This is a genomic window from Archangium sp. (assembly GCF_045802675.1).
GTDB lineage: Bacteria > Myxococcota > Myxococcia > Myxococcales > Myxococcaceae > Archangium.
This window is the reverse complement of record NZ_JBJMQO010000020.1, coordinates 56,580-114,250: the sequence shown is the minus strand read 5'-3', so window position 1 is coordinate 114,250 and position 57,671 is coordinate 56,580. Positions and strand designations below refer to the sequence as shown.

Here is a 57,671-nt window from a genome sequence, read left to right as displayed (position 1 = left end):
CACCCGCGGAATGGCGTTCACCGTCAGCGACAGCCCGGTGTAGTCCGGCACGCCCGTGTGCCAGCTGAGCCGCGCGGTGGCGATGCCCCAGCGCTCGCGGGGACGCTCCGGCTCGCTGGCCCGGGCCTCCGGAAGGCCCAGGCCGAGCAAGGCGCCCACGAGGGTGAACCGGCACAGAGGGTTTCTCATCGTTCCTGGCTTGCGCATGCGGTGTTCCTCGCCGTGCTCGCGGGCGCGCGTCACTCGGTCATGTAGAGGTAGGCCAGACACATCTCGTCATCCGTGCCCTCGCCCCATTCCACGGTGCGGGACGTGGGGTTGTCCCAGACGCAGGTGAGCTTCATCTGGCTGAAGAGCGGCACGTCGAGGGGCTGCCGGTAGAAGTACATCTGCTGCCAGTGGAAGTCCCACGCGGGAAGCTCGACGAGGGGCTCGTCCCCCTTCTCCACCACGATGCGCCTGCCCTTGGTGTGCATGTGCGGCAGCACGCCCCAGAGGGTGCCCGAGGGCACGTACTGCTTCGTGTGGTGGGCATAGCCCGTCGCGCCCGGGGGAATGGAGAACGCGCCATCCGCCAGGAGATAGAGCGATGCGGGTTTCGCGATGGGCTCGCGCGAGAACTGCAACGCCATGCGCGTGAGGTCCGGCTGGGCCTCGCCGTGCATCGCGGTGACGCTCGCGGCGGTGACGCCCGAGGGGGGCTCGGCGGCGGGCCGCTGGGAGATGTTGTAGTGGACCTGCATGACGAAGACCGAGCCGGCCGCCACGTTCACGCCCGTGCCCTCCGGGTAGCGGGTGGGCGGAGAGCCCGGCGCCCATGCTCCGAGCAGCGACGCCTTCCCCACGCCCGAGTCGCCGAAGCACGTCCACCCGGGGCCCTCCTCCCGCGCATCCCGGTCGAGCGCCGCCTGGCGGGGCGCGGCGAAGAGGAGCACGTGGTGTACCTGCTGCTTCACTCCCGGCATCACCTCGAAACCGATGAGGTCGCGCCCCTGCTCCAGGTGGGGCTCCAACAGGAAGCAGTGGTAGTCATCCGAGGCCGTGTCCTTGGGCGTGTAGGGCGCGTCGGGGCCGATGGTCAGGTCCGTCCAGGCCAGGGGCGGCGTGGGCTCGAGCGGAGGAGGCGCGTCCGCCGGGTCACCCTGGGGCGCGTCCTGCCCGGACCAGGCCGAGAGGATGTCCACCTCGCCCTGCGTCAGCCGCCGCGAGTCGCGGAAGCGGTGGGGGCCCTCGGCGGGCATCCACGGGGGCATCCGGCGCGCCTGCACCGAGTCGGCCAGCATCTGATGCCTCGCGGACGCCTGGTCGTACGTCTCCAGCGAGAAGGGCGCGACGCCGTTGTCCGCGTGGCACCCCTGGCAGCGGTTCTGGATGATGGGCTGGACGTCCCGGTACCAGGAGACCGGGCCTCCGTTGTAACGAGGGCCCTCCTCGGGAGGGTCCTTGGGGGTGGAGGAGCAGCCCGGAAGCCCGAGCCAGAGGATCCCCAGGGAGAGCAGGAGCAGGCGGTCGCGCATGCGCCGCACCATGCCAGCACTCCGGGCGTGATGCACGGCGGGGAAAAAAAGGGGGGGTGAATCCAAGAAATAGGGTCCGGGAGTCCCAACGCCGAAAGAAACCGCTGGTAAGGAGCCGTCTCATGAAGTGTCAGATTCTCACGGTGTGTCTGTTGGCCTCGCTCGCGGGAGCGGGAGCGGCCCGGGCCGAGTCCACGCCGACCACGGCCACGACGCCGACCACGCCGACCACGCCGACCACGGCCACGACGCCGACCACGCCCACGCGGCCGGACCTCGAGGCCCGGCGCCAGGCGCTGGAGAGCCGTCAGAAGGAGCTGGAGGCCGAGTACCAGCGTCTGGCGGCCGAGATGGAGGCCCAGGCGAAGCAGATGGATCCCGAGGCGCGGCTCACCAACGAACAGCTCTTCGAGCTGCTCCAGACGCGCGAGGCGAGGCTGGCCAACGGCAACGACTTCGACCCCACGCCCATCGCCATCAGCATCGTCTTCTTCAGCAGCATGCTGACGGGCTTCCTGGGCTGGCTGTTCGCGAGCTACCGCAAGGGGCGCCAGCTCCACGAGACGGTGCGTCTGATGGTGGAGAAGGGGGCGGAGATTCCCCAGGGCCTGCTCGCGCCGTCCCCCAAGCGCAAGCCGTCGGACCTGCGGCGGGGCATCATCCTGTCCACCTCGGGGCTGGGGCTGGCGATCTTCCTGGCCGTCGTCCCCGACACGAATGGGGCCTGGGGTGCCGGGCTGACGCTGCTGCTCATCGGCGTGGGGCACCTGCTCGTCTGGCGCCTGCAGCAGGGCCGGGGCGTGCTGTCGCGCGAACTGTCACCCGAGCCCCAGCCGTAGCCTCCGCGCCTCATGGCCTCTCCTCCTCCAGAACCCTCGGACACCGAGCTCATCTCTCGGGTGCTCGTGCGGGACGACCGGCGCGCCTTTGGCGAGCTGGTGGCCCGGCACCAGTCCGCGGTGCGCGGCCTGCTGCGCCGGCTGACGGGGGGAGACCTGGCGCAGGCGGATGACCTGGCGCAGGAGACCTTCCTGCGCGCCTACCGGGGGCTGCGCGGCTACCGGGGGGGAGCGAAGTTCTCCTCGTGGCTCTACCGCATCGCCTGCAACGCGTTCTTCAGCCGGGACCGGGGCAGCCGCGAGACCCCCGTGGAGTCTGCCGAGCTGGAGGCCGGCCTCCCCGCACAGGCGCTGCTCGCGGACACGCTGCTGGAGCGCTACGACCTGGAGCGGGCCCTGGCCACGCTCAAGCCCCGCGAGCGGGCCGCGCTCGTCCTCACCTACGCCAACGAGCTGACCCACGAGGAGGCGGCGGTCATCCTCGACTGCCCCCTGGGGACGCTCAAGACCCACGTCGCGCGCGCGAAGGAGAAGCTGCGCCTGCGACTCGAGGAGGTCCCATGAACGGCCGCGATGACGAGGCCTGGCTCGACACGTTGCTCCAGCGGCAACTGCCATCCAGCCTCTCCGATGAGGGCTTCCAGCAGCAGCTGCTCCAGCGCCTGCCCCCGCGCGAGCGCAAGGCACGGCGTGTGTTCATCCTCGTGGTGGCGTGGCTGGTGGCGGCCGCCGCCCTGCTGCTGCCCACGGGAGGAGGGCACCTGGTGGTCTCCTCCGTGGAGGCGGGCAGCGCCCTCGTCCCGAGCTGCCTCGGGGCGGCGCTGCTGTGGTACCTCGTGGACCGCTGGGGGTGAGGGGCACCGCTACAGCCACAACCGCCAGAGCAGCCCGAGGCGGGTGGTGTAGCCGACGGCCGCCCGCTCGAGGTTGCCGTCGGAGGAGACGAAGAAGGTGGTGGGGAACTGCTCGACGGAGTAGGCCCGCATGAGCTCGGGGCCGCCGAGCAGCACGGGGTAGTCCACCTCGTGCTCCCGGACGAAGCGGCGCACGTCCTCCTCGTGCTCGTAGGCCACCGCCACGGACAGCACGTGCGCCGAGCCACCCACGGTGCTTCGCAGTCCGGAGAGGGTGGAGGACTCGGCCTTGCACACCCCGCACCAGGGGGCCCAGAAGGCGAGCACCACGGGCTTGCCGCGGAGCTCGGACAGACGCACCTGCTCGCCGGAGAGGGTGCGCAGGGTGAAGTCCGGCGCGGGGGCTCCGGTGGGGAGGTGGCGGGTCTGCCAGGTGGCGATCGCCACCAAGACGAGCGCCACCAGGGCAAGGTCCATCAGCTGGCGCACCCACCAGCGCTCGCGCGCCCGGCTCCAGGCGTGTTTCAAGGGGTCCATCACCCGTCGCATGAGGGGCATTGTCCACCGGAGTCCGGCCGGGCGCCACCGTACCGGGCGGGTCACCCCTGAAGGCGGGGGACTCCCGGGCGCGTTTTTCGCGGACTGGTACGACCATCGGACCAGTTGCTGGAAAACGCGACCGGAGGGGCTGGCTCAGAGGACGTCGGCGAGGCTGCGGGCCATGGTCCAGCCGTCGTGGTAGACGACGCCCGGCGCCGTGACGGTGTCGCTGCGGTAGAGGCCCACCTTCAGGTAGTTGAGCATCCCGGGGAACTGGGTGGCGATGGAGCGCTTGGGCAGGACGAGCTGGCCCTTGTAGTACAGCTCGACGAAGCCGACGCTCGGGTCGGGCGACCACTTCACGTGCAGGATGAAGTCCTGCCACTGCCCGCGCACCAGCGGCGCCTTCCACACGATGACGCCGGGGTCCCCACCGATGTTCAGGCGCATCTCCTCGCCGTATACGTAGAGTTCCACCGGCGGCGAGCCGCTGCCGCCCTCGTGGTGCCACTGGGCGAAGAGCTGCCACGTCTTCACGCTCGGGAAGTCCGAGGCGAACATCGTGCTCCACTTGTAGAAGTACTCCGAGCCCACCGCCTCGCGCGTCATCTTCACCAGCTCGTTGCGGTTGCCGCTGGCGTTGATGGGGTCATCGCCCTGGATGACCGTGGCCTTGAGGGCATAGCTGCCCTGCCGCGCGGGAGAGGGCACCACCTGCAACCGGTCCGCGCTGACCATCTGCGTGCTGGTCCATTGCGAACGGTCGCCCGTCTCGAAGTCGCCGCGCCACACCACGGTGGAGCCGGTCGAGGACGAGCCGCACACACGGGCCTCGGCGATGCTGGCCCAGTCGTTCAGCGTGCTGCCATTGACGGTGATGCGCAGGCGGCGGGCGGTGCGCGAGGCGAACGTGTACGTCTCGGCCGCCGTGGTCGTCCCGCTGCTCGTGCCGGAGTAGACGGTCGTGTAATTCGTCCCATCCGAGGACACGGACAGGGTGAAGGCATTGGCGCGCGTGTTGCCCAGGTGCCACGCGATGGCGGCCCCCGAGAGGGTGCGGTCCGCGCCCAGGTCGTAGTCGATCCACGAGCCCTTGCCGAAGCTGCTCCAGCGCGTGTCGAGCACGTCGTCGAGGGTGTTCTGCGGCACGTTGCCGTCATTGCCCGAGGCCACCACGGTGAGCGCGGAGAGGGGGGTGCAGTTCTGCACGGTCAGTGCGTTGGCGGCTGTTGTCGTGACTGCCTCCCGTGTGTCTTCTGGGGCGGTGGTATCGGGTGCGCCGCAACCGGCGCCAGCGATGACGAGCAGCATTTCAGCCAGCAGAAGGGTCTTCTTCACGGGTGTATGTCCTGGAAGGAAGGGAAGACAGACAGCGGGGGGACGACTGACGTTGACTTCGGGACGCGGCCCTCCCGTTCGCGCGAACGAGGCTCATCGCCCCGGCGCTCGGAGAGGGTTGTGATGTGTCGTGACTCGTGTGCTCCTGCTCAATGACAACGCGACGCCGCGTTGAGACGAGCTGTGAAGAGCATCCATCAAAACTGTTATGTGCTCAACACAGACAACCGTGCCCGCTCGCCGGGCAGGCGAGCGCATGCAAGTCATTTCAGGCCATCGGGCTGTAATTCTTCACACAGTCCCGTGAGGCGTCTGGACCGCGCGGGCCGTGCTCAAGGAAGCGCGCGGATGAAGTCCGTGAGCCGCGTGGCCATGGCCTGCTGGGTCGTGGCCGAGGGGTGCCAGTCCTCACCATAGGGCTCGGTCTGCGGGGTGAAGGCGAGGTAGTGCACGCGGGCATCCCCCCGGTCGTTGAAGCCCTTCACCACCGAGGACACCCAGCTCTGGAGGGTGCTCCAGTGGTTCTCCCCCGAGGGGTACCAGTCGTTCATCATGGGGCCCACGGCGCAGAGGATCCGCGCCTGGGGGTATTGGCCCCGGAGCCGGGTGACGAAGTCCTTGTAGGCGGTGGTGAACCGGGTGGAGTCCGGCACCCCGGGGGCGAAGTCGTTCGTGCCCAGGTTGAGCACGATGAGGTCGGGGGTGTAGCGCGCGAAGCTCCAGCGCGGGGTGTCCCGGGTGGGAATGACGCGGTCGTAGAGTCGAGGCAGCGTCCCCGCCGTGTCCCCGGTGTTGTTCCGGTACACCCCCCGGCCCGAGTAGCAGGTGAACATCGCCTCGGCGCCGAGCGCGCGCGCGGTGAGCCAGCCATACGTCCGGGTGATGTTCTCGTTGACGGAGTGGAAGCCCGTCGTCGGGTTGTCCGCTTCCTGGAGGGACACCTCGTTGCCATAGCCGCAGGTGATGGAGTCTCCGATGAGCTCGAGCCGCAGCGCCGGACGGGCTGGCGGCTCCAACGGCTCACCATGAACCTTGAATCCTTGCAGCTCGCTCGCGCCGACCTCGCTCTCCGTCAGCTTGACGAGCTCGAGCGTGTGCTCGCCCGGCGCGAGGTTCCGGCCAAGCTCATAGGACGTCTGGCTCGCACGGACCGCGAGCTTCACGGGTGTCTGGCTATCGAGGGTGACCTGATAGTAATTGGTCGTCCGTTCGTCACCCGCGCCCTGGTCCTTCAGGAGCAGCTCGGCCGCGTCTCCCTTGAACCGGAGCTTGATGGAGACACCCGGGTACGAGAACGCCGCGGACGTGGCGGAGACCTCCACCCGCCCCGTGTATTGGATTCGTGCGTCGGAGGCGGGCACCGTCACCCACGTGGGCGTGGGCTCGGGAGCCGGCTCCCGCGGCGTGGGGTTGTCGGCCGGAGGGTCCTGGGGCGGGGTGGGCCCGGGCTCCGCGCCACCGCACGCGAGGAGGGCCAGGAGGGCACAGGAGAGAACCAAGGTTCGCCGGGTCATCCGTGGCGGCTCCGCTGAGGGGGAAGGCGGCAGCGTACGGAGGCCAACCCCCGGGCCTCCAGGTGTTTCCGGACCGGACGGTTGGACACCGCACCGAAGCGGCGGCTCAGTGTCCGGTACGCGCCGCCGCGAGGGCTTCCGGAGAAGGCGCGCGCACTTCCCACGCGAGCCCGAGCCGCGCCAGCAGGCGGATGAGCAGTCCTCCCAGATCCACCTGCCACCAGCGGAAGTCGACGCGGGCCGAGCCGGGGAAGGCATGGTGGTTGTTGTGCCAGCCCGCGCCGAGCGTCAGCACCGCCATGACCACGTTGTTGCGGCTGTAGTCGCGGCTGTTCAGGGAGCGGACGCCCACCGTGTGCCCCACCGAGTTGATGGCGAAGGTCACCTGCTGGACGACGTAGTAGCGCACGAGGCCGCCCCAGACGAGCCCGCGCAGCGCGCCCGCCCACGAGCCGGTGACGAGGCCTCCCGCCAGCGCCGGCAGGGCGAAGCCGAGCAGCACCCAGGTGCCATAGCGCTGGTTGAGGCGCACGAGCGGCTCGTCCCGCAGGAAGTCGGGGAGGGTGCGCGCGAAGCGGTGCTCCTGGTCCGTCTCCCGGGAGGCCAGGAGCCCGGCGGGAGACGCGCGGTGGCGGTCCAGGAGGCGGCCGAAGCGGCCAATGGCAGGCACATCGAGGTACCAGAGGAACTGGGCCCAGAAGAACCCGCACAGTTTGTCCCATGCGCTCCTCCGGCCGAGCCACGGCGAGTGGATGTCGCCCGGCTGGTCCGTATGAGCATGGTGCGTGCGGTGCACGGCGCTCCACAGCAGCGCCGAGCCCTGGCCCGCCATCGAGCCGAGGATGAGGAAGAGGGCGCGCAGGGGCCGCGTCGTCTCGAAGGTGCGGTGCGCGAAGTAGCGGTGGAAGCCCACTTCGATGCCCACCATGGTGAGCAGGTACATCGCCGCCAGCAGGCCCACGTCCCAGGCGCGGATGCCCTCGCGCAGGAAGAGCCATACCCCGGCGCAGAAGCCCAGCAGGGGAATGCCCTGGACGACGAAGAGCACCACGGCCCGGCGGGGCCCGCTCAGCCGCTCATGGGGCTCGGGAGAGGGGAGTGGAGAGGGGAGGGGCGTGGCGGGCGTTTCGGGGAGTGAGGTGGCGGCGGACAACGGGTGTCTCCCGACGGGGGCGAGGCGCCCATCATGGTCCATTCCCCGTGCTGAATCCACGTGGGCCCCGGCCCTATCCGCCGGAGCGGATGGCGCTCAGCAGGTCCATGTGGAGGTACTTCGCTCGCGGCTGGCCCGGCTTGAAGGCGAACGCGAGCTCCTGTTTGTCCTGCGTGCGGAAGGTGTGCGGGCCCGTGCGCTCGATCGGCTGCTCTACGTCTGTCTTCAGGACGAGCTGCTTCCCGTCCCAGCGCACCATGAACTTCGCGAGGTCCGCGTGCACGTCTGTAGGTCGAGGCAACGGCCGCGCCGCAACGCCCGGGCGGGCGAAGTGTTCCCGAGGGGGGCCCATGTCGGTGCCAACGGGGTCTCGCTATGCTCGTGCGGGTGGGGAGGAGCACCCGTGACGAAGCTGGAGTTGGATTCGGTTCCCGATGACGTGAGGTGGCGGCAGGCGCTGTATGGCGGACTGCTGGGGAGCGCGGGTGTCGTGCTGGCGTGGATGGCGTGGGTCGTCCTCCAGGCCTGGTTGCAGGATTGGATGAGCGTGGTGCGCGCGCCCGCGGTGGGGGCCGCGCTGGGCATCGTCGTGGAGTTCCTCACCGAGCACGTGCAGGCCTCCGCCCGCGAGGCCCGTGGCGAGCGCGAGCCCCGAGATCGCTCGGCCAGGAAGGAGAAGGGCTCGGGCCGGAGCCGCCGTGTCCTGAAGGCCATTGGAGCCTTCTCCGTCGTCTTCCTCGCGGGAGCCTGCGAGAACCTGGTGGGCGATCGCATCGCCTCGCTGTGGCGTCCCTTCCTCGTCAGCGTGGCCACCTTCTTCCCGGTGGGCGCCGTCTTCGCGTGGCTGCTGCACGCGCGTGACTTCTCCAAGCACTCGCTGCTGTCCAATGTCTTGCACGGAGTCTTCTCCGGGCTGTGCGCCGCGGCCACCGTGGTGGGCATGGGGTGGGTGCTCGGGACGCTGCCGCGAGCGGAGGAGGGCCTCGACTGGGGCGCCATCCTCGCCCTCTTCGCCTGGTGGGGGCTGTTGGGGGGGGCCTTCGGCTACGCCCTGCGCGAGGAGGACGAGCCCAGCCTGCTCGGGCCCGCGGTGGGTGTGGGCTGCATGCTGGTGCTCACCCTGCTCGGCGCGGTGCCGGCGTCCCTGGTGTCTGGCACCACGGGGGTGGTGGGCCTGCTCTCCCGCGCGGCGCGCCCGGTGTCCGAGGTGCTGCTCACCCATCCCGGCCTTCCCGCGCAGGTGCTGGCCGACGCGGAGAAGGCGTCCGGGCCCGCGCCCACCCCCGTGTTCCTGAAGATCTCCGGAGGGAAACTCATCCAGGTCTCGACGGTCTCGCAGTGGAGCATGCGGGTGACGCGGCTGCTGGGGTGCGAGGATCTCCTGTCTCCGGGCACCCAGAAGGAGGCGCAGGAGAGCGAGCAGAGCCCACGCCATCACGCGCTGTGCAATGACTTGCGGCGCGGGAGCGAGTCCGGGCTGTTGCGCTCGTGGCTGGTGTTGCTGGTGTTCAGCCTCGGGCTGGGACTGGCCCACGTGGCGGAGGCCCAGCTTCGCCCCAAGAAGGCCTACGCCGGCAGCGGGACGCAGCGGCGGGATGGCGTGCTCGCCCTGGGGGCCTGCGTGTTGCTGCTGGCGGCGGTGCTCATCCTCCGCCTCGTCCCGGTGTGAGCGGAGGGGTTGCCTGCCTGGGCGCCGGGCCCGGACATGTCGATTGTCGAATCCAGTTTCGAGCGCGGAGGGCGGAAATTACAGCTTGCGTCGGAGGGTCACGAACATGGACGCGACGCAGGCTGCTGTGCAGGCGGGTCTCGAAGGTGTGGTGGTGGCGGAGACCCGGTTGAGCGAGGTGGACGGCGAGCGGGGACGGTTGGTGATCGCGGGCGGGGACGTGGAGTCACTCGCCGGGGCGGTTTCCTTCGAGGAGGTGTGCGCGAGGCTCTGGGCGCCGTATGCGAAGGGGGCGTTGCCTCCGTCGCTCCAGGCGGCCCTGGGTGAGGCACGGGTGCGCGCCTTCGGGTGGCTGGAGCGGGTAGGGGACGCGCTCGAGGCACGGGACGCGATGGATGCGCTCCGGGCCGCGGCGGCCCACGTTCCGGTGAACCCAGACGATGAACAGGACGCGTTCGTCCTGCTGACGGGGGCGCTGGCGGTGTTCACGGGCGCGTGGGCGAGGCGCCGGCGCGGCCTGGCCCCCGTGCGGCCGGACCCGTCCCTGTCCCACGCGGCGGATCTGCTGCGCATGGTGAGCGGCGAGTCCCAGCCCGAGCGGGCCGCGGGGCTCGATGCGTACCTCGTCACCGTGTCCGACCATGGGCTGAATGCCTCCACGTTCACCGCGCGGGTGATTGCCTCGACGGGCTCGGACGCGGTGTCGGCGGTGGTGGGGGCCATTGGCGCGCTGAAGGGGCCGCTGCACGGGGGCGCACCCGGCCCGGTGCTGGACATGCTGGATGCCATTGGCGCTCCGGAGCGGGCCGCCGCGTGGCTCGAGGCGGAGCTGCGCGCCGGGCGCCGCATCATGGGCATGGGCCACCGCATCTACCGCGTGAGGGACCCTCGGGCGGCGGTGCTGGAGCGAGCCCTCGAGCGGCTCGAGCACGGAGGGCTGAAGACCGAGCGGCTCGCCCTGGCGCGAGCGGTGGAGCGCGCGGCGGATGAGCTTCTGCGCCAGCGCTACCCGGACCGGCCGCTGCGCGCGAACGTGGAGTTCTACACGGCGGTGTTGCTCGACGCGGTGGGGCTGGACCGCACGCTGTTCTCGGCCGCGTTCGCCTGCGGCCGGGTGGCCGGGTGGCTGGGCCATGTCGCCGAGCAGCGCGCCACCGGCCGGCTCATCCGTCCCGCGTCCCGCTACGTGGGGGCGATGCCGGGCTGAGGTCACGACCGCTCGTCCGGTGACTGTCATCTGGACGGCACGAGCGGGTCCGCGCGGACGGTCCGTGCAAACGAGTCTTTGACCCGACTCCCGGGGTGGGGACCAATCCTGCCCGGGTGTGCTCAAAGGAGACTCCGCATGACACGGTGGTTCGCCGTCCTCTTCCTGCTCGTCGCCGGGATTGCCCGGGCCGATGAGGGGATGTGGACCTTCAACAATTTCCCCTCCGACCTGGTGAAGGCGCGCTACGGCTTCGCTCCGAGCCAGGAGTGGCTGACAAAGGTACGGCGCTCGACGGCGCGCATCGCGGGAGGGTGCTCGGCCAGCTTCGTGTCGCCCAACGGGCTGGTGATGACGAACCACCACTGCGTGCGCGAGTGCGTGCAGCAGCTGTCCACCCCGCAGACGGACTTCATCGTGAAGGGCTTCTACGCGGCCACCGCGCAGCAGGAGCGTCAGTGCCCGGCCTTCGAGGTCAACAAGCTGGTGGACATCACCGACGTCACCGCCGAGCTCACCAAGGCCACGCAGGGCAAGGAGGGCGCGGCCTTCCGGGATGCGCAGCGGGCGGAGATCGCCCGGCTGGAGAAGGCGTGCGCCACGGCGGCGGATATCCGCTGTGACGTGGTGACGCTCTACCGGGGCGGCATGTACAACCTCTACAAGTACCAGCGCTTCCAGGACGTGCGGCTGGTGTTCGCCCCCGAGGAGGCCATCGCCTTCTTCGGTGGGGACCCGGACAACTTCGAGTTCCCCCGCTACGACTACGACGTGTCCTTCGTGCGCGTGTACCAGGATGGCAAGCCGGCGAAGGTGGACGACTACCTGCGCTGGTCCGCCAGGGGCGCGCAGGACGGTGAGCTGACCTTCGTGGCTGGCAACCCGGGCGGCACCTCGCGCCTGCTGACGGTGGCCCAGCTCACCTACCAGCGCGACTACGCGCTGCCCGAGCGCCTCTTCCAGCTGGCGCAGATGAGGGGAATGCTCGACGAGTTCCAGCAGCGCGGCCCCGAGTTCACCCGCATCTCCAACAACCTCAAGTTCGGCGTGGAGAACAGCTACAAGGCGCTGGTGGGCCGGCGCGAGGCGCTCGTGGACCGGGACTTCTTCGCCAAGAAGGTGGCCGAGGAGCAGAAGCTGCGCGAGTGGGTGAAGGCCGACGCCACGCGCCAGCAGCGCTTCGGCCAGGCCTGGGACAACATCGCCAAGGCCACGGACACGCTGCGCGAGATGCGCCTCCGCCTGCGGCTGCTGGAGCAGAGCGCCGGGGCGGGCTCGGACCTCTTCGGCTATGCGCGCGCGCTCGTGCGGGCCTCCGAGGAGCTGCCCAAGCCCAACGAGCAGCGGCTGGAGGAGTACGCCGAGGCGCGCAAGCCCGAGCTGGAGCAGCAGCTCTTCAGCCCGGCTCCCGTCTACCCCAAGCTGGAGGAGGCGCTGCTCACCTTCTACCTGACGAAGCTGCGCGAGCAGCTCGGGCCGGATGATCCGGTGGTGAAGAAGGTGCTCGGCAAGCAGTCCCCGCGGGCGCTCGCGAGCAAGGCGGTGTCCAACTCCCGTCTGGCCAACCCGCAGGTGCGCCGCCAGCTCTACACGGGAGGCGCGGCGGCCCTCGGGAGCTCGAAGGACTCCATGGTGGAGCTCGTCCGCGTGCTCGACGAGGAGGCCCGGGCCATCCGCAAGCGCTACGAGGAGGAGGTGGAGTCCGTGGCCGACAAGAATGGCGAGCTCATCGCCCGCGCCCGCTTCGAGGCCTACGGCACCAGCACCTACCCGGATGCGACCTTCACGCTGCGTCTGTCCTTTGGCCAGGTGAAGGGCTACCAGGGCGGGGACGGCAAGCCGGTGCCGCCCTTCACCCAGGTGGCCGGCCTCTTCGAGCGCGCCACGGGGGAGGACCCCTTCCGCCTGCCCCCGAGCTGGCTCCAGGCGAAGCCCCGGTTGGAGCTCCAGACGCCCTTCGACTTCGTGAGCAGCAACGACATCATCGGAGGCAACTCGGGCTCGCCCATCTTCAACAAGGACGCCGAAGTGGTGGGCATCGTCTTCGACGGCAACATCCAGTCCCTGGGCGGCGAGTACGGCTTCGACGAGTCCGTCAACCGCACCGTCTCCGTGCACAGCCAGGGCATCCTCGAGGGCCTGCGCAAGGTCTACAACGCCCGCCGGCTCCTGGAGGAATTGGGGCAGGGTGGGGGTGGGTAGGACACCCTTCGGGAAAAACCGCTCGTTTCCGGGCAGTATGTCCGCGCGCCCATTTCGTTAAGAGGTGTGCGGTCGTCACGTCTCAGGAGGTACGGATGCGAGCGGTCCTCTTCTTCTCGGTTCTCCTGGTGGGGGGGCTGGTGGGGTGCGCCTCGTCCCAGGGCACCCTCCGGCCGGAGAAGCAGGAGGTGGCCGTCTATGAGCACCCGCTGGAGGAGGTCTGGCCCTCGGTGCGGACCTGGTTCCAGGAGAAGGGGTTCCGCTCCAAGGAGGACGCGGCCCACTTCGTGTTGCAGACGGAGTGGCGCGAGGAGTTCTCCGGCTCGAAGGTGACGGGCTTCTGGCACCGCTTCACCGTCGTGGGCAAGAGCGACGGGCCCGCCCGCAGCCAGGTGTGGGTCCTCCGCTCCACCCGCAGCCCCGAGGGCGCTCCCGTCAGCGCGGTGAAGCAGCCCGACTGGGAGGCGGCGAACCGCGCCCCGGGCCCTGGCAATGACGGGCTGCCGGGAGGGGACCTTCGCGTCGAGGAGATGGACGTGCGCCTGCCCGACCGCGAGCCGCGCCTGCGCTTCGTCCCCGACGAGTCCGTGTCGAGTGTCGTGCTGCCCCTGGGCACGCCGTCCGCGTCGGGCGAGCCCGTGCACGCCTCGAGGGACCTGGGGCTGGAGTGGGAGCTGCGCGACCGCATCGTCCCGGAGCTGGATGCGCGCCGCAAGGGCGTGGAGGGGCTGGCGCTGGCGGCGACGAAGCAGGAGCCGGGCAGCGGCTCCATCGAGTGCGGCATGCCCATCATCGGCCTGTCCGCGAAGGCCCGGAAGGGCGCGGTGATGCTGCTGGGCGAGCTGCACGGCACGCGCGAGGTGCCGCGCTTCGTGGCGCTGGGCTCCTGCCAGGTGGCCTCCCACGGCACCCCGGTGTCGGTGGGCCTGGAGCTGCCGGTGGAGGATTTGGAGCGGGTGCGGCGCTTCATCGCCAGCGCGGGCACCGGGCAGGACCATGCGCTGCTGATGGAGAGCCCCTTCTGGCGCAGCCCCTACCCGGACGGCCGCGGCAGCGAGGCGGTGGCCCAACTCCTGGAGCAGCTGCGCTGGTTGCACGCCCAGGGCCTGGACGTGGACGTCTTCGTCTTCGACCATCCGGAGCTGCAGGGCGAGGCGCGCGAGGCGGCCATGGCCCGGAGCATCCTCACCCAGGTGCAGGCCGGCCCGGGGCGCTTCTTCCTCGTCGTCGCCGGCAACCTCCACCCGCGCACCCAGCCCGGGGTGCCGTGGGACCTGAGCTATCGCCCCATGGGCTACCTGCTCGCCCGCAAGGTGCCCTTCCTGATGGCCCTGGACGTGGCCTACGACAACGGCACGGCGTGGATGTGCTCCGTGGGCGAGTCGCTCGAGTGCGGCGAGCGGCCGGCCAAGGGCAAGGACAACGGAGACCGTTTCTTCATTTCCCTTTTCGAGCGGCCGAGCGAGTCCGGTTTCCACGGTGTCTTCTACGTGGGCCCCGTGTCAGCCTCTCCCCCGGCGGTGCGGCACGAGGAGCGCACCACGGATTCCCACCCGCTGTAGTCTCGACCCGAGAGGAAGTCCTGCATGAGAAGGATGGTGGCCGGTTGCCTGTTGCTGCTCGCGACGTTGTCGGGATGCGCGACGCGGTTGGTTGATTTCGCCCCGGACCAGGAGGCCGTCTATGAGCAGCCCATCGACGAGGTCTGGCCGCAGGTGCGCAACTACTTCTTGGTGAATGGCTTCGTCTTCCGGGAGACGCCGAACGCGGCGCAGCTGGAGACGGAGTGGCGCGAGGAGTTCGCCGGCTCGAGGGTGGCGGGCTACTGGCACCGCTACCTCGTCACCGCCCAGCCCGAGGGCCCCCACCACAGCAAGCTCATCATCACCCGGGACACGCGCAGCGTGAACAAGGCGCTGGCGCCCACGGGCAGCGAGCTGTCGTGGCACATCGACGGCCGCACCGACGACAACCCGAATGGGTTCGGCAGCGACGAGAACATGCTGCAGCAGTCGCTGCGCGTGACGGGCGACAACGCCATCGTGGGCAACTCCCAGCACACCGCGCGCGACATGGTGATGGAGTGGAAGGTGTTCCGGAAGATCGCCCCGGTGCTCGCGCAGAACGCGACGAAGTCCGCCGCGAGCCCCGACGTGGTGGTGACGAAGGAGGCCAACATCGAGTGCGGCGTGCCCATCCTCGGCCTGGGCAAGCTGGCGCGCGAGGGCAACGTGGTGCTGCTGGGCGAGCTGCACGGCACCCAGGAGGTGCCGCACTTCGTCGCGCAGAGCGCCTGCCAGGTGGCCACCCAGGGCATCCCCGTGACGGTGGGCCTGGAGGTGCCGGACATGAACCAGGCGCGCCTGGAGGCCTTCCTGGCCAGCGCCGGCACCGAGGCGGACTGGTCGAAGCTGATGGAGAGCCCCTTCTGGCGCAGCCCCTACCCGGACGGCCGCAACAGCGAGGGTGTCGTCTATCTCATCGCGGCCCTGCGCAAGCTGCGCGCCCAGGGGCTGGACGTGGCCGTGTTCGCCTATGATCACCCGCCACTCGAGGGCGACGCGCGCGAGGAGGCCATGGCGAAGACGGTGGCGGAGGTGGCCGGCAAGTCCCAGAAGCGGGTGCTGCTGGTGGTGAGCGGCAACCTCCACCCGCGCCAGGTGAAGGGGGTGCCCTGGAACGAGGACTACCGTCCCATGGGCTACCGGCTCGCCAGCGCGCTGCCGAGCGTGTACTCGCTGGACATCGCCTACAAGAGCGGCTCGGCGTGGATCTGCGCCCTGGACAAGGAGCAGAAGCTGGACTGCGGCGTGAAGCCGGCCAAGGGCGAGGACAACGGCGAGCGCTACTTCGTGCAGCTCTTCGGCGGCAAGAACCGCCAGGGCTACCACGGCATCTTCTACGTGGGTGAGGTGTCGGCCTCGCTGCCGGCCGTGTACCGCGGGGTGGAGCCGGCGGGCGGGACCCAGGCCACCATCCCCGCGACCCAGGCCGGAAAGTAGCCGCTACCCGGCACACGCCCCGCCTTTCCTGTGGCGGGGCGTGGCGGCGGCGCTAGCCTGGAGGGGATGACGCCCTCCGATACCGACGCCGCCGCCAATGATTTGTTGGCCTTCATCGACGCCTCGCCCACGCCCTACCACGCGGTGCGCGAGAGCATCCGCCGCCTCACCGCCCAGGGGTACCGCGCCCTCGACGAGCGCGAGCCGTGGGACCTGAAGCCCGGGGACAAGGTGTTCGTCACCCGCGGCGACACCAGCATCGCCGCCTTCCACCTGGGCACCACCCCGGTGGACCGCGCCGGCTTCCGCCTGGTGGGGGCGCACACCGACTCGCCCAACCTGCGCCTCAAGCCCAACGCCCAGGTGCAGCGCCACGGCTACCAGCAGCTCGGCGTGGAGGTGTATGGCGGCGTCCTCTTCAGCACGTGGATGGACCGCGACCTGTCGCTCGCCGGCCGCGTGGTGACGGGCAGGGACGGCCGCCTCACCCACCACCTGCTGGACTTCCGCCGCCCGCTGCTGCGCATCCCCAACCTCGCCATCCACCTCAACCGCTCCGTCAACAGCGACGGTCTCAAGCTCAACGCCCAGGAGCACCTGGTGCCGGTGCTCGCCCTGGAGCGCTCGGGCGCCCTGGACCTCAAGGCGATGCTCGTCGAGGAGCTGGCCCGCGGCGGCACCCGCGTGGAGCCGGGGGACCTCCTGGGCTTCGACCTGTGCCTCTATGACACGCAGCCCTCCACCCGCTCCGGCGCGCATGGTGAATTCCTCCACGCGCCGCGCCTGGACAACCTGGCCAGCAGCCACTCCGGCCTGTCCGCGCTGCTGGCGATGAGCGGGCCGCGCGAGGCCACCTGCGGCGTCGTCCTGTATGACCACGAGGAGTGTGGCAGCGTCAGTGCCCAGGGCGCCGCCTCGCCCTTCCTCAAGGATTTGCTCGAGCGCATCACCCTGGCGCACTCGGACGGGCGGCGGGACGCGTTCCACCGGGCCATCCGTCACTCCTTCCTGGTGTCGGCGGACATGGCGCACGCGGTGCACCCCAACTACGCCTCCATGCACGAGCCCAAGCACCAGCCGCTGCTCGGCGGGGGCCCCGTCATCAAGTCCAACGTCAACCAGTCCTACGCCACCGACGGAGAGACCTGGGCCTGGTTCTCGCTCTGCTGCCGCGAGGCGGGGGTGACGCCGCAGAACTTCATCACCCGCACGGACCTGGGGTGCGGCAGCACCATCGGCCCCATCAGCGCTGGCGAGCTGGGCATCCGCACCGTGGACGTGGGCAGCCCCATGCTCTCCATGCACTCCATCCGCGAGCTGGCCGCCGCGGCGGACGTGGCGGCGATGAGCTCCGTGCTGCGCCAGTTCTTCGTGCGCTGAGCGCCGGACGAGCGCCTGGACGCCCGCTCAATCGGCGTTCTGGCGCAGGCTGTCGGGCTCCAGGAGGGTGATGCGGCCCTCCTCGTAGGACAGCAGCCCCTCGCGGGCGTAGAAGCGCAGCCACCGGTTGGTGCTCTCGCGGGTGAGGCCGCACAGCGCCGCCAGCTCCGTCTGGGTGAGCCGCGAGTTGATGGCCACGCCCTCGGTACCGGCCTTGCCCTGGCTCTGCGCCAGGTCCAGCAGGACGCGCGCCAGCCGGGCCTTCGCGTCCAGGAAGTTGGCGTCGTGCACCGCCTTCGTGACGCGCCGCACCAGACGGCTCAGCTCGGCCAGCAGGGAGGGCACCACCTCGGGCCGCTCCTTCAGGAAGTGGTGGAGCGCCTCGCGCCGCAGGCTCAGCAGGTGCGTCTCCTCGCGTGCCACCGCGTCCGTCGAGCGCGGCGCGTCATCCAGCAGCGCCAGCTCCCCGAAGGACTCCCCCTGCCGCACCAGCGCCAGCGACACCTCCTTGCCGTCCGGCGCGCTGAGCCGGATGGTCACCTCGCCCTGGCGGATGATGTAGAGGTCCGCCCCCGGGTCGCCCCGCTGGAAGATGATCTCCCCCCGGTCGTAGTGCTTGGACTGCAGGCGGGTGGAGAGCCGCTCGAGGTCCTCACCCGCGAGGGACGAGAAGAGGGGCACCTGCGCGAGGAGATCCGAATAGGACATGGCGTGCTGCTCTCCCGGAAGAACGGCCTTGCTGGAATTCATCTTGCCTGCTGCGGCCGGGCCGGACCAGCACGAGACGGCCCCTCGCCTGCAGGGTGCCTGCTGTGACAGGGCGTCACGCCGTTGCGGCCGCAAGGAGCCCCGCTCCTGGCTGCTCACCGACGCTCTACGCCCTCCCGGCAATTGTGCCATCATGCTCCAACCCGAAGGCAGGGGGAGGTGGATGGGACTCAGCCTGTCTTGCCTCCTCGGGGTTGGAGACCGGGTCATCAGATTTGGATGGATCGCTCATGTCCGTACGCCGGATTGGCAGCAGGTACGTGTTGGAGCGGAAGGTCGCGGGCGGTGGCATGGGTGCCATCTGGATCGCGCTCGACTCCCAACTGCAGCGGCGGGTGGCCCTCAAGCTGATGGCCCCCGAGCGCATCGCCTCCGCCTCCGCGCGTCACCAGTTCGAGCAGGAGGCGATGTCGGTCGCCCAGCTGCGCAACCCCCACGTGGTGCAGATCCACGACTACGGCGTGGACGGTGACACGCCGTACATCGTCATGGAGCTGCTCGAGGGAGAGGACCTCGAGACGCGTCTGGAGCGGCAGGGCCGGCTGGCTCCGGCCGTGGTCTCCTCCCTGCTCAACCAGGTCGCCCGCGCCCTGGCCTCCGCACACACCTGCGGCATCATCCACCGCGACCTCAAGCCGGCGAACCTCTTCCTCGCGCGCAACGAGGGCGAGGAGCTGGTGAAGGTGCTCGACTTCGGCCTGGCCCGTTGGGAGGGCGGTGGCTCGTCCTCCGACGAGCGGCCCGGCCGGGTGCTGGGCACCCCGCGCTACATGAGCCCCGAGCAGATGCGGGGCGACCTGCGGATTGATCACCGCGCGGACCTCTGGTCGCTCGCGGTGGTGGCGTACCGGGCCCTCACCGGCCGCTTCCCGTTCTCCGCGGACACGCTCGGTGACTTGAGCCGCAGCGGGGGCGCCCTGGCCGAGTCTCCCTCCAGCCTGGTACCCGAGCTGGGACAGGGCCTGGACGCCTTCTTCGCGCGCGCCCTGGAGGTGGACCCCTCGCGCCGCTTCCAGTCCGCGCGGGAGCTGGCCGCGGCCTTCGCCGCGCTGCTGGACGCCAACCGCCCCGCCCGCGCCTCGAAAATCCTCGTCATCGACGACGAGCCGGACGTGGAGCTGCTGATGCGCCAGCGCTTCCGCAAGCAGATCCGCGACTCCGTCTACGCCTTCATCTTCGCCAGCGACGGCGAGGACGCGCTGGAGAAGCTGCGCCAGAACCCGGATACGGATGTCGTGCTGTCCGACATCAACATGCCGAGGATGGACGGGCTCACGTTCCTCGCGCGGGTGGGCGAGGTGAATCCGGTCGTCAAGGTCATCATGGTGTCGGCCTACAGCGACATGAGCAACATCCGGGTGGCCATGAACCGGGGGGCCTTCGACTTCCTCGTCAAGCCCATCGACTTCCAGGACCTGGACGCCACGCTCAACAAGGCGCTGCGGCAGGTGACGGAGCTGCGCCAGATGGTGCGCTCGGCCGAGGAGAACCACCTGCTGAGGATGTTCGTGAACGGGGGCATCCTCGAGCGGGCGGGGCCGATGATGCGCGGCCCCGACCTGGTGGATGGCGAGCGGGTGGAGGCCACGGTGGCCTTCCTGGACCTGAAGGACTTCACCCCCGTCACCACCCAGGAGCGGCCCGAGGCCGTCATCCGCCGGCTCAACGCCAACTTCGAGATCATCGTCCCGGAGCTGCTCTCGCGCGGGGGCGTGGTGGACAAGTTCGTGGGGGACGCGGTGATGGCCGTGTTCCGGGGCCAGGGGCACCTGAGCCGCGGCCTGGAGGCCTGTCTGGCGGCGCGGCAGCAGCTGCGCGCCATGGCCTTCCGCTATGGCGAGGGCTCTCCGTACGTGCACGGGGTGAGCATCGGCGTGGACTCGGGCGAGCTCATCTGCGGCAGCATCGGCGCCAGGGGCCTGGGCCGGCTGGATTACACGGTGCTCGGCGTGACGGTGAACACCGCGGCCCGGCTGACCGTGATGGCCGAGAGGGATCAGCTCCTCATCGGCGAGCACCTGCGCATGCGGCTGGAAGGGGCGTTCGAGTGCAGGTCGCTCGGCTCCCGGAGCCTGCCCGGCTCCACCGTGTCGCTGGCGGTGCATGAAGTCGTGTCGCGCCAGGACGAGCGGATTTCGAGCTCGGACCAGACCGCCTCCATCGACGCCAATGCGATGAGGGCGGGCTCGACCCCGGCCGTGCTCGCGGCCTCGAAGGAAGGTTAGTTCCCGCCCAGGGAGTCCAGACACATGCAGCTCATCATGAATCCGGGCCTGCTGGACGAGCAGGTGTTCGAGCTCCCCGAAGGCCCCGTGACGATCGGCCGTACGGAGGAGAGCACCATCTGCGTGCTCCACAAGAGCTTGTCGCGGCGGCACGCGCGGCTCGAGCGCGAGGGCGAGCGTGTCGTCCTGATGGACCTGAGCAGCAAGAATGGCACGTTCGTCAACGAGCTGCGGATCGACCGCTACGAGCTCCGGGACGGCGAGTCCTTCCGCTGTGGCGAGGTGCGCTTCAAGCTGGTGCCCAGCACGCGCGTGCTGCCGTTGGACCTGTCGCCCACGCAGGTGCAGTCGCTCCAGACGCGCTTCTCCCCCGGCTCGATGGATGAGCTGCTGGGGCGGCGCTCGGAGCGCGCGGAGTCCTCCGCCCTCAAGGTGCGGCGCGCGAACCTGGACGACCGGGCCCACGACAAGCTCCAGGTTCTGCTCAAGGTGAGCCAGTTGCTCTCCTCGCCCGGCTCCATCGAGGCCCTGCTGGAGCGCATCCTCGACCTCGTCTTCCAGATCATGGAGGTGGATCGCGCGGCCATCCTCCTGGTGGACCCGGCCACGGGCAAGCTGCTGCCGCGCGTGGCGCGCCTGGCCAACGGTGAGTCGCCCTCGGGCGTGTTCTACAGCCAGCGCATCGTCGACTACGTGCGCCACCAGAGCGTGGCGGCGCTCTTCTCCGACGCCCGGGTGGATCCCCGCCTGGATGCCGCCGCCTCGGTGGTGCTGCAGTCCATCCAGGCCTCCATGTGCGCGCCGCTCAAGCCCCGCGACGAGGTGCTGGGCGTGCTGTACGTGGACAACCTCACCCGGCCCAACGGCTTCGGCGAGGAGGACCTGGAGTTCCTCACGGCCTTCGCCAACCAGGCCGCCATCGCGCTCGACAACTCGATGCTGGTGCGGCGGCTCGAGGAGGAGGCGGTGTTGGTGCGCTTCTTCCCTCCGACGACGCTCAAGAAGCTGCAGATGGCCCGGGGCGCTCCCCTGGAGACCATCGAGACGGAGGTGACCGTCCTCTTCTCCGACATCAGTGGCTTCACCGCGCTCTCCTCCCAGCTGGAGCCCCGGCAGGTGGTGGATCTGCTCAACGACTACTTCCCGGTGATGGCGGACATCGTCTTCAAGTACGAGGGCACGTTGGAGAAGTACATCGGCGACGCGCTGATGGCGGTGTGGGGCGCGCCCTTCTCCCACCCGGACGACGCGGACCGGGCCGTGCGCGCCGCGGTGGAGATGCAGCGGGCGCTCGCCCAGCTCAACGCGCGCTGGCGCTCCCAGGGCCGGCCCGAGCTTCAAATCCACGTGGGCCTGAACACGGGGCGGGTGGCGGCCGGGAACATCGGCTCCGAGCAGTACCTGCAATACGCCACCATCGGGGATGCGACCAACGTCGCCAGCCGGGTGTGCTCCGCCGCCAGGGACGGGGAGATCCGCATGAACGCCACCACCTTCGAGCGCTGGCGCGATAGAGCCTGGCCCGCCCAGGCGCTGCCCCCCACCCCGGTGAAGGGCAAGCAGGAGGAGCTGAACCTCTACCTGCTGGAATGGCGCGAGCCCTCCGGGACGTGAGCCGGACCCTGTGATGGAGCTCACTCCGGGGGCGTCGCCCGCATCACATTCCCGATGCGGCCTCCGTGAGAGAAACGAATGGCACGCGGGACGGGGGGACACCCCAGGACAGACCGCGTGGACCCGCCTTGGGAGAGGGACACCATGACCGCCGAGACGCTTCGCGAGCACAAGGACGACGCCGCTCAACTCTTCGCCAGTGGGAGGCTGGAGGAGGCGCTCGCCGAGTACCAGTACGTGGCGCGGGCGGCGCCGGAGGACCTGGCCAGCCGCCAGAAGGTGGCCGAGCTGCTCCAGCGGCTGGGGCGCAAGAAGGAGGCCGTCGACACGTACGAGTCGGTGGCCATGGCGTGGGCCCGGCAGGGGTGGCTGCTGCGCGCCATCGCCCTGTGCAAGGTCATCCTCCAGTTCGAGCCGAGCCATGGCCGGACGCAGCAGCTGCTGGTGGAGCTCTACGCGCGCCGCCTGGCGCCCAGGCCCCGGCTGACCCCCGCGCCGGTGCCCGTGGTGGCCCTGCCCGTGGCGGCGTCCGCTGCGTCCCGGGGCGTGGAGCCGGTGTCTCCCGAGAGCCCGCCGCGTCACCCGCTCTTCTCGCAGCTGGACGAGGCGGCCTTCCTGGCGGTGATGGAACAGCTGGCGCTGAAGGCCTTCGAGCCGGGCGCCCCCATCGTCACGGAGGGCGAGCCGGGTACCTCCATGTTCGCCCTCGTGGAGGGGCGCGTGGACGTGGTGCGCCAGCTGCAGGGCGGCCAGCGGCGCAAGGTGGCCTCCCTGGGCGAGGGGGACTTCTTCGGCGAGATGGCGCTGCTGTCCGAGGGGCCCCGGCTGGCGAGCGTGGTGGCCGCCGAGCGCACCACGGTGCTGGTGCTGACGCGCGAGCAGGTGGAGCGGCTCGTGCAGCGCCACCCCTCGGTGGGCGAGGTGCTGCGCTCCTTCCACCAGGAGCGGGTGCTGGCCAACGTGCTGCGCAGCAACCCGCTGCTCGCGTCCCTCACGCCCGCGCAGCGCGAGGCCGCGGTCCAGGCCTTCCAGCTGCAGACGGTGCCGGCGAACCAGACGCTGCTCACCCAGGGACAGGCGGGCGAGGCCCTGTATCTGATTCTGCGCGGCCAGTGCCGGGTGTCCCACCGGCATCCGGACGGGCACGAGAGCCACTACCCCGTGCTGCGCGAGGGAGACCTGTTCGGTGAGCTCTCGGTGCTGCTGGGCCTGCCGGCCACGGCGACGGTGTCCACGTACTCGCCCTGCACGCTGCTGCGGTTGGATCGCCAGGCCGTCGAGCGCCACATCCTCGTGCAGTCCGGAGTGCGCGAGGCGCTCTCGCGGTTGAGCTCCGAGCGCCTCCAGCGCACCGCCCGCCTGCTCTCCGGACACGAGCTGCACGAGGGCGACCAGCGCGTCTGAGCGGCTCAACCGTCCAGCGGTTGCAGGCCCGTTTCCCGGCGCTTCTCCGTGAGCGCCTCCAACAGACCCTGACGTAACCGGCTGGAGCGGGGGAGACGGAGCAGGTGCTGCTCCGTCTCATCGAGCAGCCGGCGGGCCTGCCGTGGATCGTGTTCGCGGTGCCGCGCACACCACATGGCGTAGAGGCAGGCCACATGGTAGCGGCGCTCCACGTTCGAGTAGCCCAGCCGCTGGATGCGCCGCAGGGTGCGCCCGAGAATCGGCCAGGGGCAATCGTGTGCGAAGGCCTCGGTGAAGAGCCTCTCGGCGATACGCCGCCGTAATTCCTTGCGCTCGAAGTCCGTCTCGATGACCGAGCGCAGAAGGTGCCGCTCCAGTGCCTTGTACTTGCCTTCCAGCACCTCGAAGGAGTTATCGCTGGTCGCGGCGATGAGCTGGTCGAAGGCCCGTGCTACTTGCAGGGATTGGCGCCCGGAAGCTTTCGACACTCTCTTCACTGACAGGGTCTCCCATCCCAGAGCTTGTCAGGAGATGCAGGCGGAGGGGATGCCTGAGGCGAAGGAGCGGCTGCGGGCGTAGGGGGTGGTGGCGCGGGCGTTGATGGAGCTGCCGGACTGGCCGGCGCTGGCGTCGGCGTACCTGGTGCGGGGGGGGCGGGCGGTGACGATGCGGGGCAAGGGGCAGCCGGAGGCGAAGCTGCGGGGGCGGGCGGCGGAGCAGGGGCCGGTGCTGGTGTCGGCGCGGGCGTATTGGCTCCCGTAGGGGGAGGCGGAGCGGCAGGTGGCGCGGTTTGTCCGGCAGGGGTAGGGCTTGCGCGGGGAGAGGAGGCCTCATCCTCATACACAGGCGGCAGAATTTCGGCCACCACCTCGCCTTGGGGGGTTACCGCGTACTCGTACCACCCATCGAGCACCCGAGAGGGAGAGCCGCGCGGTTCGCCGCACCGATCGAAGCGCTGGATGAGCGACACATAGTACAAGCTCGACGACAAGTTCTTGAAGACGACGACATCCAAACCCTGCTCGGGGCTGGAGCAGCCCCAGAACAGGTCTGGATAGGGGTTGGTTCTTACCATCTCGTGGATGGCAGCCACGGCGGCGAGCGCAGCCCCCGCTTCCACGGACGGGACGATGAGCTGGGTCGAGGCTTCGACCGGCCACTCGATCTGCCTCTTCCTGGCAGCGGCGGTCAAGGAACATCCTGAGAGCACTGCGGTGAGCACTGCGAGCGCATACACCTTGTTCATCGCATTCTCCTGAAGCCACACCCGGTGATAGCACCCTCGGTAACAGGGGTATCACCCTGGAGGCGCCAGCGTGGGTCTGAGGCTCTTCTTGCTGACCGTTGGCACGTGACGAGCGCCTACTCTCTCAACAACCGCAGAGGTTCAGGGCTGCATTGCGGCGGGAGGGGGCGATTGCGGCTGTCGCGTCGGCGTGGGGCACAGGTACCGAGGGTGACCCAGCCGGCCCTCGTGTCGCTCCACTGTTGAACCTCGCCCGTGGGAAAGTAGCGCAGGAAGAGGCGCGTGCCGTCCTGGTGCTCCGCCACGATGGCCGAGGCCATCTCAATACCCGTGTTCTTGTAGACCGCGGGAGCCGGGTGGTCCGGTTGCCCGTTGCCCGGAATCAGGCGGACTTCCGCCATGGCCACATAGGGGGCAAACGCGTCTGTAGGCCATCTAGCGAGATCGTCCGAGGAGGGAGGCGCGCCACAGAGGTGGTTGTGGACGTACCCCACGACCCACACCCGCGAGGCAGGATAGTCGTCGTCCTCCACCGCGAAGAACGGGCGGCATGAGCTGTGGTTTCCCTGGCTGGGCTCAGTCACTCGCCAGGAGAGGGAGTCGCGGTCTCCGGCAACATAGATCGTCGCCTTGTCTCGCCAGGCGCAGCGGCCCTGGCAGGTGCTTCACAGTCTCACCCGGTGGTGGCGAGCACCTCGCGCGTCACCGCCAGCAGGGCGCGCGCGTCGAAGGGCTTCTCCACCCGCCGGTTGGGCACCCGCTCCAGGAAGGTCCTCGCCTGCGCCGTGAAGGCCCCTCCCGTCAGGAAGATCACCCGGCCCGTCAGCTCCGGCCTCAACCGGTGCAGCGCCGCGTGGAAGTCCATCCCGTTCATCCGCGGCATCATCAAGTCACACAGGATGAGATCGAAGTGCTCGCCCGCCTCCAACCGCGGGAGCACCTCGGCCGCCAGCGTGGTGAACACCACGTCGTGGTGCGGCCTCAGAATCCGCTCCACCGCCGAGCACAGCATCGGCTCGTCGTCGATCACCAGCACACGGCCCCTCGGCCCTCCCGTCACCGCCGGGACACTCGCCTCCCGCACGGGCTCCTCCGGCGTGAGCGCCGCTGGCAGCAGCACCTGGAATGTAGTCCCCTTCCCCAGGTCGCTGTGCACGTGCATCTCCCCGCCCATCGCGGTGATGAGGTTGTGGCAGATGGACAGGCCCAGCCCCGTGCCCACCCCTGGCGGCTTGGTGGTGAAGAAGGGATCGAAGATGCGGCCCATCAGCTCCGGGGCAATGCCCGCTCCGGTGTCCGAGACCTCCACCGCCACCTTCCCTGGACCGGCCATGCGCGTGGTGACGCGAATCTCATGGTGGTCCGCGTCCCCATCCGAGGGAATGGCCTGGGCCGCGTTCACCAGCAGGTTGAGGAACACCTGGCCCAGCCGTGAATCGTTGCCGCGCACCGGGGGCACGTCCTCCCCGTACTGCTTCACCAGCCGCGCCCGGTGACGAATCTCCCCGGACGCCAGGTTGAGCGTGGAGTCCAGCACCCGCTTCACGTCCACCGGCCGGATGGGATCCTGCGCCTCGCGGGAGAACGTCTTGAGATCCCCGACGATGGTCCGCACCCGGTCCGCTCCCTGCCGCGCCTCGCCGAGCGCGTCGCGGATCGTCTTCAGCCTGCCCGGTGCGGCGTCCGGTTGCGCCGGCCCGCACTCCACCTGGTGCGCCAGCTCCTCGTGCGCGTAGCCGAGGTTCGCCAGCACGTAGGCCAGCGGGTTGTTGATTTCGTGCGCCACGCCCGCGGCCAGCGTCCCCACCGAGGCCATCCGGTCCGCCAGCAGCAGCCGCGCGTGCATCTGCTTGCGCTCGGTGACGTCCGGGAACATCGACACCAGGTGCGGCGTGCCCGCGTACTCGGCGATGCCCGTGAAGACGAGCACGTCGCGCAGCTCCCCGCTCTTCGTCCGCACGCGGCACTCCACCCCGCGCAGCACCCCCTGCTCCCGGAAGAGCGCCGCCAGCCGATCGATCTCGACGGGGCTCTCCCACATGTTCAGCTCCCCCGAGGTGCGCCAGAGCATCTCCTCGCGCGTGTAGCCGAAGAGCTGCGTGCAGGCCTCGTTCACCTCGACGAAGGCGTTGCCCTCTCGCGTGGTGATGCACGTGGGCACCGGGCTCTCGCGCAGCAGCACCGCGCACAGCCCGTCCAACTCGAAGTCCTCCGGCAGGGGCTCGGGCCGCTCGGCCGCCCGGCGCTCGGCCAGACGCAGCCGCAGCAGTGCCGAGGTCTCGTCCAACGGCAGGGACAGGAAGTCATCCACCCCGGCCTCCAGCAGCGGCTGCACCTGCCCCAGTTGCTCGGAGCGGGCCACCAGGAGGATGGAGGCCTGCATCCCGCGCGGGCAGGCTCGGAGCGCGCGCACGAGGACGATCCGGTCCCCCGCGCCGTCCATTCCCATCAGCACGAGCGGATAGGGGCTCAGGCGGAAGGCGGTGATCGCCGCCTCGTCATCCGCCGCGCAGGTCGGCGTCATTCCGAGTTGCCGGAGCAGCTGCTCCACGGGCGATAGATCGATGCTCTCGGAGGGAACCAACAGGGCCCGCATGCACTCCTCACCGGAATGGTGCCGTGATGGCCCCGTCTTACTACGGACGGGCAGCTGTCCTGATGACGGGGAGCGTTTTCAACGGAAATTCATGCTTGCCTGTCTACCATGGATGCTGGGTAAAAAACGGATTTCATGGAATTCCACTGCTGGTGCCGCGGCGGTCCCCGGGTGCTTCACTGGAGGTACGACTTGGGGGCCGACATGCGTGCGAAGGCGGCCTGGGCCTGGAGCCAGCGATCGATGACGTGCAGCAGGCCATCGAAGGTGTCGCGCAGGGCCCAGGCGCAGGAGTCGGCATCGTCGAGCCGCGTGCAGCGCTGGAGTCCCTCGCGTAGGGCGGCCTGGGCTCCGGGGCAGTCGGTGCGCTCCTGGAGGAGCTGCTCGGCCGTGCGCTCATAAAGGCGGTAACAGGTCTCGGGGTCTCCGCGGTTGTAGGCGGGGGCGCCGAGCTGGATGGCCTGCATGATGGCGAGGGCGATCTCCTCCACCCCGTCCGTGGCGCACCCCTCCAGCAGCGAGATCGGATGCGTGGGCACCTGCCGCTCGCGGGAGGCCGCGGGCCGGACGAGCATGAGCGCGGAGAGGGGACGGGAGCCGGGCTGCTCCAGCAGCGGCACCACGTAGCGCGAGGGGATGACGATGGTGACGGGCCGCCCGTCCGCGAAGGCGCACGTGGCCACGCCCACGAACGCGCCCGAGGCATCCAGCACCGGGCTGCCCGAGGCATCCTCTGGAAGGGCCGCCTCCAGCTCGAGGAAGGTGAGGGACTCGTCGAGCACCTGCACCGCATGCACCCGCGTCTCCATCAGGCCCAGCATGCCGCCGCCCGCCGGGAGGAGGATGAAGAGCACGTCGCCCTCGCCGGGGTGGGCCGCGCCATCCAGGCGCAGCGCCTCCAGGCCATGCGTGGGCAGTTGCAGCACGGCCAGGTCCCGTTTCTCGTCGAGCGCGACCACCTCTTCCACCTCGAGGAACTGCTCGTCGGCGAGCAGGACGTGGATCTCCTCGGCACCCGCCACCACGTGCAGGTTGGTGACGAGGAAGCCGTGGGGCGAGGCCACGAAGCCCACCCCCTGACGGCCTGGCATCTCCAGGATGGCGAGGGAGGGGGCTGCCCGGGCGGCGACCGCCCGGGCGGTGGAGACATCGGTGTCGGCGGTCAGCATGGGGGCGCCATCTCCTTGAGCTACACCATGGACACGCCGCCGGAGCCGGGCAGGCGGCGGTACCGGAGCGGTCCGATGGAGACCGGGCAGCCGGGCGCTCCGCTTGCTCAGGCCGTGTGGGCCACCAGGGGCAGGTGCGCGGGGCCCCGGACGATGAGCGAGGCATTCCACTGCACCGGCGCGTCGCCCGCGGTGAGCCGGGCGAAGCGGGCGAGCAGCGCCTCCACCGACAGCCGTGCCTCCATTCGCGCGAGCTGCGAGCCCAGGCAGAAGTGGATGCCGTGGCCGAAGGGCAGGTTCTGCGGGCCGGGGCGGTCCAGGTCGAAGCGGTCCGGCTCGGGGAACTGCGCCTCGTCGCGGTTGGCCGAGGCCAGGAGGATGAGGACCCGTGCGCCCCTGGGCACGCGCACGCCCCGGAGCTCCACCTCCTCGGCGGCCTGCCGCATCACGCCGTGCACGGGCGGCTCGTGGCGCAGCACCTCGTCGATGAAGCGGGGGATGAGGGCGGGCTGCTCGCGCAGCAGCGTCATCAGCTCCGGCTGCAGGTGGAGCCGGTGCGCGGCGTGGCTCATCAGGTGCAGCGTCGTCTCCAGGCCGCCGATGAGCAGCAGGAACATGAAGCCCATCAGCTCCATGTCCGAGAGCGACTCGCCCTCCACACGCGCGCGCAGCAGGTCCGTCACCAGGTTGTCGCCCGGGTTGCGCCGGCGCTCCTCGAGCACCTGCGTGAAGTGCTGGCGGACCTCGTTCACCGTGGCGCGCATCGCCGCCTGCCGCTCGGTCTCGTGGGGACCGATGCCGGTGAAGTGCGCCAGGTGCTCGGCCCAGCGCATCAAGCGCGGGTGCACCTCCGGCGAGAGTCCCAGCAGCTCCCCGATGACGCCCATGGGCATGGGGGTGGCGAAGTGCTCCACGAAGTCCACCGGGCGCCCCTCGGGGATGTGGGCGGCGATGCGCTCCGCGAGCTGGCGCACGACCGGCTCGATGCGGGTGATGACGGAGGTGCCGAAGGCGCGGTTGATGAGCGCGCGCAGGCGGGTGTGGCGTGGCGGATCCATCACCAGCGCCGAGTCCGCCAGCGGGTAGTCGGAGATCCACTCGGGGCGGTAGGCCTGACGGAAGCCTTCGGCGGTGAAGAGCTGATGGTTCTTCATCGCGTACAGCACGTCCTCGTGCCGCGAGATGGCCCACAGCCCCAGCGGGTCCACCTGGCTCACGGGCGCGTGGCGGCGCAGCTGAGCGTAGACGGGGTAGGGGTTGGCGCGGACCTCGGGGGCCAACAAGTTCACTCGGCTGCTCATCGCTGTACCTCCGTTGAGGGTGAGGGGGGGCTAGGAGAGCCGGGCCACGAGCGGCAGGGCGGTGGGGCCTCGCACCACCAGCGACGAGTTCCACCGCACCGGCCCATCCCCGGCCGTGAGCCGCGAGAAGCGGGAGACGAGCGCCTCCAGGGCGATCCGGCCCTCGAGCCGTGCGAGGTGGGCACCCAGGCAGAAGTGGATGCCATGGCCGAAGGGCAGATTCTGCGGTCCGGGGCGCTCCAGGTCGAAGCGGTCGGGCTCGGGGAACTGTGCCTCGTCGCGGTTGGCCGAGCACAGCAGCAAGAGCAGCCGCGCGCCCCTGGGCAGGCGCACGCCGCCGAGCTCCACCTCCTGGGTGGTCATCCGGAAGACGCCGTGCACCGGGGGCTCGTAGCGCAGCATCTCGTCGATGAAGCGGGGGAGGAGCGAGCGGTCCGCGCGCAGCCGCTCCATCAGCTCCGGCTGCAGGTGGAGCCGGTGCGCCGAGTGGCTCATCAGGTGCACCGTCGTCTCCATGCCGGCCGTGAGGAGCAGGAACATGAAGCCCATCAGCTCCGTCTGCGTCAGGGCCTCGCCGTCCACGCGCGCGCGCAGCAGGTCGCTCACCAGGTCCTCGCGCGGCTCGCGGCGGCGCTCCTCCAGCACCTGCTCGAAGTGGCGGCGGAACTCGGCCACCGCGTCGCGCATCTGCTGCTGGCGCCCGGTGTCGTGGGCGGGGATGCCGGTGAAGGTGGCGAAGAGGTCCGCCCAGCGCTTGAGGTCCGGGTAGATGGAGGGACCCAGGCCCATCAGCTCGGCGATGACGGCCAGCGGCACGCGCACGGAGAAGGCCGACACGAAGTCCACCGATTGGTCCACGGGCAGCTCGGCCACGGTCTGCTCCGCGAGCTGGCGGATGCGCGGCTCCAGCCGCGTGATGACCGAAGGACCGAAGGCGCGGGTGACGAGCGCCTTCAGCCGCGTGTGGTGCGGCGGATCCATCACCAGCATGGAGTCCGCCATCGGGTAATCGGGGAACCAGGCCGGGCGGTAGGCCTGCTTGAAGCCCTCGGAGGCGAAGAGCTGCGGGTTCTTCAGCACCTGGGACACGTCCGCGAAGCGCGAGACAGCCCACAGCCCCATCGGGTCCACCTGGCTCACGGGCGCGTGGCGGCGCAAGCCGGCGAAGACGGGGTAGGGGTTGGCTCGCACCTCGGGGGCGAGGAGGTTCACTCTGCTGCTGCTCATGGGACTGCCTCTTCAGGAGTGACGGAGAGGAGTCCATGCTAGCGCTCAGTCCGTATGCGCCGCGAGCGGCGGCCAGATGGGGCCACGCATCACCAATGAAATGTTCCAGCGCGCGGGCTCGTCACCGGGAGTCAGCCGGGCGAAGCGCGCGAGGAGTGCTTCCAGCGCGAGCCTCGCTTCCATCCTCGCGAGCTGGGCACCCAGGCAGAAGTGGGCTCCGTGGCCGAAGGGCAGTTGCTGGGAGCCGGCGCGCTCCAGGTCGAAACGGTCCGGCTCGAGGAAGCGCGCCTCGTCGCGGTTGGCCGAGGCCATCAGCAGCAGCAGCCGCTCGCCCCGGGGCACGTGCGCGCCGCCGAGCTCCACGTCGTCGGTGGTCAGCCGGACGATGCCGTGCACCGGGCCGCTGTGGCGCAGCATCTCGTCAATGAAGCGGGGGATGAGCTCCGGCTCCGCGCGCAGCCGCGCCATCAGCGCCGGGTCCTCCTGGAGCTTCAGGACGCTGGCGCTCAGCAGGTGCACCGTCGTCTCCAGGCCGCCGATGAGGAGCAGGAACATGAAGCCCATCAGCTCCGTCTGCGTGAGGGCCTCGCCGTCCACGTGCGCGCTCAGCAGGTCGCTCATCAGGTCGTCGCGCGGCTCGCGGCGGCGCTCCTCCAGCACCTGCTCGAAGTGGTGCCGGGCCTCGGCCACCGAGGCGCGGATGCGCTCCTGGGGCTCGAGGTCCGCGGGGCCGACGCTGGTGAAGCGCGTCATCACCTCCGCCCAGTGCTTGAGCTGGGCATGGAGCGACGGGGGAATGCCCACCAGCTCGCCCAGCGCGGAGATGGGCACGCGGATGGAGAAGTCCTCCACGAAGTCCACCGGTTGCCCGTCGGGCAGCGCGGCGATGAGCCGGTGGGACAGCTCTCTCAGGCGCGGCTCCAGCCGGGTGAGCACGGTGGCCCCGAAGGCGCGGCTGACGAGCGAGCGCAGCCGGGTATGCCGCGGCGGATCCATCACCAGCATGGAGTCCGCCATGGGGTAGTCGGGAATCCAATCCGGGCGGTAGGTGCGCCGGATGCCCTCCGAGGAGAAGAGCCGGGGATTCTTCAGCACGGTCATCACGTCGTCGTAGCGCGCGACGGCCCACAGCCCGCCCGGGTCCACCTGGCTCACCGGCGCGTGGCGTCGCAGCCCGGCGTAGAAGGGATAGGGATTCGCCCGCACGTCAGGTGCGAGCAGATTCACTCTGCAGCTCATAGGTGTTCTCGCGAGTTGGGAAGCAAAGCTCCAGGGTAGCCGGTGGGCGCGGGCGGATCAGTGGGATTGATGGGCGTGCGAAGCAAGGTCAACCGACGGGAGCGAGCGGCCCGCCTGCCTCCCTGGCCCCACGTCACGGATTCCGTTGGCGAAGGTGACTTCCGCCGTTAAATCCCCGCCTCCCATGCACAAGACACACCTCGTTGGCGCCAGGACCCACAATCTCCAGTCCCTCACCGTGGACCTCGCCGAAGGCGAGCTGGTGTGCCTCACCGGCGTGTCCGGCTCCGGCAAGTCGAGCCTCGCGTTGGATACCCTCTACGCCGAGGGGCAACGCCGCTTCGTCGAGAGCTTCAGCCCGTATGCCCGCCAGTTCCTCGAGCGGCTGGAGCGGCCCCCGATGGACAACCTGGAGCCCGTGGCGGCGGGCGTGGCGGTGGATCGCCGCGCCCCGGTGAAGAGCTCGCGCTCCACCGTGGCCACGCTGGCCGACGTGGAGGCGTACCTGTCCGCGCTCTTCACCCGTGAGGCCATGCCGGTGTGTCCGGCCTGCGGGGTGGAGGCGGTGCGGACCGACGCGCGCGTGGCCGCCACCGCGACGCTCGCCGCCGAGCCCGACGCCCTGGCCGTGCTCGCCTTCCCGCTGCGCATCGCGGACACCGCCGAGTTCCTCGACGTGCGCGCGAAGTTGCTCAAGGAGGGCTTCCACCGGCTGGTGGTGCAGGGCGAGGTGCGCGAGCTGGAGTCGCTGCGGCCGAGCGAGGCCACGGACTCGGCGGGCGTGGCGCACGTGGTGGTGGACCGGGTGAAGCTGGCGCAGGGACAGCTCGGCCGGGTGGCGGCGGCGCTGGAGTCCGCGTGGGCCATGGGCAACGGTAACGCGGTGGCCTTCACGCCCTCGGGCATGCGGCGCATCCGCCGCGGCCTCGTATGCCCCAAGTGCTCGCGCGAGTTCGAGCAGGCCCGGCCCGGCCTCTTCAGCTACCAGTCGCCCACGGGCGCGTGCCCCACGTGCCGGGGTTTCGGCCGCACCATCGGCATCGACTGGGAGAAGGTGGTGCCCAACCCGGCGCTGAGCCTGGAGAAGGGCGCCATCCGTCCCTGGTCCGGCAAGACCTCCGAGTGGGAGCGGAAGATGCTGTTCCGCTACGCGAAAGACAACGGCATTCCGCTGGACAAGCCGTGGGGGCAGCTCACCGCGGCGCAGCGCGAGAAGGTGCTGGAGGGCGAGGGGGATTACCACGGCGGCCGCTCGTACCCGGGCGTGCGCGCGTGGTTCCGCTGGATGGAGAGCCGCACGTACAAGATGCACGTGCGCGTGCTGCTCTCGCGCTACCGCGCCTATGCGCTGTGCGAGAGCTGCCAGGGCGCTCGCCTCAACGAGTCCGCCCGGGCGTGGCGCGTGGGCGGGTTGGACCTGGCCGCGTGGCACGGGCTGGAGCTGTCGGATGCGCGCGCCCGCCTGGAGGCCCTGCGCACCCATACGGGCCAGGGCGAGCTGGTGCGCCGCGAGCTGGCGAGCCGCCTCGGCTACCTGGAGCGGGTGGGCCTGGGCTACCTCACGCTGGACCGGCCCGCGCGCACGCTGTCCGGCGGTGAGGCGCAGCGCGTGTCGCTCACCGCGGCGCTGGGCACGTCCCTGACGGGCGCGCTCTTCGTACTGGACGAGCCCACCGTGGGCCTGCACCCCTCGGACGTGGGGCCCCTCACTGGCGCCATGGCCGAGCTGGCCACCCGGGGCAACATCGCGCTCGTCATCGAGCATGATCCGCTCGTCATCCGCTCGGCGCACCGCGTGCTGGAGCTGGGGCCCGGGGCCGGCAAGCACGGCGGGAAGATGTGCTTCGATGGCACCCCGCAGGCGCTGGCGAAGCGCTCGGACCTGCCCACCGGCCGGCTGCTGTCGGGCACCGAGGACGTGAAGCGCACGCCGCGCACGCGCACCGGGGAGCTGGTGATTCGCAATGCCCGGGCGCACAACCTCCGGGGCGTCTCGGTGAACGTGCCGCTCGGCGTGCTGTGCGCGGTTACGGGCCCGAGTGGCTCGGGCAAGAGCACCCTGATGGACGAGGTGCTGTACCGCCACCTCGGGCGAGCCCTGGGCGAGAAGGACGTCGAGGCGCCCGGTGAGGCGGATGGCGTGGACGGGCTGGAGGTGGTGGAGCGCGTCACCTTCGTGGACCAGTCGCCGCTGGGGCGCACCTCGCGCGGCAACGCGGCCACGTACACCAAGGCGTGGGACCGGCTGCGCGAGCGCTTCGCCTCCGAGCCCGAGGCCGAGGTGCGCGGCCTGACCTCGGCGCACTTCTCCTTCAACGTGGACAAGGGCCGCTGCGAGGCCTGCTCGGGCGAAGGCTACGAGACGGTGGAGATGCAGTTCCTCGCGGACGTGTCGCTGTTGTGCCCGGTGTGCCGGGGCCGGCGCTTCAAGGAGGAGGTGCTGGCCATCCGGCACCACGGCCTCTCCGTGGCGGACGTGCTGGAGCTCACCGTGGACGAGGTGCTCGAGCGCTTCGCCGGTGACAAGCCACTGGTGCGCGCGCTCGGGCCCGTGTCGCGGTTGGGGCTCGGGTATCTGTCCCTGGGACAGCCGCTGTCCACCTTGTCCGGTGGCGAGGCCCAGCGCCTCAAGCTGGCGCGCGCGCTGGCCAGTGAGGCGAAGGGCTCGCTCTTCCTCATCGACGAGCCGAGCGCCGGCCTGCACGACGCGGACGTGCGCCAGGTGCTCGCCGCGCTGCATGAGTTGGTGGAACGCGGCGCGAGCGTCGTCGTGGTGGACCATGACCTCGCCGTCATGCGGGGCGCGGATTGGATCATCGACCTCGGACCTGGAGGCGGCCGCAACGGTGGGCGGCTGGTGGCCGAGGGCACTCCGGAGCAGCTCATCGCCCGGGGCGAGGGCCTCACGGCGGCGGCGCTGCGCGGGACGTTGAGCGAGCCGGTGCTGCCGGGCAAGCGCGGCAAGGGCCCGGCCGAGGTGCCTCCCGCCATCGAAGTGGAGCACGCGCGCGAGCACAACCTGCAGGAGGTGTCCTGCCGGATTCCACTCGGGAAGATGACGGTGGTGACGGGGCCGAGCGGCTCGGGGAAGAGCTCACTCGTGTTCGACGTGGTGTTCGCCGAGGGCCAACGGCGTTTCCTGGAGACGCTGACGCCATACGCGCGCCAGTTCCTGCCCACCATGCCGCGCCCGGACGTGGAGCGCATCAGCAGCATTCCGCCCTCGGTGGCGCTGGAGCAGCGCACCTCGCGCGCGGGCGCCACCAGCACCGTGGCCACCGTCACCGAGGTGGCCCACTACCTGCGCCTCCTCTTCGCCAAGCTGGGCCAGCCCCACTGCCCGCGAGACGGTGAGCCCATCGCCGCCACCACCGCCGAGGCCCTGTACGCGCAGCTCACCGCGATGAAGGGGGACGGCACGGTGCTCGCCCCCGCGGTGCGCGCACGCAAGGGCACGTACCTGGACGTCTTCACCGCCGCCGCTCGCGCGGGCATCGAGACGGCCATCGCCGATGGCAAGTCGGTGTCCACGGATCAGCCGCCGCAGCTCGTGAAATCGCGCGAGCACGACATCGACCTCGTCATGTACCAGGGCAAGCTGGCGAAGCTGCCGCGCGAGGTATTCGACAAGGCCCTCACCTGGGGCAAGGGCGCGCTGAAGGTGCGCAGTGCTGGCGACAAGGAGACGCTCCTGTCCAGCGAGCGGACCTGCCCCGTCTGCGGCTTCTCCGTGCCGGAGCTGGATCCGCGCTGGTTCTCCTTCAACACGAAGCAGGGCCGGTGCGTGGACTGCGAGGGCACGGGCGTGGAGGGCGGTGCCGAGGCGCTGGCCGAGGGCCGCTCGGAGCCGTGCAGAACCTGCGAGGGCTCGCGCCTGGAGCCGGTGCCGCGCGCGGTGAAGCTCGAGGGCCTGCGCTACCACGAGGTGGTGCAGCAGTCCGTCACCGCCACGCTGGAGCAGGTGCGCGGGTGGAAGTTCAAGGGAGACCGGGCGCTGCTCGGCGAGCCGTCCCGCCAGGAGCTGCTGCGGCGCATGGAGTTCCTGGATCGCGTGGGGCTGGGCTACCTGTCGTTGGACCGGAACGCGTCCACGCTGTCGGGTGGCGAGATGCAGCGGCTACGGCTGTCGGCGCAGCTCGGCGCGGGACTCACCGGCGCGATGTACGTGCTGGACGAGCCCACCATCGGCCTGCACCCGCGCGACACCCACCGGCTGCTGTCCAACCTGCGTGCGCTCGTGGACACGGGCTCCACCGTGCTGGTGGTGGAGCACGACACGGACACCATTCGCGCGGCGGACCACCTCATCGAGCTGGGCCCCACGGGCGGCCGGGGCGGCGGACGCATCCTCGCCGAGGGCCCTCCCGAGCAGGTGCTGCAGAGCGAGGACGCTCCCACGGCCAAGGCGCTCCGCGAGCCCGCGGTGCTGGCCGCGACGAACCGCGGCGAGCCGCAGAAGTGGATTGAGCTGAAGGGGGCTCGGGCCAACAACCTGAAGGGCGCGGATCTGCGCATCCCCGTGGGCCGGCTCACGGTGGTGTCGGGCGTGTCGGGCTCGGGGAAGAGCACCCTGGTGCGCCATGTGCTGTACCCGGCCCTGCGCGAGAAGCTCGGGCTGGTGACGACGCGGCCAGGGCCGTTCAAGTCGCTCACGGGCGTGGACGCCATCCGCCGCGTGCTGGCGGTGGACCAGTCGCCCATCGGGCGCACGCCGCGCTCGGTGCCAGCCACCTTCCTGGGCCTCTGGGACGAGCTGCGCCGGGCGTTCGCCGCCACCCCCGAGGCCAAGCTGCGCGGCTTCAGTCCCACCCGGTTCTCGTTCAACTCGGCGTCAGGCGGACGGTGCACGGCGTGCGACGGGCAGGGAGCCATCTCGCACGAGATGTCCTTCCTCCCGGACGTGGTGACTCCGTGCGAGGCGTGCGGCGGGGCCCGTTTCGACGCGGCCACGCTCGAGGTGCGCTACCACGGGCTGACGATTGGTGACGTGCTGCGCCTGTCCGCGGACGAGGCCAAGGACGTCTTCCATGCGTTGCCCAAGGTGTCCGCGCCGCTGTCGTGCCTGTCGGACCTGGGCGTGGGTTACCTGCAGCTGGGCCAGGGCTCCAACACCCTGTCCGGCGGTGAGGCGCAGCGGTTGAAGCTGGCCGCGGAGCTCACCGCGTCCATGCGCCACGAGCCCACGCTGTACGTGCTCGACGAGCCGACCACGGGCCTGCACCTGGGAGACGTATCGAAGCTGATCGCCTTCCTGCGCCGGCTGGTGGACCGGGGGGACACCCTGGTGGTCATCGAGCACCACCCGAGCGTCATCGCCTCGGCGGACCATGTGGTGGAGCTGGGGCCCGAGGGCGGCGAGGAGGGCGGGAGCATCGTGGCCGAGGGGACACCGCAAGAGGTGGCGAGGCTGAAGACGGCCACCGGCCGGGTGCTCAAGTCGGTGTTCGCGGCGGAGGAGCCTGCCCGGAAGGTGGCACGGGGGCGGTGAGTCGGGGACGCACGCCCGGCAGTTCCTCGTGTAACCTTGCCATTCTCGGAGCCGATGCCCCACATTGAAGGGAAGAGGTGTTCCCATGAGCCAGACTCTCACCGCCCAGGATCTCTGGCCACTCGTCCAGAAGCTTCCGCATGACGAGCAGGTTCGTCTTGCGAAGCTCGCCCTTCGAGCCGCCGCACAGGGCGGTTTCCCGGACGCGGAGGCCTATCGTGCGGCTCCGCCGTCCGTGGAGGAGTTCTCTTCTCAAGAGGATCCGCTGACCTGGGAGGCGGAGGGGTGGGAGGAGTTCGATGCGTCGCGGTGAGATCCGCTGGTACACGTTCGCGTCGCCTGACAAACGCCGTCCCGTTCTCCTGCTCACTCGCGATGAGGTCATCGACGCGCTGAACGAGATCATCGTCGTTCCCGCAACACGCACGATTCGTGGGCTCGCCACGGAAGTGTTGCTGTCGTCGGATGATGGGATGCCTGCAGGCTGCGCCTTGAATTTCGATCACGTGAGTCTGGCGCAGCGTTCACGCCTCGGCTCGGTGCTCACCACCCTGTCATCGGACCGCTGGCCGGAGGTCGAGCGCGCACTGCTCGTCGCCTGTGGCTTCGCCAGCTCCGAAAAAGAGAACGTGCGGACGTAAGTAGGTCAGAGATTGGCGAACCCCCCGCCCTGCCACGTGTAGACGGTGATGTACAGGCAGTTGCTCGGGTCCCGGTAGTGCTCGGAGAGGTAGCGCGCCAGTGCCTCCACTCCCTCGGGAGCCCGCACGTCGCAGCCCTCGGGTGAATTGAAGAACCCGAGCGAGTACGTCCCCGTCTTCAACTCCAGCGGCTTCAGGCGCGCGATGACCGGGTCCGCGAAGAACGTCTCGCACGTGGGGCCTCCCGCTGCGGCTCGCTCGCGGCAAGGGTTCTCCCAGTCCTTGAAGATGCATTGCACGTGGAGCGCTCCCTCGGGCGCTCGCAGGAGCACCGGCGGATTCTGTGACGCCGAGAAGCGGGCGCGCAGTGGGGACAGCTCGATGCGGTCCTCTTCCAGCACCAGCCGGTACTGGTCCTCCTGGCCCCGGTGCCGCAACCGCAACGTGAAGGTGCCTCGCGCCGTCGCGGGCAGGGTGACGTCTCCCACGGCGGGACCGATCGCGGCCGGACAAGGGCCCGGGACCTGGGTCACGTCACCCAGGTCCAGGCGCAGCTCGCCCGGCGCCGTGCTCAGGCGTGCCGGAATCATGTAGCCGAGGCAGCTATACATCCGCGTCGTGGAGAGCCGGAACTGGAGTGACTTCGGGCTTCCGGGGATGGCCGGCCGTTCGTAGAGCTGCATCAGCAACCACGCCTCCTCCGAGGGAGGGGCCGGCTGCTGACTCTCCGCCGAAGGTGCCGGGCGTGGGACGCACGCGAGGCGGTGGACCTCGAGAGGGGGCGCCTCGGCCGGGGCCTGTTCCACCGGGACTCGAGGCTCACGACGCGCTCCGGGCAGGCAGGCCCCGGCGAGGACCAGCGCGAGACAGGCGAAGACGGGCAGGGGACTCGGGAAGGCGGGGCGGACCGGCATGAGGATTTCCTCTGCGGCGCATGAACGCATGTGCCCTCTCCCAGGGTCTGCAATCCCCACCGGCCTCGTGCGTAGGGCTCGGGGCGCCCGTCCGGCTGGAGTTTCCTCCAGGGCGTGCCCTAGAGTCGGCCCGGCCCCCCATGCGCTGTCCTTCCTGCCAGAACGAGAATGATGCCGGTGCCGCCTACTGCGACATGTGCGGCATGGACCTGACGCCTTCCAGTCCGGCTCCGGACGCCGGGAGCGCTCCGGCTCGCCCGCCTCCCCAGCAGCCCGCCAACCCGCATCAGAAGCGGCACACCGTCTTCGAGCCCGACCCCTCGGCGCCGCCTCCGCCGCCTCAACGCGGCGCGGACTTCTTCGCCAATCCGCCTCCGCCCCGGCCCACCTTCGACCCGCGCGATCCCTTCGCCGCCGCGTCCCTCCCGCCCTCGCGTGCGGCCGCCCCGGCCCCGGCCCCGGCTCCGGCCGCCATGCCTCCGGCTCCCGCTCCGGCTGCTCCGGCCGCCGCCGCTCCGCGCCCCAAGGCCCGCACCATCGTGGAGACCGCCAACGAGGGCTCGGCCGCGGGGCTCGTGCGCGGGGCCCTCTTCGAGTACCGCGGCCCCACCGACTCCGGCCGCGTCCACCCGCTGCGCGCCGGGCGCAACGTGCTCGGCCGCAACGCCGATTGCGACGTGATCATCGATGACGGACGCGTGAGCGGCCAGCACGGCTTCCTGTTCATCCGCGCCGAGGACGCCTCGTTCATCGACGTCTCCAGCAACGGCTCGGTCGTCAACGGCGCCGTCGTCCATGGCGAGCAGGTCGTCCTCCAGAACCACGCCGTCATCACCCTGGGCGGGACGACGCTGGTGCTCGTCATCGTCCCCGAGCAGTTGCTGTCCCGCCGCTCCCAGTGAGCCGCTCCCGAGGGGGGATGTCCATGCACCGCACTGTCTTCATGCTGGCCGGGCTGCTCGCCGCGCTCCTCGTGGGAGCACCCGCGGGGGCGGCGGACAATGGGCTCACCGTGCTCGCGGTGCCGCCCGCGTCCAACGGGCAGACGCGGCTCCAGGTCGAGGTCACCGACCCGGCGCTCCAGAACGAGCTCCGGACGTCCCAGGCCCGGGAGAATCTCTTCCGGGTCGTCGTGGAGAATGCCGGCGCGCAGGTGAAGGGGGCTCGCCGGATGGCGGACTCCAACGAGGGCAGCTACACGGTCCTCGCCTTCGATCAATCCGGCTCGTTCGCCTCGTACTGGTCCGACGCCTTCCAGCTCGCGAAGGCCTACGCGGACGCGCTCGGCCCCCGGGCCTCGAATCACACCGTGGCGGTGATGACCTTCGGGCAGAGCAAGACCACCCACTGCGAGGAGCGCTCCGCCGCCGGGCTCCAGGCATGTCTGGACAAGGTCGCGCAGTCGGGAACCCGCCAGCTCGTCACCCGGCTCAAGTTCTACATCCAGCAGGCCGTGCGTGAGGCCGCGAGCAAGCAGCCGCTCTCGCGAGGAGGCTCGCGCGAGGTCATCGTCTTCACCGACGCGGGCGAGGAGTCGGCCGCGCTCAAGGTGAAGGACCTCGCCACCGAGGCGCGTGACAAGGGGGTGCGCGTCCAGATCGTCGTCTTCAGCCCGAAGAGCACCGGCAAGCGGAGCAACGCGGCCACGCGGCTCGATGAGATGTCCCAGCTCGCCGAGGGCTCCGGCGGCCGCTACATCCAGGTGGGCGATGTCGATGCGCGGCAGGCCGTCACGGGGCTCGTGGGCGCGTTGGAGAACCTCTACTGGCTGGACGTGGGCTTCTGCGGCGTGAAGCGCGGGCAGTCCACGGGCCGGCTCTCCGTCGAGGGCCTGTCAGGAGGCGCCACCACCGCCTGGAGCGACTCCGTCTCCTTCCGCCAGAAGGCCGAGGGCAGTGCCACCGCCGCCTGTCCCGGCTCGGTCGCCACGGGCCCCTCGCCGGCTCGGACCGGCACGGGCTCGAAGACGGGCACCTCCGGCTCGGTGACTCCTCCGGGGAAGACGACGGGCAACCCCGGCACTTCACCTTCGACGCAGCCCGGGCCCACGGCGGGGACTCCGGGTTCCCCCTCGCAGCCCGGCACTCCCTCGGGAAGCCCCGGAACGGCGGCCCAACCCGGTGGCACACCGGGCGCTCCCGACTCCGCGCGGCCTTCGAGCGGTTTGCCCTGGTGGCTGATCGCCCTGCTCATCGGCCTGGGGTTGCTCCTGCTGGGGGTGCTCATCGCGCTGCTCACCCGGCGCCGCTCGGAGCCCGCTCCGGCGCCCCAGGTGGCTCCGCCCGTGGCCGCGCCGGTGCCCACCCCCGAGCCTCCCGCTCCCCAGCCCGAGCCCGCTCCGGCCACGCCCGCGTGGAAGGATCCCTTCGCCACGCTGCCGGAGACGCGGCTGGTGGTGGTCCGAGGCCCCGCGGGGCTCGAGCCGTTCTACCGGGTGCATAAGTCCGCGTTCTCCATCGGTGCCCGGGCGGGCGAGATGGATCTCCCGGTGGACCTGCCGCAACTGAGCGGCCACCACGCGACGGTGCAGCTCTTCAAGGGCGGCAACGTCTTCGTGAAGGACGAGCACTCGACCAACGGCACCTTCGTGGACGGGCGCCGCCTGAATCCGGGCGAGCGCGTGCAGGTGCGGCCCGGCCAGAGCATCCGCCTGTCGCAGTACCTGGAGTTCACCCTGGTGCAGCCCGGGCTTCAGCCGTCCGCCGAGCCTCCCGCTGGAGTCGTGCCCGTGGTCGCGGCGCCTCCCGCGCAGCCCTCCGCCGCACAGCCCTCCGCCGAGGCTCCGAGGGCCAAGGCCCGGACCCTCTACTCACCCGCGAGGGGAGATGACGAATGAGCCTCCCGCTCTACATTCATGGAAGTACCGACGTCGGCCGCCAGCGCTCGCAGAACGAGGACTCCTACCGGATCGCCGCGCAGCCGGATGGTTCCCAGTTGCTGGTGGTATGCGACGGCATGGGAGGCCACGAGGCGGGTGAGGTGGCCAGCCAGGTGGCGAGCGATCGGCTCGTCGAGGTCATCTCCGCGAGTCCGCCCGACAATCCGCCGCGAGCCCTCTACCAGGCGTTCATGGAGGCGAACCAGGCGGTGCTCGATGCGGCGCTCACCCGGGGTGCCGACGGCATGGGGACCACGGGCGTGGTGGCGTGGGTGATGGGCTCGCGCTGCTACGTGGGCTGGGTGGGCGACAGCCGCCTCTACCAGTTCCGCGAGGGCGCTCCGGTCGATCGCACGAGGGACCACACGCGCGTGGCCGTGATGGTGAGCCACGGCATCCTCAAGCCCGAGGAGGCGCGCAATCACCCCGACGCGCACGTGCTCGTGCGGGCGTTGGGGGGAAGCGCGGGCGTGCAGAAGAGTTTCAAGCCCGAGGTGTGGACGGAGCCCCTGGAGCTGCGCGCCGGTGACGTGGTGCTGCTGTGCAGCGATGGGCTGTACGACTTCATCGAGGACCCGGAGCTGTATCCGCTCATCGAGGGCCGCGACTACCAGGACGCGGTGACGAAGCTCATCCAGACGGCGAACGAGCGGGGTGGGGGAGACAACATCACGGTCATCCTGCTGGTGGCGGGACAGCCCGAGGTGCCGCGCAGGGCGGCGGTTCCCCAGCAGGCCCGGCGCGAGACGCTCCCGGATGGCATGCCGATGCTGCTCGCGCCAGAGCCGGCCTCCGCGCCCGTGGTGCGGGAAACGCCGGTGGCACCGAGCGGCCCGGTGGTGCAAGCCCCGCCCGCTCCCGAGCCGCGGAAGAGGGATGCGCCCGTGGTGGCCGCGAGCACCGGGCGCCGGTTTCCCCTGTGGTTGCTGCTCGCGACGGGTGTGCTGGGGCTGGGCGTGGGCCTCGCGGTGGGACTGCGGGCGCAGACTCCGAAGCCCTCTCCCGCTGGTGCACAGACACCCTCCGCGCCCTCCGAGCGGGACGCGGGCGTCGCGCAATCCGAGCCTCCCACCGGAATGGGGACGCCCCACACGCCCGCGCCCGCCGCGCCTGGGGGCTCGCACGTCACGGAAACCGGAGAGCAGTGATGGTCCGCGCGCTGTTGGCGCTGCTCGCCGTCGCCTCGCTGCTGCGGGCCGCTCCCGTTCTGGCACAGGAGGTGGGGGACACCTACTGCGTCGGAGGGTACGAGGGGACGCCGCCGGGGGTGGTGGCCGCGTGCGACATGCCGGCCGTCCGTGTGATGCACGAGGACTGGCACTACCACTGCTGGGTCACCAATGGGCAGGAGTGCTTCGTCTGCTTCGACGAGGAGGACTCCACCTGTGAGTCGAAGTTCCTCCGGCGCAACCAGGGCACCTGGTCGCGGGCGGACCCGTACGAATGCGCGCGGCTCTTCGGAGAGAGACACGGCGCCGCCAACGTGGTGGAGCACGTCATCAATGGCGAGCCCGTGAAGCCTCCTCCAGGGCCTCCTCCCGTGCAGCTCGAGGCGAAGGTGGAGCGCATCTCTCCTGGCCCGTACACGACGGGAGACACGGTGACCGCCGTGGGCGCGGTCCGGGACGAGCAGGGCGCGTTGCGCCGCGTCACCGGCGGCACCTTCCGCGTCACCGACGCGAGTGGCCACGTCACCGAGCACCCGGGCACCGTACAGCCGGACGGCACGGTGGAGGCGCGCTTCACGCTTCCCGCCACCAGCTCCGCGCGCATCGAGTTCGTCCCTGTCGGACTCCCACTCGCCCCGGGCGAGACGCTCCGTGCGGCCGCCTCCGAGGCGCGGGAGCTGAAGGTGGAGGTCTGCGGCTTCCGGGCGCGCGTGGTGCGGCCCGCCGTGCACGAGGCACTCGTTGCGGGCCAGTCCACGTCGCTGAGTGCCCGGCTGTTCGATGCGGTGGGGCAGGTGCCGGTGAGCACGCCTCCCGCGGGCCTCTCGCTGGCGTTCACCGTGCAGGTCGAGGGAGAGCCACCGACGACGCTCTCAGCGGACGGCGCGCTCTCGGCGGCGTGGACTCCGCCCGCGTCTCCCAAGCCGCGCGAGGTGCGCATCAGCGCGGGTGGGCGCGCGGGAGATCGCGTGGTGTGCCCGGCGGGAGAGGTGTCCGCCACGGTGAGTGACCTCGGCCTCGGCTTCGATACATCGGACCTGCCGCGCACGTGCTACGTCGGCCTTCCGTGCAGGGGAGCGGTGCGGCTCGTACGCCCGGAGCCGGGAGCGAGCCGTCAGCAGGTGGACTCGCTCCTGGCGAATCCCAAGGTGGAGGCCCGCATGGTGGATACGGGCCAGGAGCGCTACCGGGGTGCTCCGAAAGCGGACGACCGGTACGAGTTCCTCGCCACGTACACCGAGGTCGGCGCCGCGAGCTGGTCGCTCGTGTTCCAGACGCCGAAGGGGCCGGTGGCCATGCCCGCGCACGAGGTGCAGGTGCGTCCTCAGTTGAAGCTGGAGCTTCAGGCGGAGCTGGATTTCGGCACCGTCGCCGCGGGCACGCCGGTGACGGGGGCCTGCCAGACGCTCGACTTCAGCCAATCGCAGGGCGCCGAGGAGCACCGCTGGGAATTGCGCGCCGAGGGGCTCGAGGGCTGCCAGGCCCGCCCGGTGCTCTACTTCCGCAACGCGCTGAACCAGGATGACGTGCGGGGTCTGGCACCTTCGTTGGGTATCGACGCGTTGGACCCCCAGGCGCGCCGGCTCGAGATCTGCCTCGAGGTGCCGCGCTGTGCTGGAGAGGTGTCGCCGGACCCGGCCGTGTTGCGCGTGGTGCCGCTCACCCCCGAGTTCAAGGCCCAGGAGAAGACGGTGCGCCTGCGCTGGAAGGTCGAGGGCCGGAATTTCCTCGGCTGTTACGGCGCGTGGGTGTGGTCGTCGCTGGCGCTGCTCGGCTTCGGGGTGGTGCTGGCGGGATTCACGCAGCCCGCGCGCTTCCCGCCGGGAGCGTCCATCCGCGTGGCCGGGAGCGAGCGAGGCATCCGCCAATCCGCCGCCATCCTCCTGCAGGCCTGTCCCGGCAGCGCGCCCGGCTTCTACCGGGACGCCCGGTTGGGCGTGCACGGGGACGGCGACGTGAACGGCCGCACGCGCAACGCGCCCATCCTCCTGCGAGCCACCCGGGGCGCGGGAGTGGTGCTGACGGGCACGGGCCCGCTGGAGCAGCAGGAGCGCCGCACCCTCAAGTGGGAGCCGGTGACGGACCTGGCGCGGGGGCACGTCCCTTCTCCCTCGGTGCTGTACCGGGCCGGGGGCACGTACTTCAAGGTGGAGCTCTAGATGATGCTCGCGCAACTCGTCCTGCCCCTGCTCCTGTCGTCCGGAGCAGCCAGTGGTGGCAACGAGATCGTCCTCATCCTCGACAACTCGTGCTCCATGGGCGTGGAGTCCCGGGACGACAGGGGCCACCGCTATCCCCCCAATGATCCCGAGCGGGCCGCGGTGCTCGGCTCGCTCATCGTCGAGGGATTGGCGCGAGGCTCGGCCGACCACTTCAGCCTGTTGGCCTTTGGCGACAGCGAGAACGACGCCCCGCGCACGGCCCGGGACGCGGACGCCATCCGCGCGCTGCCCTATTCCAACGGCACCTTCTTCCGGCGCCCGCTGGAGGAGGCGGGGAACCGGTTGAGGGGCTCGGCGCTGCCGAACCGGCTGTTTCTCTTCTTCACGGACGGAGTGCCGCAGGATCTCCATGGGAACCCCGCCGAGGGACCCCGGGCGCTCGGGCTCTCCGAGGCGGCGGGCTTCGAGACCCTGGTCATCGGGCTCTTCGGGAGCGATGAGATCCGCCAGACGGGGGAGCAGTTCCTGAAGCCGCTGGCGCGCAACCCGCAGGACCTGGTGTTCGTGCAGAAGCCGCGCGAGGTCATCGACGCATTCACCCGAGGTTATGCCCGGGTGCTCGGCTCGAGGCCGGAGACGGGCACGCTGTCGCCGGGCGAATCGAAGACGTTCGACGTGGGCAAGTACGTGGTGGAGGTGCTGGTGGCGACGGCGTCCTCCTCGCCCGGGCCCGAGTACACCGCGAAGCTGGAGGGCCCCCAGGGCAACGCCCCGTCTCAGGCCTCCGGTGACAACGGCTGTCCGCCCAATACGCGTATCGCGGGGGCACCGAAGCTGTGCCAGCCGCCGCACCGCCACTACCAGGTCTTCCGGGCGCCCAACTCGCCGGACCAGCCGAGCCGCTGGACGTTGTCGCTGCCGAAGGGAGCGGGGCCCATCGATTACGGCCTCATCCTCCGGTACGACCTGGAGGCCTCGCTGGCGGTGCCGGCGACCGCGCGGGTGGGCGAGACGGTGCAGCTCGATGCGCGGCTGCTCTTCCGTGGGAAGACGTTCGACGACGCGAGCTTCTTCCAGGCGGACGGCTTCACGGCGGTGGCGACGATAGAGGGCAAGGACGTGCCGCTGCGTCACGAGGGGGGAGGGCGCTTCGTGGCGGACTGGACGCCCTCGGAGCCCTCGCCGGAGGGCATGTCCACGCCGGTGGTGGTGACGTTCCGCAACGCGTGGATGGAGCAGCGCACGCGGCGGTCGGTGCAGGTGGAGGGCTTCCTCGACTTCGCGTTGGTGCCGAACCCGGGCTCGCTCGACTTCGGCGCGTGGCGGGGCGAGCGTGGCGAGACGCGCCGGTGCTCGGTGGTGGACCTGTCGCGCTCGACGAACGCGGATCGCATCCCCATCCAGTGCACGGCGCAGGGGGAGGTGCAGGGAGGCGTGTTGAGCTGCGCTCCCGTCGAGGGTTCGGAGGCGGACCTGGGCAATGGCCGCAAGGGACAGCCGCTGAAGTACGAAATCTGCTTCACCGCGCAGGGCTGCTGCGGACACATCAACCCGCAGGGGATGGGGGCGCTCTTCGCCGCGACGCATCCGCATTACGCGGCGGCGGCCGTGACGGTCCCGGCACTCGTGCAGGTGTCGGAGACGGGCTGGCTGCGCTGCTGGTGGCCGTGGCTGGCCCTGCTCGGCGGGATGCTGGGCTTTGGCTGGGTGGTCGCGGGCTTCGTCCGGCCGAACGACTTCGACCCGGCGGCGAGCGTCTACGTGGCGGGCTCGGAGGTGGGGCTCAAGAGGGCCTCGGCGCTCACGCTTCGGGAGACGCCCGGAGGGACACGGGGCTTCTACCGCAACGCGCGGATGTGCCTGAACGCCGGAGGCGACTTCGTGCGTGCTCCGCGTGCGGCCGTGCTCGTACTCGAAGCGGGGCCCGGGGGCTCCACGCGCTTCGTCACCGCGGCGGGCCTCGAGCGCAAGGTGCAGCGCACCGGGAAGTGGGAGCCCGTGCCCGCCGAGGAGATGGCCCTCGGGTACACGCCCAACGTGGTGTACCGGATCGGCAATCTCTACATGAAGTGGAGCTGAGGATGAGCCAGCAGCCGGGATTGAAATGGCTCGCGTTGATGATTGCCATTGTGGTGGCAAGCACTGGTTGCGCGCATGTGCAACAGCCAGAGCGGCGAATCTACGTCATCTCCGAGGATACGCGGGGCGTTGGTACCGCTCTTGGAATTGGCGGCTCCGGCTTCCGTAACTGCGATGCGGAGCAGAATGCGTGTTACGACGATTGCTGGAAAAGTGAGCCCCTTCCATACCCGCAGACGGATCGTGACGGGTGGCTCCGTAGACATTGCACCAGTAAATGTCTCAAGGAGTTTATGGAATGCGAGAAGGCGAATGAGCAGAAGGCGAGGGAATTGAAGTTCTCGCGCGTTGACGATGCGATTGAGTGGATCAGGAATCACAAGGCCCAGGTGGCTCTTGGAACGGTCGTCGTCATCGCCGGTGTTGCCTTCGTCATCACGACAGGCGGTTCTGGCGCGCTGATTCTGGCCCCTCTCGTCCTCTAAATCCGGTGCGCCAATGGCCTATAATTCAGACTTTGATGTTGATGCGGTGATGAAGACGCTCGGCACCATCAGCGACAAGTACCCGAAGGATTCGCCGGAGGACGAGGCACTTCGGATCGCAGCGGTGGCTTTGCTCTATGTCCGCGACATCCAAAAGTTGGATGAGTACCGTGGTTACTTCAGGGAGTTCGTCACGGGCAAGCCCATCATCGTCTCTCAAACGTTCGCAACGAGAGAAGAAGCGGATGAATGGCTCGCCAGCGGAAAGGCCACTGATGGCGAACTCGTCAGCATCGCGGGCCGGGGTTTCACCGCGCACCATCTGCCCAAGGGATGGAAGTTCCTCCGGGCGCGCGTTCCGGAGGAACTGGATGCCCCCGCGGAGAAGCCCGAGCCGAAGTAGGCCCTGCGCTTCGCTTCGAAGGTCTCAGCTGGGCTGACCGATTGTGACTCCCGGTGCAGCCGCCTCGGCCAGCGAGCAAGGGCGCTCGGGCTCGGCGCCGCGTGATATACCACCGGGTACTTTCTACACGCAGTGAAGCTGCTTGAAGGGGGATGTCTTGGGGCTGCTCTCGACGGAGAAGTTCAACCCGACCTTGTTCGTGGGACTCGGGGGTAATGGCGGGAAGATCGTCCAGCTGCTCGCCAGCCGGTTGCGCCGTCATCCCAACTGGGAGCGCATCAAGTCGATGACCCATTTCGTGGCCATCGACACCAACAAGGACGACCTCGACAAGCTCAAGGACATCCCCGTCGAGAACCGCTTCCTCGTCTCCGCCTTCGATGCTCGCGCCTACATCGAGCGCAAGCGCGGCCAGCGTGAGCTCCAGGAAGACCCGCTCGTCACCCAGTGGGTCCCCTCCACGTACCAGTTCCGCTCCACCCAGGGCGCCGGCGCCGGGCAGATCCGCATGGAGAGCCGCCTGCGCCTCTACTACAACCTCGAGGAGGATCGCCGCGGCATCCGCAAGGCCCTCCAGAAGCTGCTCGACGAGTCCACCCGCCGCGAGAACCCCTGGCGCGACAACGAGAACCGCGTCGTCCGCGTCATGCTCTATGGCTCGGTGGCGGGCGGCACCGGCTCGGGCGGCTTCCTGCCCATGGCCTACCTGCTGCGGCGCATGGTGCTCGACGCGGGCTGGGGCCGTCCCAACGTCTCCGGCGTGCTCACCCTGCCCACCGCGTTCCTCGACAAGGTGAAGCCCCAGCTCCACCCGGACATCCTCGCCAACGGCTACTCCGCCCTCAAGGAGCTGGAGTACCTCAACCGCCAGCTCGACTACGCGGGCGGCTCGGGGGAGATCGAGTTCCACTTCGACCCGGGCTCGCAGGACCGCGACCGCCAGGTCGTCGGCGAGCGCCCCTTCACGCTCACCTACCTCATCGACCGGCCCGACCAGCTCTCCATCGAGAAGTACGAGAACGCGGTGGCCGATGCCTGCTACCTCCAAATCTTCTCGCCGCTGCTCGGCGCGCAGGCCGGTGAGTACGACAACTACGAGAAGCACCAGAAGAAGCTCGCCCTGGGCCACTTCTCCGTGCACTACGGCTCGTTCGGCACCGCGCTGCTGCAGCTGCCTCGGCGGGACATCCTCAAGTACGCGGGCCTGCGCTACGTGGCGAGCGCCTTCCGGCAGTTCCTCTGCTTCGGCGCGGACCACCCGGACTTCCAGGTGCCCTACGGGGACCCGGCCTTCCAGCGGCTCGAGCCCAACGAGAAGAACCGCCGCATCGACGAGAAGTTCAAGGGCTACGTCGCCTTCCGCGCCTCCGAGGAGGAGCGCCGCGACGAGAAGGGCCAGTTCTACGGAATCCAGCAGCAGATCGGTAAGGGCGGGAAGAACCTGGCCGAGGCCTTCCGCGAGAAGCTCGAGGCCATCTTCGGCAGGCTGGACGAGCAGATCGACATCCCGGACGTGGAGAAGCAGTCCATCAACCCGGGCAACCCGTCGCTGAGCCGGGCCATCGCGGTGCTGCGGCGGGCCAAGGACGAGTCGCGCGCCCGCGTGTGCGGCGAGTACCTCGAGGCCCAGCGCGGCGACGTGCGTACCGGCCGCTTCTTCGAGTCCTTCTTCAAGGAGTACGAGGTCAACCCCATCGCCCAGCGGCTGTTCCTCGTGCGCCTGCTGGAGCAGGGCTTCATCGTCCCGTTCAAGGACCCGGAGGAGGGCGCGTACCTCAAGGCCGACGGCACGCCGCCCGACCTGGACAGCCCCGAGCTGCGTCAGGAGATTTCCCGGTTGGACTCGGAGATGACGAAGCAGGCGCAGCCCGGCTTCCTCCAGAGCCTCACGGACCGGGACAACAAGGCCTTCGCCACCACGAAGCTGCGCGCCGTGGCCAAGGTCGAGAGCTGGGCCAACGAGTTCCGCGACGAGATCAAGCGCTTCTTCTGGAAGTCCTTCGAGAGCGAGCTGCGCAAGGACGCCGAGGCCCGGCTGGAGTCCTTCCGCAAGGTGGCCCAGGTGGCCGACGAGCGCGCCCGCGACGCCGAGTCCCAGGCCGAGCGCTTCCGCAAGGACCCGGCCGCGGTGGACCCCGCGTCCGACGTGGCGCAGTTCTACCTGGACGCCGAGGTGCTCCGCGACGATCGGCGCCGCGAGCGGCTGTGGAAGGAGTTCTACGCGCACAAGCTCGACAGTGACGCGAACTTCCGCGTGGCCGACATCTTCGACTCCGTCACCGAGTCCTTCACGCCCGTGCGCGACCCCAGCGGCCAGCTCCGCGCGCGCGATGCCAATGAGATCGTCTCGCACGTGCGAGGCAAGCTGGAGGCCCAGGCCCTGCAGACCTATGGCCGGGTGATGGAGGAGATGGGGCTCGACCTGGCCTCGGGCCTGGACCTGGAGCAGCGCTACATCGCCCTGCACAAGGCCGGGAAGGATCTCGAGGAGCTGCGCCGCAAGGGCAAGCTCGAGGACGAGCTGCGCGCCGTCTCCGCCACCGAGGTGCGCCGCGGCATCGAGGACCGGCTCAAGCGCCTGTCCGACGAGTGCGTGCTGCTCGCGCACATCGACGCCACGCGCCGCGATGATCCCACGGTGACGCCCGCGGACGTCTTCTACGCCGGCCTGCACGACAAGTACGCCAGCGACGAGGAGGGCTCGCTCTGGAGCGTGCTCAAGGGCGTGGTGTCCGGCACCAACCGCGTGGCGGGCTGGGAGGAGCGCGACTCGCTGGTGCTCTACCGCGCGCTGCTCGGCGTGCCCGTGTACTGGTTCAAGAACGTCCAGTCCGAGCTGTACTCCGGTTACAAGCGCGTGCGCGACGACAAGAACCGCACCTACCCGCTGCACATCGAGGCGTCGTGGGAGTCCTCGACGGGCGGCCTGCCCGACCTGGACCCCGTGGAGATCAAGCGCGCCGAGGAGCGCCGCGCCACGGAGCGTTCCGCCCAGGCCTCGCGCGAGGCCCGTGAGAACCGCCTGCGCGCCTTCACGCTGTGCGCCCTGTTCGGCGGCATCTCGCGCGACGACGAGGGCTACCACTGGAGCTTCGCCGGCACGAAGAACAAGCTCGCGCCGGATAGGGCTCGCGCCTTCGAGGCCTTCGAGGCCCTGGATCCCGTGCTGCGTGGAGACCTGGAGAAGAACGCCCGGGAATCGTGGACGAGCGCGACGGTGGAGCGGCCTTCCCGCAACAAGCTGCTCGAGGAGGTACAGGCCCACCAGCGCCGCCTCACCGAGGCCTACGCGCGCGCTGTCTCCGAGCAGAAGGACTCCGAGCGCCGCTTCATCCAGGACGAGCGGACCGTGGTGGAGGCGCTCGCCGCCGAGTTGAGGAACTAGCTTGGACGCCGCCGTCTCGTACCCCACCGTCCTGCTCGGACTGGGGCGCTTCGGCCACGAGGTCATCGGCCGCGCCCTCCAGTCCCTGGAGGCCTCTTCGCCGTTGCTCGGCGTGCTGCGCTGCGAGCCCTCGGGCGTGGCCGCCGGGCTCCAGCCCCTGCTGGAGGACCTGTTGCGCGCGGGCCGTGGCTCGGGCGAGCGGCGCGACCAGCGATTGGATGTCATTGCCTTCGTCGCCGCGTTGCAGGGCGGTGAGGAGGACCTGCTCGTCGCGTGCGAGCAGGCCGCGCGTCTGCTCGCGGAGGGCTATGGCGCGATGTTCCCTCCGGACCGGCCGCCGGAGCAGCGCACCGCCACGCTCCACCTGGTGGTGCAGGTGCCGGCGCTGAGCAACCCGAGGGCCTCCGTGGCGCTCGCGCGGCTGGCCGCTCTGGAGAGCTGGGCCCGCGCCCGCCCCGTGTTCCCCCTGCTGGCCCGCATCTGGGTCGTGTCCCAGCAGACCGCCGCGGGCACGCTCACCTCCGAGGAGATGGTGTCCACCTGCGCGTCCTTCGCGCTCGGCATGGTGGCCTCGGGGCTGCGCACCGAGGACGAGGTCTCCCGCCGCATGGCCCACCCGGCTCGCGACGAGGGTCTCGTGGGCTTCGTGTCGCTGGCCTCGGTGGAGTTGCCCGAGTCGCGCCTGCGCTCCTACGCCGCCGCGCGTGCCGCCTATGACGGGCTCGGGGTGCTGGTGGATCGCATGCAGCAGCCCGTGGCGGACGCCACCCTGGCCATGGGCGCCATCTCCGCGCTGCACCATGACCGGTGGTTGGCTCCCTTCGTCGAGGGCCAGGCCGCGCAGCTCTCCCGCCGTCTCGCCGCCGAGCTGTCCCGCTCTCCGGTGGACCTGCCCGCGGACATTCGCGTGGGGCCGCTCGATACGCCCGAGGAGATTCGCGCCAACCACGCCGGACTCTTCAAGCCGGCCTCGGTGGAGACCTCGCCGACCACGGTGGACCAGGCCCGCACCGATGAGGCCTTCCGCGCGCTCGATCGCGCCGAGGCCGAGGTGGCTACCTCGGTGGAGCAGGGCATCCAGGCGGTGTTCGATGCCTCGCTCGGGCCCTCGTCCGGCCTGTCGCAGCTGCCTTCCGTCGAGCAGGGGCTGAAGCGCGTCATCGCGCAGCTCCACGACGAGCAGGCCCAGGAGGACACGACGCTGCGGAAGTTGGATCCGTCCCAGCCTCCAGGCCCTCTGGTGGATCCGCACCGCGAGGAGCTGGAGCACGCCCTCATGGAGCTGCCCTCGCGACGGCTGGCACTGGCGGCCGCGGCGGCGCTCGCGTTGGCCGTGCTGCTGGGCGTGTCGTTCGGCTTGCTGTCCCTCATGAATCCGGCCACGGCTGCCACGGGCACGGGTGGACCTCCGCGCGTCGTGGTGTCGGCCACGGCCACCCCGGCCGCCACGGGCTTCGACTGGCACGAGGCCCTGCCGTGGATCTTCGGTGTGCTCGCCGCGCTGGGCGCTGGAGCCGGGTGGCTCTACCTGGTTGGCAACCAGACCCGGAAGGAAGTGCGCCGCGTGCTGAAGCTCCGGCGGGATGCGCTCGAGTCGCTCGTCAGCCGGGGTGGGGGAGGGCGGCGTGCGAAGCAGGCGGAGTTGCAGCTCGTGGTGCGCCGCAAGCGGGCCCGCCGGAGCGCCATCCTCGCGCTGGAGAACGCCGTGGCCCGGCTGCAGGCCGTGCGTCACGCGCTGCTCGAGGCGAGGGACAAGAAGCGACAGGAGCTCCTGTCGCTCGGTGTGACTCCGGCCGCCGAGGCGCGGTTGGATGACCTCGGACAGTTGCTCGGCGCGGGAGGGCTGCTGCATGGCTCGCTGGTGCCGCCGGAGGTCATCAGCCGGTGGATCGCCGCGCGCAGGGAAATCACTGAGGAGCGCGTCTGGGCCGATCGTCTCCTCGAGGGCGCATGGCCCGAGGGCGGGTTGCTCGAGGACGTGCCGTGTGGAGACCCCGAGCACATCGCCGAGCTGAGCCGCCGTCAGGTGCAGCCCATGGGCGAGCGCAGTGTGCTGGATGACGCCGAGGGCGGACAGCAGGCGGCGGACGTGCTGCGTGACTTCGGCTCGCGGATGGGCGCGGTGCTCGCTCCGCCGTGCCAGCCGTTGAACGCGCATGGAGACCCGGTGCTCGGCTTGCGCCCGGGCGAGGGCTTCGTCATCGCTCCGTCGGCGGGGCGCGACACGCTCGATGCCGGCCTGCGCGACATGCCCACGCGGCTGCCCGTGCTCTGGTCTCCCTCGAAGGCCGCGCGGGTCATCTTCCTGCGCACCTGGGAGGGCTTCTCCGTGGAAGAGATGACGCGGGGGGCTCGCGCCACTCCGCAGCCGGCCATGGCCGCCCCGCGAGGTGCGCGATGACGCTGCAACTCCCGCATCCGTCCCAACTGACGACGGCGGTGCGCCTGCTGGTGTGGATGCTGGTGCTCGCCACGCCCCTGATGGCCTGGGTCCTGGCGGCGCTCCTGGTGGGCCCCGGTCCCAACTCGCGCTGGCGCCGCGCCGCGCTCCCCGTGGGCAAGGCCGTCTTCGTCACCCTGGCGCTGGTGCTCGTCACCCGCCTGGTCGAGGCCGCCAGTGCCTCCATGCATGATGGGCCGCTCGGCTGGCTTCGCGAGCTCACGGCGCTGCCGCAGATTCCAGGCCCGAACGGCGCTCCGGTGACGGTGCAGGCGACCTGGTACCCGCTCGACGCGGTGCTGCTGCTCGTCCTGCCCCAGGCCGCCGCCTTCCTCCTCGCGACGGGCGTGTTCGCGCTCCAGGAGTCCAACCACAAGAGCCTCACGTCCTTCCGCGTGCCGCTCGCGGACCCGCTGGCACTCGTCCTCATCGCCGTGCCGGTGCTGGCCCTCATCGCGGTGAATGGGCCGTGGCAGCAGGACAAGCCCCGCGCGCTGCTCGATCTCGGCGCCGTGCTGCCCATGCTGTGCGTGGCGCTCGCGGTGTGGACGCGCGCCGAGCGCCTCGCGCCTCCTCCCGTGAAGGAAGAGGCTCCCCAGCCCCAGGTGCCCGCGCTCCCTCGCGCGGACGTGCCGGGGATGTGGCGCAAGCTGGGCGCCATCGAGACCAACGGGCGTCCGCTGCTCGCGACGCAGGGGGTGGCCAACCCGGAGCCGGCTCCAGCCTGGAGCGCCGCCGCGTGGCGGGACTCGGGGGCCACCGGGGCACCGCCTCGGGCGCTGGAGGAGATCGCCAGCGCGTGGAGCACGCCCACCCAGGGCTGGCTCGTGGGCGACCTGCCCGACCCGACCGAGCATCACTTCCTCATCTCCTGCGTGTTGCTCGCGCTCCAGCGCGAGGGCCTGCCGTGCGTCGTCATCAGCGACGAGCCCGAGGCGCTGCGCGACGCGGTGCTCGAGGCCATTGCGCGCAGTGGCTCGTGGCCCTCGGGGCCGCTGCTGGCGGGCGAGGCGGCGATGCGCGAGGCCTTCGCGGGCAACCGCATGCCGGCCGCCGTCTTCCTCGACGTGGAGCAACTGTCCGCCGGAGGCATCCGCGCGCTCTCCGAGACGCGTGGGGGCTGTGGCCGCCTGTGGGCGCGCTCGGTGGGGCTGGTGGTGCTGTCTCGAGTGGACCGGGGCACGCCGCTCGCGTCCACGCACCGCATGTTCACCCTGCGGCGGCTGGAGCTGGCGCTGTCGGCGGCCGGGGCGCGGTGGAACGTGCTGGCCACGGGCGTGGGCGGCGCGGGCACGCGAGGGCTGGTGGAGCAGATGTTCCCCGGCATCTCCGTGCGCGAGGTGCCCTTCACGCCGCGCGCGGCCGCTCCCGTGCGCGTCTGGCGCGTGGTGGAGGGTTTCCGCTCGCAGCCCGGGACGCCGTGGGTGCGCCGGGCCCTGGAGCCGGTGGTGGGGGCGAAGCTGCCCGCCGCGGTGGGAGACCCGGGTGGGGCCTTCGACCTCAAGGCCGTGGACTTCTGGGGCGGCGAGCTGCGCTTCGTCCGCGACGTGTCCCTCTTCGGCGTGGCCTCGGTGGGTACGCTGGACGAGGCGTGGCTGGTGGCCTCGTACCGGGCGCTTCCGCACCGGGTGCCGCTGGCGGACGGGCAGACGCATGATGCGCTGTGGGGGCTCGCGGACAACCCGGTGACGCGCTTCCTCACGCGCGATGGCAACCTGGATGGGCTCTCCCGCCACGGCATGCTGATGCCGCCGCGTCCGCTCGTGGGCTACCACAACGGCGCGCTGGCCACGGCGCACCTCAAGGCGGCCATGCAGGAGGGCTCGCAGGACGTGGAGTCGCTGGCGGCCGTCTTCGGGCGCTCGCGCGTGGAGCAGGTGCTGGGTCCGAAGTTCCGGCCCGAGCGGCACGTGGTGCGTCTGGCCCAGGGCCGCGAGCCCGTGCGCAGCCCCGTCGTCCCCGCCGGAGTCTCCGAGGCCGTCAATCCGCTGCGGCGCACGGTGAGCGAGCAGGTGGTGCGCATCCTCGACGTGCACAGCGGCCAGGTGCTCACCGAGGTGGACCGGCTGCTGGTGGAGACGCGCTACTACCCGGGCCGCGTGTTCGCCGTGGGCGACGCGCGCTACGAGGTGCCACTGCACTCGCTGGACACCAAGCGCAACGAGCTGCGCGTGAAGCCGGTGCCCAATGACCGGCCCCTCACGAAGCCGCAGCTGCGCATCCAGTTCGAGTCCGCCACGGTGGTGGAGTCTCCGCAGACGGTGCGCACCGGGCGGTGCGTGTACCAGGTGTGCACGCTGGACGCGACGGTGGTGGAGAGCGTCACCGGCTACTCGCAGCTGGGGCGGCCGGGCCGGGTGGACGTGGGCGCGGTGAGCTGCCGTTACCGCACCCGCGTGCGCGGCGTCTTCTTCCCCGCGGCCACGTCGCCGAACGTGCTCGTGCACCTGGCGCGCTCGGCGGACGGAGTGCTGGTGGCGCATCTGCTCTCCAACGACGAGGACATGGATGTGGTGCCAGTGGGGCCGGGCATGTTCCCCGAGGCCCCCGCGGGCATCGTGGTGGTGGATCGGCACCTTCAGGGCATGGGCGTGGCCGAGGCGTTGGACCTGGCGCTCGTCGACGACACGTTCAAGTGGGTCCGGGCCATCCTGGCCAATTGCAAGTGCGCGAACGGGTGCCCCGAGTGCACGCCCCAGGACGTGCTCGCGTCCGGGGCCGACAAGTCGGGCGTGCTCGGGCTGTTGGGATAGGCGGAGGTAATCGCCATGACGGGTGAGCGTATGAGTGGTGACATGAACCTCCTCCAGCCGGGAACGCAGCTGGACGGCCGCTACGAAGTGGTGAGGCTGCTCGGGCAGGGCGGCATGGCCGCGGTGTACGAGGTGCGCCACCTCGGGCTGCACAGCACGCACGCGCTGAAGGTGCTCAACGAGGACTACGCGCGCAGCGATGACATCCGCGGGCGCTTCCTCGCCGAGGGCCGCATCCAGGCGAAGCTGCGCCACCCGAACATCGTCCAGGTGACGGAGATCGTCACCACGCCGGTGGCGGGCCTGGTGATGGACTACATCGAGGGCCCCACGCTCAGCGAGCTCTGCCGGGGGCAGGGGCTGGAGCCCAAGGTGCTCCTCGAGGTGTTCACGCCCGTGCTGGACGCCATCGAGGAGGCGCACAAGCGCGGGGTGGTGCACCGGGATCTCAAGCCGGACAACATCATCATCGGCCGGGACAGCCGGGACCGGCTCCAGCCGAAGGTGACGGACTTCGGCATCGCCAAGATGCTCGAGGGCGAGGGCCAGGATGGCAAGGCGCGCACCCAGGCGGGTGCTCGCATGGGCACGCTGCTGTACATGAGCCCGGAGCAGATCCGCGGCGCCGCCGAGGTGGACGCGCGCACGGACATCTTCGCGCTGGGCGCCATCCTCTACGAGGCCGCCACGGGGCGCGTCGCGTTCCACGCCTCGAGCGACTACGACACGATGAAGGCCATCGTGGAGGGCACCTACGCGCCTCCCGAGCGCGTCGTGACGGGGCTCCCTCCCGTCATCGCGGGCTGCATCCGCAAGGCGCTGGCCGTGGACCCCGCCGAGCGCTTCCAGGACTGCGCCGCCTTCCGCTCG

Annotated in this window: 43 protein-coding genes (2 of these 43 cut by a window edge); 27 read left to right on the top strand and 16 right to left on the bottom strand. The window is 70.4% G+C overall.

Features of this window, described 5'->3' with window-relative positions:
* Together ACJ8AN_RS05210 and ACJ8AN_RS05205 are read right to left on the bottom strand one after the other, a co-directional pair.
* Nucleotides 1-189, bottom strand: partial view of a hypothetical protein gene (locus ACJ8AN_RS05210; protein ID WP_407754111.1) — the start only. Its footprint begins 366 nt before the window's first position; 189 of the gene's 555 nt are visible here — the first part of the coding sequence; its start codon is at nucleotides 187-189; its stop codon lies beyond the left edge, outside the window.
* A gap of 50 nt (nucleotides 190-239) precedes the next feature.
* The gene (locus ACJ8AN_RS05205; protein WP_407754110.1) at nucleotides 240-1,529 is read right to left on the bottom strand and encodes a hypothetical protein; all 1,290 of its coding nucleotides are present in this window, start codon (nucleotides 1,527-1,529) and stop codon (nucleotides 240-242) included.
* A 110-nt stretch (nucleotides 1,530-1,639) separates the two neighbouring features.
* Here ACJ8AN_RS05205 and ACJ8AN_RS05200 point away from each other — a divergent pair, with 110 nt between their 5' ends.
* The 3 genes from ACJ8AN_RS05200 to ACJ8AN_RS05190 are packed head-to-tail and all read left to right on the top strand — an operon-like array spanning nucleotide 1,640 to nucleotide 3,210.
* Nucleotides 1,640-2,356: a DUF6249 domain-containing protein gene (locus ACJ8AN_RS05200; RefSeq protein ID WP_407754109.1), complete on the top strand. Its 717-nt coding sequence runs from the start codon at nucleotides 1,640-1,642 to the stop codon at nucleotides 2,354-2,356.
* Between the two features lie 12 nt (nucleotides 2,357-2,368).
* Nucleotides 2,369-2,920 carry an RNA polymerase sigma factor gene (locus tag ACJ8AN_RS05195; RefSeq protein WP_407754108.1) on the top strand — a complete coding sequence of 184 codons (552 nt, stop codon included), beginning with the start codon at nucleotides 2,369-2,371 and terminating at the stop codon, nucleotides 2,918-2,920.
* A complete protein-coding gene (locus ACJ8AN_RS05190) occupies nucleotides 2,917-3,210 on the top strand; it encodes a hypothetical protein (protein ID WP_407754107.1) in 294 nt (97 codons plus the stop codon). Before ACJ8AN_RS05195 ends, ACJ8AN_RS05190 begins: the two co-directional genes overlap by 4 nt.
* A gap of 9 nt (nucleotides 3,211-3,219) precedes the next feature.
* On the opposite strand, the gene ACJ8AN_RS05185 is transcribed toward ACJ8AN_RS05190, so the two are convergent.
* From ACJ8AN_RS05185 to ACJ8AN_RS05165, 5 genes are all read right to left on the bottom strand, one after another.
* Nucleotides 3,220-3,747: a TlpA family protein disulfide reductase gene (locus tag ACJ8AN_RS05185; protein ID WP_407754127.1), complete on the bottom strand. Its 528-nt coding sequence runs from the start codon at nucleotides 3,745-3,747 to the stop codon at nucleotides 3,220-3,222.
* Nucleotides 3,748-3,903: 156 nt separating this feature from the next.
* Nucleotides 3,904-5,088 carry a heparin lyase I family protein gene (locus tag ACJ8AN_RS05180; protein ID WP_407754106.1) on the bottom strand — a complete coding sequence of 395 codons (1,185 nt, stop codon included), beginning with the start codon at nucleotides 5,086-5,088 and terminating at the stop codon, nucleotides 3,904-3,906.
* 332 nt (nucleotides 5,089-5,420) lie between these two features.
* Nucleotides 5,421-6,602, bottom strand: a complete 1,182-nt coding sequence (locus tag ACJ8AN_RS05175) for an SGNH/GDSL hydrolase family protein (RefSeq protein WP_407754105.1) — start codon at nucleotides 6,600-6,602, stop codon at nucleotides 5,421-5,423.
* A 106-nt stretch (nucleotides 6,603-6,708) separates the two neighbouring features.
* The gene (locus ACJ8AN_RS05170; protein WP_407754104.1) at nucleotides 6,709-7,755 is read right to left on the bottom strand and encodes an acyl-CoA desaturase; all 1,047 of its coding nucleotides are present in this window, start codon (nucleotides 7,753-7,755) and stop codon (nucleotides 6,709-6,711) included.
* Between the two features lie 73 nt (nucleotides 7,756-7,828).
* The gene (locus ACJ8AN_RS05165) at nucleotides 7,829-8,056 is read right to left on the bottom strand and encodes a hypothetical protein (RefSeq protein WP_407754103.1); all 228 of its coding nucleotides are present in this window, start codon (nucleotides 8,054-8,056) and stop codon (nucleotides 7,829-7,831) included.
* A gap of 102 nt (nucleotides 8,057-8,158) precedes the next feature.
* Here ACJ8AN_RS05165 and ACJ8AN_RS05160 point away from each other — a divergent pair, with 102 nt between their 5' ends.
* From ACJ8AN_RS05160 to ACJ8AN_RS05135, 6 genes are all read left to right on the top strand, one after another.
* Nucleotides 8,159-9,424, top strand: a complete 1,266-nt coding sequence (locus ACJ8AN_RS05160) for a hypothetical protein (RefSeq protein WP_407754102.1) — start codon at nucleotides 8,159-8,161, stop codon at nucleotides 9,422-9,424.
* 106 nt (nucleotides 9,425-9,530) lie between these two features.
* Nucleotides 9,531-10,631, top strand: coding sequence for a citrate synthase (locus ACJ8AN_RS05155; protein ID WP_407754101.1), 1,101 nt, complete (start codon nucleotides 9,531-9,533; stop codon nucleotides 10,629-10,631).
* A 138-nt stretch (nucleotides 10,632-10,769) separates the two neighbouring features.
* On the top strand, nucleotides 10,770-12,833 hold the full coding sequence (locus ACJ8AN_RS05150; RefSeq protein WP_407754100.1) for a S46 family peptidase: 2,064 nt from the start codon (nucleotides 10,770-10,772) through the stop codon (nucleotides 12,831-12,833).
* Nucleotides 12,834-12,928: 95 nt separating this feature from the next.
* Nucleotides 12,929-14,395, top strand: coding sequence for a hypothetical protein (locus ACJ8AN_RS05145; protein WP_407754099.1), 1,467 nt, complete (start codon nucleotides 12,929-12,931; stop codon nucleotides 14,393-14,395).
* A 24-nt stretch (nucleotides 14,396-14,419) separates the two neighbouring features.
* The gene (locus ACJ8AN_RS05140) at nucleotides 14,420-15,835 is read left to right on the top strand and encodes a hypothetical protein (protein WP_407754098.1); all 1,416 of its coding nucleotides are present in this window, start codon (nucleotides 14,420-14,422) and stop codon (nucleotides 15,833-15,835) included.
* A 66-nt stretch (nucleotides 15,836-15,901) separates the two neighbouring features.
* Nucleotides 15,902-17,215, top strand: a complete 1,314-nt coding sequence (locus ACJ8AN_RS05135) for a M18 family aminopeptidase (RefSeq protein ID WP_407754097.1) — start codon at nucleotides 15,902-15,904, stop codon at nucleotides 17,213-17,215.
* 27 nt (nucleotides 17,216-17,242) lie between these two features.
* Here the strand turns inward: ACJ8AN_RS05135 and ACJ8AN_RS05130 are convergent, their stop codons facing one another.
* The gene (locus tag ACJ8AN_RS05130) at nucleotides 17,243-17,965 is read right to left on the bottom strand and encodes a Crp/Fnr family transcriptional regulator (RefSeq protein ID WP_407754096.1); all 723 of its coding nucleotides are present in this window, start codon (nucleotides 17,963-17,965) and stop codon (nucleotides 17,243-17,245) included.
* A 248-nt stretch (nucleotides 17,966-18,213) separates the two neighbouring features.
* Here ACJ8AN_RS05130 and ACJ8AN_RS05125 point away from each other — a divergent pair, with 248 nt between their 5' ends.
* From ACJ8AN_RS05125 to ACJ8AN_RS05115, 3 genes are all read left to right on the top strand, one after another.
* Nucleotides 18,214-20,208: a protein kinase domain-containing protein gene (locus tag ACJ8AN_RS05125; RefSeq protein ID WP_407754095.1), complete on the top strand. Its 1,995-nt coding sequence runs from the start codon at nucleotides 18,214-18,216 to the stop codon at nucleotides 20,206-20,208.
* Nucleotides 20,209-20,232: 24 nt separating this feature from the next.
* Nucleotides 20,233-21,822: an adenylate/guanylate cyclase domain-containing protein gene (locus ACJ8AN_RS05120; RefSeq protein WP_407754094.1), complete on the top strand. Its 1,590-nt coding sequence runs from the start codon at nucleotides 20,233-20,235 to the stop codon at nucleotides 21,820-21,822.
* 144 nt (nucleotides 21,823-21,966) lie between these two features.
* Nucleotides 21,967-23,226, top strand: a complete 1,260-nt coding sequence (locus ACJ8AN_RS05115) for a cyclic nucleotide-binding domain-containing protein (protein WP_407754093.1) — start codon at nucleotides 21,967-21,969, stop codon at nucleotides 23,224-23,226.
* A gap of 5 nt (nucleotides 23,227-23,231) precedes the next feature.
* On the opposite strand, the gene ACJ8AN_RS05110 is transcribed toward ACJ8AN_RS05115, so the two are convergent.
* Nucleotides 23,232-23,714: a hypothetical protein gene (locus tag ACJ8AN_RS05110; RefSeq protein WP_407754092.1), complete on the bottom strand. Its 483-nt coding sequence runs from the start codon at nucleotides 23,712-23,714 to the stop codon at nucleotides 23,232-23,234.
* A 97-nt stretch (nucleotides 23,715-23,811) separates the two neighbouring features.
* On the opposite strand from ACJ8AN_RS05110, the gene ACJ8AN_RS05105 reads away from it, so the two are divergent.
* A complete protein-coding gene (locus ACJ8AN_RS05105; RefSeq protein ID WP_407754091.1) occupies nucleotides 23,812-23,988 on the top strand; it encodes a hypothetical protein in 177 nt (58 codons plus the stop codon).
* A gap of 600 nt (nucleotides 23,989-24,588) precedes the next feature.
* Here ACJ8AN_RS05105 and ACJ8AN_RS05100 read toward each other — a convergent pair.
* From ACJ8AN_RS05100 to ACJ8AN_RS05075, 6 genes are all read right to left on the bottom strand, one after another.
* Nucleotides 24,589-24,873, bottom strand: coding sequence for a hypothetical protein (locus tag ACJ8AN_RS05100; protein WP_407754090.1), 285 nt, complete (start codon nucleotides 24,871-24,873; stop codon nucleotides 24,589-24,591).
* 272 nt (nucleotides 24,874-25,145) lie between these two features.
* On the bottom strand, nucleotides 25,146-27,068 hold the full coding sequence (locus tag ACJ8AN_RS05095) for an ATP-binding protein (RefSeq protein ID WP_407754089.1): 1,923 nt from the start codon (nucleotides 27,066-27,068) through the stop codon (nucleotides 25,146-25,148).
* A 176-nt stretch (nucleotides 27,069-27,244) separates the two neighbouring features.
* Nucleotides 27,245-28,237: a trypsin-like peptidase domain-containing protein gene (locus tag ACJ8AN_RS05090; protein ID WP_407754088.1), complete on the bottom strand. Its 993-nt coding sequence runs from the start codon at nucleotides 28,235-28,237 to the stop codon at nucleotides 27,245-27,247.
* 107 nt (nucleotides 28,238-28,344) lie between these two features.
* Nucleotides 28,345-29,538: a cytochrome P450 gene (locus tag ACJ8AN_RS05085; RefSeq protein ID WP_407754087.1), complete on the bottom strand. Its 1,194-nt coding sequence runs from the start codon at nucleotides 29,536-29,538 to the stop codon at nucleotides 28,345-28,347.
* Between the two features lie 30 nt (nucleotides 29,539-29,568).
* Nucleotides 29,569-30,765 carry a cytochrome P450 gene (locus ACJ8AN_RS05080; protein ID WP_407754086.1) on the bottom strand — a complete coding sequence of 399 codons (1,197 nt, stop codon included), beginning with the start codon at nucleotides 30,763-30,765 and terminating at the stop codon, nucleotides 29,569-29,571.
* Between the two features lie 45 nt (nucleotides 30,766-30,810).
* On the bottom strand, nucleotides 30,811-31,992 hold the full coding sequence (locus ACJ8AN_RS05075) for a cytochrome P450 (protein ID WP_407754085.1): 1,182 nt from the start codon (nucleotides 31,990-31,992) through the stop codon (nucleotides 30,811-30,813).
* Between the two features lie 196 nt (nucleotides 31,993-32,188).
* On the opposite strand from ACJ8AN_RS05075, the gene uvrA reads away from it, so the two are divergent.
* The 3 genes from uvrA (at nucleotide 32,189) to ACJ8AN_RS05060 (ending at nucleotide 38,133) form a co-directional block, all read left to right on the top strand.
* On the top strand, nucleotides 32,189-37,492 hold the full coding sequence (gene uvrA / locus ACJ8AN_RS05070) for an excinuclease ABC subunit UvrA (protein ID WP_407754084.1): 5,304 nt from the start codon (nucleotides 32,189-32,191) through the stop codon (nucleotides 37,490-37,492).
* Nucleotides 37,493-37,577: 85 nt separating this feature from the next.
* A complete protein-coding gene (locus tag ACJ8AN_RS05065; protein WP_407754083.1) occupies nucleotides 37,578-37,805 on the top strand; it encodes a hypothetical protein in 228 nt (75 codons plus the stop codon).
* Nucleotides 37,792-38,133 carry a type II toxin-antitoxin system PemK/MazF family toxin gene (locus ACJ8AN_RS05060; RefSeq protein WP_407754082.1) on the top strand — a complete coding sequence of 114 codons (342 nt, stop codon included), beginning with the start codon at nucleotides 37,792-37,794 and terminating at the stop codon, nucleotides 38,131-38,133. Before ACJ8AN_RS05065 ends, ACJ8AN_RS05060 begins: the two co-directional genes overlap by 14 nt.
* Before the next feature lie 5 nt (nucleotides 38,134-38,138).
* Here the strand turns inward: ACJ8AN_RS05060 and ACJ8AN_RS05055 are convergent, their stop codons facing one another.
* Nucleotides 38,139-38,816, bottom strand: coding sequence for a hypothetical protein (locus ACJ8AN_RS05055; protein ID WP_407754081.1), 678 nt, complete (start codon nucleotides 38,814-38,816; stop codon nucleotides 38,139-38,141).
* 371 nt (nucleotides 38,817-39,187) lie between these two features.
* Here ACJ8AN_RS05055 and ACJ8AN_RS05050 point away from each other — a divergent pair, with 371 nt between their 5' ends.
* From ACJ8AN_RS05050 to ACJ8AN_RS05000, 11 genes are all read left to right on the top strand, one after another.
* Nucleotides 39,188-39,949 carry an FHA domain-containing protein gene (locus ACJ8AN_RS05050; protein ID WP_407754080.1) on the top strand — a complete coding sequence of 254 codons (762 nt, stop codon included), beginning with the start codon at nucleotides 39,188-39,190 and terminating at the stop codon, nucleotides 39,947-39,949.
* A gap of 23 nt (nucleotides 39,950-39,972) precedes the next feature.
* The gene (locus ACJ8AN_RS05045; protein ID WP_407754079.1) at nucleotides 39,973-41,883 is read left to right on the top strand and encodes an FHA domain-containing protein; all 1,911 of its coding nucleotides are present in this window, start codon (nucleotides 39,973-39,975) and stop codon (nucleotides 41,881-41,883) included.
* On the top strand, nucleotides 41,880-43,073 hold the full coding sequence (locus ACJ8AN_RS05040; RefSeq protein WP_407754078.1) for a protein phosphatase 2C domain-containing protein: 1,194 nt from the start codon (nucleotides 41,880-41,882) through the stop codon (nucleotides 43,071-43,073). The genes ACJ8AN_RS05045 and ACJ8AN_RS05040 overlap by 4 nt, the downstream gene beginning before the upstream one ends.
* Nucleotides 43,073-45,253 (top strand): hypothetical protein, encoded by a 2,181-nt coding sequence (locus ACJ8AN_RS05035; RefSeq protein ID WP_407754077.1) that lies wholly within the window; start codon nucleotides 43,073-43,075, stop codon nucleotides 45,251-45,253. Before ACJ8AN_RS05040 ends, ACJ8AN_RS05035 begins: the two co-directional genes overlap by 1 nt.
* A complete protein-coding gene (locus tag ACJ8AN_RS05030) occupies nucleotides 45,254-47,335 on the top strand; it encodes a vWA domain-containing protein (RefSeq protein ID WP_407754076.1) in 2,082 nt (693 codons plus the stop codon). It abuts the gene before it with no gap.
* A 2-nt stretch (nucleotides 47,336-47,337) separates the two neighbouring features.
* Entirely contained in the window at nucleotides 47,338-47,820 is a 483-nt protein-coding gene (locus tag ACJ8AN_RS05025) for a hypothetical protein (RefSeq protein WP_407754075.1), read from the top strand.
* 49 nt (nucleotides 47,821-47,869) lie between these two features.
* Complete coding sequence (locus ACJ8AN_RS05020) at nucleotides 47,870-48,223, top strand: hypothetical protein (protein WP_407754074.1); 354 nt, start codon at nucleotides 47,870-47,872, stop codon at nucleotides 48,221-48,223.
* 157 nt (nucleotides 48,224-48,380) lie between these two features.
* The gene (locus tag ACJ8AN_RS05015; protein WP_407754073.1) at nucleotides 48,381-51,608 is read left to right on the top strand and encodes a tubulin-like doman-containing protein; all 3,228 of its coding nucleotides are present in this window, start codon (nucleotides 48,381-48,383) and stop codon (nucleotides 51,606-51,608) included.
* 1 nt (nucleotide 51,609) lies between these two features.
* Nucleotides 51,610-54,009: a hypothetical protein gene (locus tag ACJ8AN_RS05010; protein ID WP_407754072.1), complete on the top strand. Its 2,400-nt coding sequence runs from the start codon at nucleotides 51,610-51,612 to the stop codon at nucleotides 54,007-54,009.
* Nucleotides 54,006-56,801, top strand: coding sequence for a Zn-binding domain-containing protein (locus ACJ8AN_RS05005; protein WP_407754071.1), 2,796 nt, complete (start codon nucleotides 54,006-54,008; stop codon nucleotides 56,799-56,801). Before ACJ8AN_RS05010 ends, ACJ8AN_RS05005 begins: the two co-directional genes overlap by 4 nt.
* A 15-nt stretch (nucleotides 56,802-56,816) precedes the next feature.
* On the top strand, nucleotides 56,817-57,671 hold the 5' portion of the coding sequence (locus ACJ8AN_RS05000) for a serine/threonine protein kinase (RefSeq protein WP_407754070.1). 645 nt of this gene lie beyond the right edge of the window; 855 of the gene's 1,500 nt are visible here — the first part of the coding sequence; the start codon lies at nucleotides 56,817-56,819; its stop codon lies beyond the right edge, outside the window.

Coding starts and splice junctions, on each gene's coding strand:
- ACJ8AN_RS05185 (WP_407754127.1), bottom strand. CDS start 3,747: ATGGACCCCTTGAAACACGCCTGGAGCCGGGCGCGCGAGCGCTGGTGG.
- ACJ8AN_RS05195 (WP_407754108.1), top strand. CDS start 2,369: ATGGCCTCTCCTCCTCCAGAACCCTCGGACACCGAGCTCATCTCTCGG.
- ACJ8AN_RS05005 (WP_407754071.1), top strand. CDS start 54,006: ATGACGCTGCAACTCCCGCATCCGTCCCAACTGACGACGGCGGTGCGC.
- ACJ8AN_RS05065 (WP_407754083.1), top strand. CDS start 37,578: ATGAGCCAGACTCTCACCGCCCAGGATCTCTGGCCACTCGTCCAGAAG.
- ACJ8AN_RS05095 (WP_407754089.1), bottom strand. CDS start 27,068: ATGCGGGCCCTGTTGGTTCCCTCCGAGAGCATCGATCTATCGCCCGTG.
- ACJ8AN_RS05050 (WP_407754080.1), top strand. CDS start 39,188: ATGCGCTGTCCTTCCTGCCAGAACGAGAATGATGCCGGTGCCGCCTAC.
- ACJ8AN_RS05120 (WP_407754094.1), top strand. CDS start 20,233: ATGCAGCTCATCATGAATCCGGGCCTGCTGGACGAGCAGGTGTTCGAG.
- ACJ8AN_RS05055 (WP_407754081.1), bottom strand. CDS start 38,816: ATGCAGCTCTACGAACGGCCGGCCATCCCCGGAAGCCCGAAGTCACTC.
- ACJ8AN_RS05090 (WP_407754088.1), bottom strand. CDS start 28,237: ATGCTGACCGCCGACACCGATGTCTCCACCGCCCGGGCGGTCGCCGCC.
- ACJ8AN_RS05085 (WP_407754087.1), bottom strand. CDS start 29,538: ATGAGCAGCCGAGTGAACTTGTTGGCCCCCGAGGTCCGCGCCAACCCC.
- ACJ8AN_RS05125 (WP_407754095.1), top strand. CDS start 18,214: ATGTCCGTACGCCGGATTGGCAGCAGGTACGTGTTGGAGCGGAAGGTC.
- ACJ8AN_RS05020 (WP_407754074.1), top strand. CDS start 47,870: ATGAAGACGCTCGGCACCATCAGCGACAAGTACCCGAAGGATTCGCCG.
- ACJ8AN_RS05080 (WP_407754086.1), bottom strand. CDS start 30,765: ATGAGCAGCAGCAGAGTGAACCTCCTCGCCCCCGAGGTGCGAGCCAAC.
- ACJ8AN_RS05100 (WP_407754090.1), bottom strand. CDS start 24,873: ATGGCGGAAGTCCGCCTGATTCCGGGCAACGGGCAACCGGACCACCCG.
- ACJ8AN_RS05060 (WP_407754082.1), top strand. CDS start 37,792: ATGCGTCGCGGTGAGATCCGCTGGTACACGTTCGCGTCGCCTGACAAA.
- uvrA (WP_407754084.1), top strand. CDS start 32,189: ATGCACAAGACACACCTCGTTGGCGCCAGGACCCACAATCTCCAGTCC.
- ACJ8AN_RS05045 (WP_407754079.1), top strand. CDS start 39,973: ATGCACCGCACTGTCTTCATGCTGGCCGGGCTGCTCGCCGCGCTCCTC.
- ACJ8AN_RS05030 (WP_407754076.1), top strand. CDS start 45,254: ATGATGCTCGCGCAACTCGTCCTGCCCCTGCTCCTGTCGTCCGGAGCA.
- ACJ8AN_RS05025 (WP_407754075.1), top strand. CDS start 47,338: ATGAGCCAGCAGCCGGGATTGAAATGGCTCGCGTTGATGATTGCCATT.
- ACJ8AN_RS05200 (WP_407754109.1), top strand. CDS start 1,640: ATGAAGTGTCAGATTCTCACGGTGTGTCTGTTGGCCTCGCTCGCGGGA.
- ACJ8AN_RS05145 (WP_407754099.1), top strand. CDS start 12,929: ATGCGAGCGGTCCTCTTCTTCTCGGTTCTCCTGGTGGGGGGGCTGGTG.
- ACJ8AN_RS05115 (WP_407754093.1), top strand. CDS start 21,967: ATGACCGCCGAGACGCTTCGCGAGCACAAGGACGACGCCGCTCAACTC.
- ACJ8AN_RS05140 (WP_407754098.1), top strand. CDS start 14,420: ATGAGAAGGATGGTGGCCGGTTGCCTGTTGCTGCTCGCGACGTTGTCG.
- ACJ8AN_RS05155 (WP_407754101.1), top strand. CDS start 9,531: ATGGACGCGACGCAGGCTGCTGTGCAGGCGGGTCTCGAAGGTGTGGTG.
- ACJ8AN_RS05040 (WP_407754078.1), top strand. CDS start 41,880: ATGAGCCTCCCGCTCTACATTCATGGAAGTACCGACGTCGGCCGCCAG.
- ACJ8AN_RS05150 (WP_407754100.1), top strand. CDS start 10,770: ATGACACGGTGGTTCGCCGTCCTCTTCCTGCTCGTCGCCGGGATTGCC.
- ACJ8AN_RS05130 (WP_407754096.1), bottom strand. CDS start 17,965: ATGAATTCCAGCAAGGCCGTTCTTCCGGGAGAGCAGCACGCCATGTCC.
- ACJ8AN_RS05190 (WP_407754107.1), top strand. CDS start 2,917: ATGAACGGCCGCGATGACGAGGCCTGGCTCGACACGTTGCTCCAGCGG.
- ACJ8AN_RS05205 (WP_407754110.1), bottom strand. CDS start 1,529: ATGGTGCGGCGCATGCGCGACCGCCTGCTCCTGCTCTCCCTGGGGATC.
- ACJ8AN_RS05135 (WP_407754097.1), top strand. CDS start 15,902: ATGACGCCCTCCGATACCGACGCCGCCGCCAATGATTTGTTGGCCTTC.
- ACJ8AN_RS05035 (WP_407754077.1), top strand. CDS start 43,073: ATGGTCCGCGCGCTGTTGGCGCTGCTCGCCGTCGCCTCGCTGCTGCGG.
- ACJ8AN_RS05175 (WP_407754105.1), bottom strand. CDS start 6,602: ATGACCCGGCGAACCTTGGTTCTCTCCTGTGCCCTCCTGGCCCTCCTC.